We start from the raw sequence: 57,671 nt of genomic DNA on the forward strand, positions 1-57,671 counted from the left end.
ATGTTGGTTACTTGTTGTGTGGTGGTGGGGTTGAAGGTGATCATGGCCATGGGACTCCGCTGAGGTTGATGAGGTCGATGAGTTTGTCGTGTGAGTGTTGGCAGGTGCTAGCGGCATCGTTGAAGCGAGCGTCAGGTATAAGTTCGTCGCTGAACGCTCGGGTGGAAAAGTTTATAGTGCCGTTAGTCGTACTCGTTGCGGCAGTGCACCTGATGTAGAAGCCTGCTTTACCATTGGTTAAGTTTGAGTAGAAGTAGATGCGGGGGTGACGCCCTTCGAAATCGAAGTACAAAACTTTACCGGCTAGGCGGCGTGTTTCGTACGATAGGCGGTCAGTTAACACTTGGTATTCGACGCCTGGGTATTCAGGGATGGGATCGAAGTGACAGACCGATTCTTTGAATTGAGCGTCTCTTTCGGTTTCTGAGCTGTCGTGGGCGCGTAGCCCGATGCCAGCGAGTTCTTCGAGGGTGAAGCGGTCGCAGAAATCATGGACAACAAGGTCACGATCTGAGCGGTCGTATGCTTCTTGGTAGCCTTCGAATTTGGGGTCGTCGGGGTCCACATCGACCGGCTGCACGGTGGGGGCAGTAGTCTCGGGGGTTTGGGGTGCGGTGGTGCGAGACACTGTTACTGTTTCGGTCCTATCAGGACCTGGTGGATTTGGTGTGCACGCGCTAGAACTAAGGAGTGCTGTGGTGCTGAGGAGGATGGGTAGTTTGTTCATCAGTGCTCGGCGTTTCTGTGATCGAGAGTGCGATTGGGTATGACTGGGCGTGGTGGAGAGGCTATGGCCATGGGACTCCGCTGAGGTTGATGAGGTCGATGAGTTTGTCGTGTGAGTGTTGGCAGGTGCTAGCGGCATCGTTGAAGCGCGCGTCAGGTATAAGTTCGTCGCTAAACGCTCGGGTGGAAAAGTTTATAGTGCCGTTAGTGGTGCTCGTTGCGGCGGTGCAACCGAGGAAGAAGCCTGCTTTACCGTTGATTAAGTTTGAGTAGAAGTAGATGCGGGGGTGACGCCCCTCCAAATCGAAGTGCAGAACTCTGCCAGCTAGGCGGCGTATTTCGTATGGTACGCGGCCCGTTAACACTTGGTATTCGACGCTTCGGTCTTCAGGGATGGGATCGAAGTAACAGACCGAACTTTTAAGATCTACGTTTCTTTCGGTTTCTGAGCTGTCGTGGGCGCGCAGCCCGATGCCAGCGAGTTCTTCGGAGTTAAAGTGATCGCAGAAATCATGGACAATAAGCTCACGATCTGATGAGTCATATAACTCTCGGTAGCCTTCGAATTTGGGGTCGTCGGGGTCCACATCGACTGGCTGCAAGTCGGGTTTTGTAGTGGGAGCAGTGGTGATAGTGGGGAATAAAGTAGCCGTGGATAGCCCGGTCGAGACAGGCGAGGTTGAAGAGCCGACGTCGATCTGCTGGGTTTGGCCTGTGCACGCAGCTAGGTGGACACAACAGATGCTTAGTATTCCGATAGGGAACAATCTCATATTTTGCGTCCTTTGGTCGATGAATCTTTCGAGATTTACCGTATGTAGACCGTTAGACTGCGAATAGGCGCTAAAGGTTCCTTGAACTTTGAGGTGGTGCCAGCCGTGCAAGGGAGAGAAGTTTTTTTAAAAACTCTTGATGCACGGCTTCTCGCACCATTTCTTCCTATACTCATCCCAGTAGTGCCGACAGGTAAAGCTGAAGTAGTGGAAAATGTTTAAGAGTTTGAACCATGGGTGCAGTTGGGATAGGTACAGCGTAAAGGCTAAATACGAAACAGATTTCAATTAGACCCAGATAGACCGCCGGAACAAACGTTCAGTGAGCCACTTCAGAACAGCGCAGCAAGGTTAATTTATTTTATGTCGAATCTGTTAGCCACCAAGCCTAAAATTTAGGAATACTAGGTGAGGAAAGCTCGAGAGCCAGGATGCCGCCTCGAGCTAGTGGGAGCACCGCTTTATACGAATAGTCGAGAAAATGATCGGGCAGCTCCGCGAAGTTTAATACAGCTCACTAACTGAGGACCTTTTCAGCAACCTTGGCTTCGCGAATACTTGAGAATAACGGTGTATCAGGAGTTTTCCACAGAACTCTGATAGTCATCGCGTCGTCGGCTGATTTTCGCCTTAAGATAGGTCGGTAGGGAAGCGGAGCCAGTTGGTTACCGATCACTTCACCTGTGTTGTTTTAGTTATTATCTTGATGCAGTTGGATGCGTACCTTATCAGCGAGGTTTAGCTCGACTATGTCGTGAGAGCTTTAAGGTACAACTCCTCGATTCTAATTTTAGGCATAAACGAAAATTTGCCTTCCGAGGTGTTCCGGAGCCCCGTAGGCACGATTGAAATATGAGGCAGCATCCTCGTCTAAAGGCTCTAAGCAGGCTCTAAGCCGCATTGTCTTTTCGCAGTTCACGTTATTGGCTCTCATATCGAGTCCATACCCCAACCGCGGGTGAAGGAGGGGCCTATGGTGAGCGGCAAGACAAAGCTATCTAGGATCCGAAAGCTAAAGGGATAGCTTTACCTCGGCGTTATCGAGTATTACTGGGGCTCCATAATCTTGCCCATCACTGGTGTTATAAACCCGGAATAGGTGTGCATAGAGGTCTTTCAAGCTCCTGACTTTCAATAGCTGATAGGGACTTTCGAAGGCTACTTTCTCAACAAAGAGGTAGCCATTATCAACGGCTACAGCTACTCCCACATGGCCGATGAAAAGCGCCGCAGGTTCGGTGAGAACATCGTGTAGAAAAACGCTGACTATATGAACGTGGGGGTTGGTGAAACTGATCTGGTGCTGGTCAAAGTAGCTACCAATATCCGCGACGTGCTGGTGAGAGTCTTTTGCCGACGTAGTGGGAATTCGCCCAAAGAGAGTGTTATAGACTGCCATTTCATCAGACGTGAATAAGGGTGGCTGGAAAGCATCAATCGATTCCTGATCAAAAAAGAGAAGGCTGGAATCAACCTCAGATGAGCTACGGGCATTAATGAGATCTTTGCTTAAAAGGAAAGTATTAATGCGGCAGTTGGTGAGGGTTGTATTCGTACTAGAGATTGCCGGAAGGTGGTAGGCGTCAGTCAACGGAACAAATCCGTGGTCAACTAAGGAATTGTGCGGAACGTCCACATTGACGCGTTGAACTTCTGACATAAAATCCTGGACGCGCTCTTTTTCAATCCCTGCTGCTAACAGTGCGGTAGATAATTGATCCTGACTAGCTTGATCCACAAGATTAGATACCTCGATGGGGGCACTTATCTTTGCTTGGGAAGCACGAACAGGAGGTTGTGAGTGCTCAGGGGCACAGCTCATGAGCATTGCACCGCTCACTCCAAGGATGAGTGTGCACGTATAGGTACTAAGCGAAGCCTTTTTCATATATCGGATTGTAGTACTCACTTTGATTATGTCTATGACATGGGAATTTGCTGGCTGGGGTGCTTTGGTATAGTGTAATCCCTCGTACCAGCAAGGTCATTCTTGCCCCGTTCGTCTAGGGGCCTAGGACGCCGGCCTCTCACGCCGGTAACACGGGTTCAAATCCCGTACGGGGTACTTTTAAAGTGAGGTAGTCTAGCTACCTCGCTTTTGCTATTCTTCCCTCTTTTGAGCCACGATCCCAATGGCTGCGAGATTGTCTTCATAATCTTTGAAGGTGCTGCGCATGTGCAGGATGCGGGCTCTAAGATCTCTATCCTTAACTATATTCCCCACAATTTTTAAGGTACCGAGTAGCCCTTCGTCGGCAAGTAAGCGAGAGGGAGATAAAAGGGCCATGGGTGCGTGCCCGCACCATATCACTTTAAAGCCCTGCGCTTCGAGGATTTTGGTCCACTCTGGCTGCGTCAGAGGTCGTGCATTGACTCTAATAGCTTGAGCAAGATCACGCTGCAGACTTTGGGCGCGATCAGGGCCGATATCGTCTGGGGTGAGCGATAACTCGTGGATGAGGTAGTGCCCGCCAGGGCGCAGGAGGCGGTGGGCCTCATGGATGATTTCTTGTTTCGCATTGTTCCCTTGCATGGTCAACATGGCTTCACCGATGACAATATCGGCACTCAGATCGGCCAAGCCGGAGGTATCTGCGGAGGCATTGAGAACTTTTTGGGTGTCACTGCCTATGTGCTGGCGAAGTTGGGCGGCTGCGAAGGAATCTTGCTCGACCCCGGTATAAGAGGCTACGGCATAGGCTAAAATAAGCCGAGCAGTGTGCCCCAATCCAGGTGCAAACTCCACGACGTCGCGTCCGTCGAAATCTACTTGTTTCAAGATTCGAGTTGTGAGTTCACGACCCCCTGGGCGCAGAACTTTCTTACCAGCGCGAGCAAGAATCCAGTGACCTGCGGCGGTGGCAGTTGGGCGACGTGAGGGGGAGTTATCAGAGCTCATAGTATGTGAGCTTAGCATGTCCTAACTAACACCACGATGAAAGCCTGAAATTGGAGTCGAATGAAACTTCATCATACAGAGCGTGAGAAGCTTAACCGCGCCATTAGTTTGGCCTGCTACGCCCACGATGGGCAAGTGCGAAAAGGGTCTTCGTTACCGTATATATCGCACCCCGTAGCTGTTATGGCTAGTCTTGCGGGATCACACACCGATATTCTTTGTGCGGCCGTACTCCACGATGCGATCGAGGATGCGCCTGACCGCATAAGTCTTGAGGAAATTAGAGAGCAGCTGGGAGCAACCGTTGCTACCTGGGTTCATGCTCTCACCAAGTCTCGAGCGATTGATGATTGGTATGAGTGCGGTGAAAGCTATCTTTCTCAAATTTCACTAGCTGGTGAAGAAGTCATTGTGATTGCGGTTGCAGATAAATTGCACAATGTGCAATGTACTTTAGATGATTATGCGCTGGTCGGCGACGAGATATGGAAGCGTTTTCGAACTGGCAAAGAGGGGCAAATCTGGTGGCACCGGAAAGTACTGGAACTAGCCTCGTCTCGGTGTGCTGGTCATCCTCTGGTTGAGGAGTATCAAGTACTGGTCGGGCTTTTAGAAACTCTCTAGAGGGCTAGCCCTATCTGTGTGGCGACGATCTTAAGGTCTTGAGCCCATATGGCGGGTGAAGGTTGAAATCTATCTGTAGGTCCGGAGATTGACAGGGCTGCGACAAATATTCCTTCGCGGTTGAATATAGGAGCAGTAATGGAAGCGAGTCCAACTTCGCGCTCGGATATCGATTGCGCCCAACCACGCTCTCGCGCAGCATTGATATCCTCCAAGGTGAAGGTTGAGGGCTGTTCCATAATGCTGTCGCGAAGGGCGGGTGCAGAGTGGGCTAAGAAAATTTTAGCGGCGGAACCAGCGTTCAGCGGGAGCCTAGCCCCCACAGGAACTGAATTATGGAGGCCAACATGGGGTTCCTCGGAGGCAATGCACACTCTCGACGCCCCTGCTAGCTGATAGAGCTGGATCGATTCGCCGGTTTTCTCCATGAGCTTGTGCATGAGAGGGGCGGCAATATCGGTGAGATTTGTGGCATTATTAGTGCCGAAAGTGGAAAGGATGTCACCTATGGTCCAGCGGCCGTCGACGGTGCGGCTAAGAAGGTGGTGCACTTCTAGAGCCGTGGCGAGGCGATGAGTGGTCGCGCGGGGGAGTCCAGTCGCTTCGCAGAGCTGATGGAGGGTACAGGGATGCTCGGCCACGGTGAGCATGATGAGTACCGCTCGGTCGAGGACTTTGATGCCGCTTGTCGTGGCCGCAGCGACGGTGAAATTTCCCATAGGGTGATACTATCATCCCAAAAAATGGGATTATAAACTCCCTGACGATAAAAACGTGGGAGATATTGGGCTCGCACGGGCGCCTATCTTAGGAAGTCACTGGAGCGACAGGGGGTGACTAACGCACCTGGGCTATTGCTGCTGTTAAGCCAGCCTCGACTACTTATCATATGGCTGGCCCGCGGGCAATGGGTGTATGGGGACGATATATTCCTAAATATAAAAGTAGCCCGTGGGCTCAGATTGACCTAGGTGCGGGCTGAGTAAACTGCTTCACCAGCTGAATATCACTGGAGAGCCCCAGGGTATTCACGAAGGGATTATCGCAGCGAGAGCAGTGTCGGGAAGGCGCTCTCTCCCTACCTAATCACAGCTAGGTTCGCGGCCATTGCTCCGTCATATTTGCTTCTTTGCATTGGTGGGGATGTTGGGAATCTAAAGAGGTATCAAGACTCTAATTGAAAATATATAGGCCGCATATTGGTGCACAGAATTACTTCAAAACAGCAGGCACACTCTCGTGGGACCGTAATCGAAAGGTCGGTTTGGTGAGGGGGTGAGCCGTGGTCCTTGTTCATAATTGATAAAATCAAGTCTCCCATCTTGATTCTTGGTTCGAAGACACAAAGATTCGCAGCATCAGGATAAAAGTTTTGCCAAATGTCCCCCATTGCTTGGGTGGGGATGTTGCCGATTTCACAGGTTAATATATGAGACTTATTTGATCCCCTCACGAAGTGGAAGAAGACCCTCCGGGAATAGCGTGGTTTATATTTATTGGGATGTGTGCAGGGAGAAATCCATCTCCTGAGATGTATTCCTAGCCCTCACCATGGGTGATCAACGACCATTCAACACGGTGAATCTGTCCGAACGTGTCTCGGCGGATACTGTATATATAGGGGCACGCTCGGTGTCGGGAGTTCGAGCGGTGTGATTCTTGGCCGGGCTATTATATGCAGGCCAAAAATAAGCCGAGCACTTTATGCGCGGAGACTGTGGTTCGAGCATCGAAGGGAGGCAGTCTCCAAAGGTAGTCACTCGATAGCGAGCCATACTGAAACCGTCAAAGAATGGGGACAATAAGGGGGTATTCTTGGTGGTTAGCGTGTGCAATATGAGGTGACCGAAGACCCGCTCATGGATTTGAGTGAAAAGGGGCTGGCGTGGTGGGAGTCTACTGGTACTCTGCTGCAATCTGCGGAGTGGAAGACACCGGGTTTCAAACTGGCTGCGCTTAGGCGCGCACGAGGCCTCCGAATCGATGGATATCTAGCCTGTGGGCTTGATTGACGAGCTAGGTCGGGAGGGGACTCTAAGAAAATTTGAGAAATGTAGAATGTGACAGGTGTGTTTGGTGTGACTAATGACTACTTGTGTTATTGTGTGTCGCATGACTTCTTTGCAGCGGATTTTTCGCGCAGTAACCGCACTGGCCACCACAGCTGTGCTGGCTCTAAGCGCACAACCTGCCCTAGCCCAACCCTTCGATAGCGTCAGCTCCCTATCCGGGGTCGATGTTGCAAGCCACCAACACCCAGGGGGCGCGCCCATCGCGTGGGATCACGTAAAATCTGATGGTCACTCCTTTGCTTTCGTCAAAGCGAGTGAAGGTGCAGGTTGGACGAATGATTTCTTTGTTGATGATGCCAATGCCGCTCACGCAGCCGGCCTATCTGTGGGCTCGTACCACTACGCTCGCCCCAGCGGTGATCCTATAGCCCAGGCTCGCCACTACGCTGATCAGATCACCCGAATCGCAGCGCATCCGTTGCCCCCGGTCCTCGACCTCGAGGTCGCAGAGGGTAAAAACCCACAAGAGCTTGCCGCCTGGACTCGCGACTTCCTCAACGAGTTCAAGGCACAATCCGGGCGTCAGCCCATGATTTACACCTACCGCTATTTCTGGATGCATGAAATGGCTAATACCTCCGAATTCTCGGAGTATCCGCTGTGGCTGGCCGCCTACCAAAGTAAAGCCCCGGATCCTGTAGGCGGCTGGGACGTCCTCGACTTTTGGCAACGAACGGGCAAGGGTCGTGTCAGCGGAATCGGAACAGATGTTGATTTGAACCTCTATAATGGTCATCAAGGGCAGTTTGAAGCATTCATTAGCGGTAACTACCAAGCATCCGGTGGCGTATTTGGTGATCTCGGTGAGATCCCAGCTCTCGAATCTCTTCCTGATCTTGGAGCTGATGCATCGCAGTTGGCTAACTCGATCATCAATCTTTTGACTGGTGAGTCCGCTCCGGCTGAGGTCCGACACCAGGTAGCTGAGCTAGGCCTGAGCGCTGAAGCCATCGAAGGCGTTATAGGCTTAGTGCTCCAGCTCATCGCAGAGGGCGAGCTCCCAGTGGAACAAATTCGAGGTATCGCGGAAGGTGACTATAGCGTTGGTGATCTGGTGATCTTGCTGGACAACGCTCAGCACCTTGTCAGTGTCGACCCTGAGCGGGGCAACCTCTTAGGATCATCGGATCTCGAAGCTATCCTCGCTAACCTGTAGGTTCCTGTACCTAATTTCGTTGAAAAGTAGTCCAGAAGGCTCTCCCCGGGATGGGGAGAGCCTCTTTCTGTTAGGTGATAGCTAGCGGAGATACGAAATAATCTGCACTAGTTACCAGACCCTTGTGGAAGGAGAACACCCACATTCCAGCCTTTTTTACACGCGCTCGTGGGGGGTGGAAGTGTGGGGAATACTCTAGTTTCTTCATGGTGCCGATGAGCGCCTTTTTATCGAGACAGGATGCAATAGTCTTGTCGCGTTCGGGTAGCTCATGTGGGGATCCGGCGGTCAGTGGCAGGCTTAAAGCCTTGCTTGCAGGCTCGAGCGTCGCTTGACACCGTTTATTTTCAACACTGATCAGACGGTCAGGGTGATAAGCCGCAATCAGGGGGGCTAGCATGGTAGCTTGTTTGAAGCCTGCGGGGCTGAGGGGTCGCGAGATGCTTCCGCCGTACCACGAAGAGGATGAGACGGTGTCGGCGTGCCTGATCAGAATGAGGCGCGAATCCGTTGGTTGTGATAGGTAGGTCAAGGCGGCATCGAGCACCTGATGATCTGCGGAATAACTAAGCAGTTTGCGAGCCGCAGAGTCGGAGACCCAGCGCAGTTCATCGACCTCGTTATTGGCGACGAATGTGCCACCGATTACCTCGGCTAGCCAATAGTAGACAACCTTCGTGCGTTTTTTTAGAGGATAACTAATTCGCCCCAAAAGTTCTCCGAGCTTGATCTCGTAGCCTGTTTCTTCCGCGATTTCACGCACTGCGGTCATCGCGAGGGACTCGCCGGGATCCACTTTTCCTTTAGCGAGAGACCAGTCGTTAAGGTGAGGGCGGTGAATACACGCAAATTCCACACGGCCCTTGCGATCGTGGCGCCATAAAACGGCGCCAGCAGCGAGAACAGGGGAATCGAATTCAGCAGCAGGAGTAGCTGGAATCTTTTGGAACCGTCGCTCCAGGCGGTGCGGATTCGGGTTATGGGCAGGGTTATGTCGCTGTTGCGACGGAAGTTTTGACATAGTTCGTAGACAATCGGTAGATCGGGATTTTTTCACGAAGGCTCGCCTTTAAGCCAAACGCCCAATTCAGCTTAGCTACTTCTACAACAAAGACAGGCATTGACTCAGGCTTTTATCTACTAGACTGACAATGTTGGGGCGCATGGCGCACCGAAGTGGTAGCAGCTGTGGAAAGGACGACATGCTCAAGATAGCCGTAATGGGTGCCGGAAGTTGGGGTACAACCATGGCCAAAATCGCAGCCGACGCTGGAAATGAGGTGGTGCTGTGGGCACGTCGAGAAGAGGTGGCAGAGTATATCAATACTCATCACCACAACCCTGACTATCTCAGCGATATCTACCTGCGCACTATTGTGGCTACTTCAGATGCTCGTGCAGCGATATCCGAGGCTGATATCGTAGTCTTCGCGGTTCCTAGTCAAACGCTGAGAGGCCATGTATTGACGTGGGCCGAGTTTATACCTTCGCATGCGCTGGTGGTTTCTCTGGCCAAGGGCGTGGAAAAGCAGACATTTATGCGCATGTCTGAAGTCATAGCTCAGGTTAGCGGTATTGATTCGCGCCGCATAGCGGTTCTCACCGGCCCTAATCTAGCTCGAGAAATAGCCCTTGAACAGCCCGCTGCTACCGTTATTGCGTGCCCAGATGAGCACCACGCCCAAGTGATCCAAGAGGCTCTAGCTGCGCCTTATTTTCGCCCCTATACCAATACTGACGTCGTTGGATGCGAAATTTCAGGGGCATGTAAGAATGTCATTGCTCTAGCTTGCGGTATGGCGGCGGGGCGGGACCTAGGAGAAAATACACTCGCTACCTTGATTACTCGGGGCCTGGCGGAAATCTCCAGGCTGGGCATCGCCCTCGGAGCTAATCCGCTCACCTTCGCTGGGCTTGCCGGCATGGGGGACCTAGTGGCCACCTGTTCCTCGCCCTTGTCGCGCAATCGCACCTTCGGTGATCGCTTAGGGCGCGGCGCCAGTTTGGAGCAAGCTCGTGCAGCCACGCACGGTCAAGTAGCTGAAGGGGTCACGTCCTCAGCCTCGGTCTATGAATTAGCTCAATCAATGGGGGTTGAGATGCCGATTAGTCAAGCGGTATACGCCGTGTGCCACAAGGGGATGACAGTGGAAGAGATGGTGGGGCAACTCATGGGTCGCTCAAAGAAAAGTGAGCACGAGAATTCGGGGTATAGTAATCAGCTGTGATTGCAACCGATTCCCGAATTAAGATCGCCGTGATTTACGGTGGGCGTAGCTCCGAGCATTCCATCTCCTGTGTTTCCGCTGGAGCGATTATGCAGCATCTCGATCCCAGTCGCTTCGAGATTATTCCCCTGGGGATTACTCAAGACGGCACATGGACCGTGGGGGAGAGTGATCCTCGTAACTTGCTCATTCAAGGTAGAACGCTTCCTAAAGTGCAGCTCAAGGAGGAGATCAGGCTTGCTCATACTCCCGCTAACAAAGGCGAGATTCGCTACCTAGATGGCCGCCTGTATGCGCGTGTAGATGTCATTTTTCCAGTTCTGCACGGTCCCTACGGAGAGGACGGCACAATTCAGGGTTTCTTTGACTTATCGGGAATTCCCTATGTCGGCTGCGGGGTCTTGGCTTCGGCGTGCAGCATGGATAAGGAATACACCAAGCGCATCCTCGGCGCGGCAGGGCTGCCGGTAGGCCGTGAGAAGGTTCTCGGCCCGGGAGAGATCTTGAGCGCCACAGACAGGGACAGTCTTGGCCTGCCTGCTTTCGTTAAACCCGCACGCGGAGGTTCATCGATCGGTATCTCTCGGATTGAGTCATGGGAAGAACTCGATCAAGCCCTCATCGAGGCTCGCCAATACGATGCGAAGGTCGTCATTGAATCGGAGATCATCGGCAGTGAAATCGAATGCGGAGTCCTCGAAAACGCGGAGGGCACCCTGCGCGCCTCTGTGCCTGCTCAGCTTGTGGACACCGATGCCAGCGAGGGCGGATTTTATGATTTTGACACCAAATATCTCGACAGTGTTGTCAGCGCAGTCATTCCCGCCGCGATCCCACACAACCACACCGCGGAGATCCAACGCCTGGCAATCGAGGCATTTAAAGCGCTTGACTGCACTGGACTTGCTCGAGTCGACTTCTTCCTAACCGATCATGGTCCAGTTATTAATGAAATCAACACCATGCCAGGTTTCACCCCTATTTCCATGTATCCCCAAGTGCTTGCGGCATCGGGTGTCGACTATCCAGAACTCCTCGAAATTCTCATTGACCACGCTCTGAACTGTAATAGACGCTGAACCCCTCACGCCCTCTAAAACCCCACGAATCCACCTCCAAAAACTAGACCAAGAGGTGGCTTCTCCTAGAGGTGATGCGATATAGCTTGCGATATCGCAACTAGCGCCGCATTCCCGCGCGCTTGAGGGATATGGGCGGCAACTACCTGGCTCTTATTGATCGCATACCAGGTGCTCGCAGTGGTACCGTTGCCCACAATGACGTCTTCAAACCACACGATATCGTTAACCTGCTGCAAGACAGCGCCCGCCGTATAATTCTGGGGATATTCCACCCCACATCGCACCACGATTGCCTCTTCACCGGGTGCGGACCACGCCACCATTTCTGTCCCCAGATCGGTGGTACTGCGCCTATAACCGCTATCTAAATCATTCGGCAAAGCGGCAAGCACCTCCTGGCATGCCGCTTTTTGTTGCGGCCCTACAGCACTAGAGAGTCCACTCAGGGGGATAGGATTGGGTGGAAATTCTTGGTGGGGAATTATCGCAACAGCGGCTGCAATATCCTCCAGGGGATGAGGGTGATCACCGAGGGATAGATCGTCGGCAGTGATAGCGATTATTTTTGCACGATTGACGCTGTACCACGTTTTAAGGGTTGACGCTGGCGTGGCATCTGATACTTCAAGCCATCGAGTACCGCCGACCTCAACTATATTGCTCAGTGACGTGTATTGACGTGGTAAATTCACCCCACACCGGGCTGTGATCCGCTCGAGGGAAGACGAGCTCCAGGCTGCTGCCCCAGGTGGGATCGGGGCCACTATATCAGCGCGAGGATGTCCTAATACCGAGGTTGGTAGCGCTGCAAGAAATTCTTCACACTCGATCGAGCTAGATTCTGGAGTGTCCAAGGTGGACATGGCCACCGGCTGATGAGCACTGTGGTTATAGACCATCTTGGCTCCCACTAGAACAGCTACCATAAACGACATAGCCAAGATCAAGGCGATGACAATGGGTAGGGGTCGCACTGGCATGGGGGATGATTGCATAGTGAAAAATCATAGTCGGCTCGTACCGGAAAACCTCAAGGTACTTCTCGACATAGCGGGATATAGGCCACACTTCTGCATCAGATGGTGGCGCTTGTCATTGTTATCATCAATAATATTAAAAGATTATTTTAGGTAGATGAACAACAGTACCTTCGGGGTTAACCTCTATAGAGCACCCGATAACAGACCACTAGCCTTTTCAACCAAGAGAGAACAATGGAAGACGGAAAAGACCCTAAAAACCCCACCCTCTCGGAAGTCGGCGAGAAAGCCGTCATCGACACCATTCTGCGCACTGCTCCCAGCACCCGTAATGGGGACGACGCCGCAGTACTTGATTACGGCGCCCCCAACTCGAGGATGGTGGTCACCACCGATATGTTGGTTGAGGAACGGCACTTCACCAAAGAATGGTCCAATCCAGCTGAAATCGGACGCAAGGCTATAACCCAGAATTTTGCCGACGTCGAGGCCATGGGTGCTCGCCCCGTAGCAGCTCTTCTGTCGCTGTCAGCACCCGGGTTTACCCGACTGCAATTCGTTTCCGAATTAGCCCGCGGCATCAACGAACGTATCAGTGATTACGGCGCTGAACTCATCGGCGGAGATATGACCGACGGTGAGTATATCGTGATCTCAGTAACCGCTATCGGTCAACTCGGAGGACCACTCGAACCGCTCCATCTCCGCAACGCCCGCCCTGGACAAATCGTGGTCGCTTCTGGAGGAATCGGTGAATCCGCCACCGGTCATGCCCTGCTTGCTCGTCTCGGACGCGAAGCAGCTCTGCCAGAATTCGAATCCCTGCTCCGTGCCCATTGCTCCACCATCATGCCCCCAGGACGCGGCTACGTTGCTCGCTCGGCGGGGGTGAGCGCCATGACAGATAACTCCGACGGACTCGTGCGCGATATCCACGCCATCGCGGCGAAATCGAAGGTTGCAATCAATCTGGACTCCCAGGCTATTGGCCCCACTGAAGATATTATGCGCGCCTGCGAGATTCTCGAGGAAGACCCGTGGAAATTTGTCCTCAGCGGCGGCGAAGACCACACCCTCATTGGCACCACCTTCGGTCCCGCTCCTACTGGCTTCCGCGCCATTGGTACCGTGCTGAGCCATCACCCCCAGGGCCTCGTCACGGTTGATTCAGCACCTCCGCGCTACCAGGAAGGATGGGGAAGCTTTTAACACAAGGGGGAAACGTGACCTATTTTGAAGAAATAAACATCCACCCCAGCTGGCGTGAGCCGCTACGCGAAATAGCTCCGCTCATCAATGCCATGGGGGAGTTCCTGCAGCGCGAAGAGGAAGCAGGAATTCCCATCGCGCCGCCAGCGCATCTACGCTGGCGGGCACTACAAACTCCACTCGCTAGCACCAATGTCCTCATTATTGGACAAGACCCCTATCCCACTCCAGGGCACGCACAAGGGCTGGCTTTCAGCATAGCCCCAGAGATCTGGCCACCAGCTCGAAGTCTCAGCAATATCTTTCGCGAACTCAGCGACGATCTCTCCATCCCCCAACCAACAACCGGAGACCTCAGTGCCTGGCAGCAGCAGGGCGTTATGCTGCTGAACACGGTGTTGACAGTGCGGGCCGAGGCCAACGGAGCCGGATCCCATCGCAATAAAGGCTGGGAACACATCACTGCGCATATCGTGGATACTCTCATCAACCGCCAGCAGCCACTTGTGGCCATCCTCTGGGGCCGCGAAGCCCAGAAACTTAGCCCCCACTTTGCTGGGCATCCGGATAGTATGGTTATCTCTTCACCACATCCCTCACCGCTATCGGCGCGCCGGGGATTTTTTGGCTCTCGGCCGTTTTCTCGGGCAAATGAATATTTGCGCGACCACAAACTGCCCCCCGTTGAGTGGCAGTTGTAGAATGAAAACTCTATGTCACAATTATTGAGCCTTGATGCCATGGCCCTCACGGGCTGGGTGCGGCGCGCCGCGAGTGAATTGGAAATCCGTCGCGAGGAGATCAACGCACTCAATGTCTTCCCCGTCCCCGATGCAGACACCGGCTCTAATATGGCTCACACCATGCTAGCCGCACTCACCGAGGTGGACCGCCTCGACGGCGAGGACCAACACGATATCGCACTTGTTAGCGCAGCCCTAGCTCGAGGCGCAACACTTGGAGCACGGGGCAACTCGGGCTTGGTCCTCAGTCAAGTTCTCCGTGGAATCGCCCAATACGCTCGAGACGAAGGCGTGTCGGGCCCCCACATAAAAAAGGCACTTGAAGCTGGATATACCTTTGCGATGGGAGCAATCGCTCAACCGGTAGAGGGCACAGTGATTACGGTGTTGCGCGCTGCGTCGGTAGCTGCAAATCAAACCGATGACCACGATCTTATGGCTATTGTCACAGCAGCCACACAAGCTGCGCGCCGCGCTCTTGAACGGACGCCATCGCAACTGCAAGCGCTTCGCGACGCAGGTGTCGTTGATGCAGGGGGGCAGGGATTAATCGTGATCCTCGAGTCGCTATGTTGGATAGTTGCCAGCTCTCGTAAGCCGCGACACAAAGAGACTGAGATTTCCGAATATCAGGTGGGAGTGGACACCCTCGCTCAACTTGCTGGCGCACAGCGCGTGGAGGAAGCGCCCGCGAGAAAACCGGTGCCTCGAGGGAATTTTGGACAGCCCGAGGGGCTGGCGGAAATTCTTAACCCGCAGCGCATGCCTTCGCACGACCTACCAGCTTCCAGCCCGCACGAAGACATGACTAGTAGTTATTTGGAAGTTATGTTTATGCTTCGGGGCTGTCACCCTCAGGTTATCCGTGACAACCTGGAACCGCTTGGTGATAGCGTGGTCATTGCCAGTCTCGATAACGCAGGGGATGCTCACCGTGTGCACATACATTCGCATCATGCAGGTAAGGTCATCGAGCTCGCTTTTGCGCTGGGCGGGGTCTCGCAGCTGCGTCTGGAGGCCCTGCCGGATATCTCTACCCCTGCGCTAAGCTCGCGCGTCATTCTCGCGATTACTCCGCCAGGTGAATTAGCGAAGCTATACGAGCGTTCGGGGGTACAGGTCGTCGCGGTCGACTCAAGTGCCGATATCGTCTACACCGTAGTGTCAGCTGCACGAGCTACGCAGGCTGATGAGATTATTCTACTGCCCAACGGATTCTTGGAAAAAGCCCAGTTGAGCGCCGTTGAGCGCGCAGGCTACGCTTTCGAGCAAACCCTGCTGATTGTGCCTACCGGCGCCGTGGTGCGAGGGCTTGCGGCAGTTGCCGTCCATGATCCCGCTCAGCCACTCGCGGTCGATGGATACGCCATGGCAGAAGCGATCAACGCCATGGAGTATATGCGGGTCAGACAGGCCGATAAGGCGCGTCTGACATCTGTGGGTGCGTGCGCAAAAGGTGACTATTTAGGCGTAGCTTCCCGCGATATCCGGAGCATCTCCGATACATTCCTTGACGCGATCATATCCTGCTGCCGCATACTCATCCGCGATAACACTGAACAATTGACGGTGCTGATCGATGCCTCCATGGCCGCGCATATAGATCACGAGAGTATTCTCGCCGCCTTACCGAAACGCCCGAAGGCCACCTTGCCCCTGGAATTGACTCTTTATATTGGGAGCGACTTCGGGTCACTCGCCGAAATTGGCGCTGAATAGGACAGTTGCGATGCCCATTAGTTGGACTGACACCCGCCCCTTGAATTCGCTCTTACCCGCGAAAGAGGCTCGCGCCATCAAAAAGCATTTGGGTTATTCCACTGCCAACGAACTCCTCGGACACTTGCCACGCAGCTTTGCAACTCGCCATTCGCCGATGAGTATGGATAGTCTTACCGAGGGCGATATCGTGACCTGTATCGGGGTGATCCAGTCGGTTTCCGTTAATGATACAGGGCGCACCTTTGTCCTTACTGCCACTATTTACGATGGGCAACGACAGATCACGGCCGTGTTTTTCAGGGTGCGATGGTTACAAAAAGTCCTGCACGAAGGCGTGGTAGCACTTTTTACAGGGAAACTGAAATATTTTCGCGGCGAAGCCCAGTTGCAGCACCCCGACTATGTCATCTTGGATAAAGCCGCATTAACCAGCGATCCAGACTCCGATACGGTTTATGATGACGAGGGTGACTGTAGTCGCTATATAGCGCATCTTGAGACCATTCCGATCTATCCAGCAACGAAAAATCTTCCCACGTGGCGCATTGCTGCCGCAATTGCTGAAGTCCTCAGGCGCACTCCCCACATATCAGATCCCCTAGCTGCCTATATCCCTCCCGGATTCCCCAGCCTCGACGCAGCTATTAGGGGATTGCACCAGGATCCACAAACGAAACCTAGCTATTATCGTGATCGTTTTGCCTTCGATGAGGCTCTAGCCCTGGCTACCGTCATGGCCACCCGACGCCAAGAATCTCGCGCTCGGCTAGCTCCTCGCCTCGAGCACATTCCCAATGCCTCCGCTGCGCAACTCATCGTTAGCCTTCCGTATGCTCTTACTGACGGACAACGATCAGTCATAGCCGACATAGCCGCTGATCTCACCCTCGAGCACCCGATGCAACGTCTGCTCCAAGGTGAAGTGGGCTCAGGTAAAACCGTGGTGAGCCTGGTTGCCATGCTGCAGGCAATCGACAACGGCAAGCAGTGTGCGCTTTTGGCGCCAACGGAAGTTTTAGCTCACCAACACGCACGCAGCCTTAAGGATCTTCTAGATCTTGCGGGGCTGGATGATATTGCGGTCACCGTATTGAGCTCGGGTATGCCAATCGCACAGCGTCGGCAAGCGTTGCTTGACTGCGTCTCGGGGCAAGCAGATATCGTTGTGGGAACCCACGCCCTCATTCAAGAATCCGTCGAATTCTTTGACCTTGGGTTTTGCGTCGTTGACGAGCAGCACCGGTTCGGTGTGGAACAGCGTGACGCCCTGCGTAGCAAGGGAAAAAACGGCCTAACGCCCCATCTGCTTGTTATGACAGCGACACCCATCCCACGGACCGTGGCGATGACGCACTTCGGCGATCTCAGTAGTTCGGTACTAAGAGAACTACCCCAGGGGAGAAAACCAATCAAGAGCTTTTGCGTACCAACGTGGCTAGAGGCCTGGACCAAGAGGATGTGGGAGGTGGTTCGCGAACAAATAGCATCGGGGCATCAGGTTTATGTGGTGTGCCCCCGAGTGCACAAGGAGGGTGGGGTGCTAGAAACCCACGCCCAACTCAGCTCTCATCAACTGAGCGATTTCACAGTGGAATGTCTCTACGGCTCTCTCGCACCACGCGATAAAGATGACATTATGAAGCGCTTCGCGCAAGGCGATATAGATGCTCTGGTGTCCACAACGGTCATTGAGGTAGGTATCGATGTTGCTAATGCTACCGTTATGATCGTGTTGGAGGCAGACCACTTCGGCGCCTCTCAGTTGCATCAACTGCGAGGGCGGGTTGGGCGTGGTGGCAATGCCTCACACTGTTTTTTCGTCACCGAAGCTGAGCAGGAGAGTGCTAGTTTTATGCGCATTAAACAACTCAGTGAAACGACCGATGGTTTTGAGGTAGCCGACCTAGACCTGAGCATGCGTCGTGAAGGCGATGTTCTGGGCAGCGCCCAGTCGGGGACGAGACGCGCAGTTCGCTACCTCGATCTGTTACACCATGCACATCTCATCGAGCATGCTAACGCTCGCGCGCGTGATCTTGTGGAGGAGAACCCCCGCCTCGCCCAGCTTCTGACATCCCGCTACACAGAGCACGATCGGGACTATCTCGAAAAGAGTTAAAATGCAGCGCAATGATAAACTAAAGCCCATGAAAATCTGCGCCCCATTCCTAGGAATCGTCCGCTACACAGTAGCAGTAGGCGACCGCGTTGAAACCGGCGCGGAATTAGCCATCGTCGAGGCCGTGAAACTCGAGACATCGATCGTGGCACCAGGTCCTGGGATTGTTAGCGAATTGTGCTTCAATGATTTCGAGGACGTCCTAGGCGGAGACCCGCTGCTCGTGATTGCTGAGGAGGGCTAGTAGATGGGCAAAACGCGAATTATTGCTGGACAAGCTCGCGGCCGCAAGATCAAAGTTCCCGAGCAGGGGACCCGGCCTACCTCAGACAGGGCCCGTGAAGGCTTATTCTCTTCTCTTCAAGTACGCTTCGGCTTTCAAGATTCGCGCGTTCTCGACCTCTTTGCAGGTTCAGGAGCGCTCGGCCTAGAAGCGGCCTCTCGGGGGGCTAGCGAGGTGGTATTGGTCGAGTCCCAGGCCAGTGCCTGTGCGATCATCAAAGAGAACGCTGCAGTGGTAGGCCATCCTGGTGTGAGCATTGAACAAAGGGCCGTGTCTAGCTATTTAGCGATGGCGCCTCATCACTATTTTGACATGGTGCTGGCAGATCCCCCCTATGAGCTCGAGGATGTTGCCGTCATCGAGATGCTCACGGCGCTTAAACCCCTGCTTGTAGATGGTGCCGCTGTGGTGGTCGAACGCCACCGTGACTCTCCTCAAACTGCATGGCCCGCAGGTTTTACCCCAACCACCCAAAAATTAAAGAAGCGTACCTTCGGTATAGCGCGTATGGATATGGCTGTTTTTGATTCCGAATTAGCGGACGGGTAATGGCGATGAATAAGCATATGCGCAGAGCGGTTGCCCCTGGGTCCTTTGACCCGGTGACGATGGGACATATTGATATCTTCCGTCGCGCTGCGGCCCAATTTGACGAATTAACGGTCCTGGTGACTGCGAATCCGAATAAGCAAAATGGACTGTTTAGCGTGAGGGAACGTATCGATCTCATCGAGCGTAGTCTTAGCGATGTACCCAATATCGTGGTGGATTGGTGGGCAGATCTTTTGGTCGATTACACCAGCGCACACGATATTTCAGTCATCGTCAAGGGCCTACGATCCTCCCTCGACTACGAGTACGAGGTGCCGATGGCGCAGATGAACCGCAATCTCTCCGGGGTGGACACCGTGTTTTTTATGACAGATCCCAAATACGGTCACGTGTCCTCGACTCTGTGCAAAGAAGTGATTCGGTTTGGCGGAGATATCAAAGAAGTGTTACCTCCGCACGTTGAGAAAGCCATCAAGGAAAAGTACAACAAGCCCCTCGACTAGGTCAAGATACTGGAAAGGAATTCCTGGGTACGTGCGTGCTGAGGATTATCCAGGACCTCCTCCGGACGGCCAGATTCAACAACTACGCCACCATCCATGAAAACCACCTGATCGGATACCTCCCGAGCGAAACCCATCTCATGAGTGACAACAAGCATAGTCATTCCCTGTTCAGCCAAATCACGCATTACGCGGAGAACCTCCCCAACCAGTTCAGGGTCGAGAGCAGAGGTAGGCTCATCAAATAGCATCAACTTGGGATCCATCGCCACCGCGCGGGCAATAGCGACCCGCTGCTGTTGGCCACCAGATAGCTGAGCCGGAAAAGCATCCGCTTTGTGCGCTAGTCCCACCTGGGCAAGGAGTTCCCTGGCGCGCTCATTTGCTTTGTCAGAATCCATTTTCTTTACATAAATCGGAGCTTCAGTGATATTCTCCAGCGCGGTGCGATGCGGAAATAGGTTGAAGTTTTGGAAAACCATACCGATATCGGAGCGCTGACGAGCCGCCTCTTTCTCGGAAATTTCGTAGAGTACGCCATTCTTCTCGCGGTAGCCGATTAAAGTTCCGTCGACGTAGAGGCGACCCGCGGTGACTTTCTCCAAGTGGTTGACGCAGCGCAAGAAGGTGGACTTACCGGAACCGCTCGGTCCGATCAAACACGTTACTGAGCCCTTCGGAACTATAAGGTCGATACCTTTGAGGACTTTGAGGCCGGAGAAAGACTTACAGACCTGTTGAGCCTCAATCATGGGTGTATTCATCTTTGAGTACCTTCTCTTATTTCCGCTTAGGGGTCTCGGGAACAATATTGATATTTTTCGGAAGCGTTCCCTCTGCATCGGCTAGGGCGCTGAGTTGGCGAGCTGTCAACTCCTTGGTTGCCCCACGATCGTAGTAAATCTCTAGGTAGTGTTGGCCCACCATCAGCAACGAGGTGATAACGAGGTACCACGTTGCCGCAACAAGAAGCAAAGGAATCGGGTCAAAAAGAGCGTTCGCAATATCCATGGCCCGCCCGTATAACTCCATTGAATAAGGAATCGCGACGACGAGCGACGTGGTCTTGAGCAGGGAAATGAACTCATTGCCTGTGGGAGGCAAGATGATACGGCGTGCCTGCGGCAAGATTGTGCGGCGAATAGTGGTCCACCAACTCATACCGAGGGCCTTTGATGCTTCGATTTGTCCAGGGGGCACAGCCTGAATCCCGGAGCGCACGATTTCTGCCATATAGGCCGCCTCGTTCAGACCGAGTCCTAGGACGGCGAGGAAGAACGTATTTCTCAGTGCGCTTTCGAGGTCGATCTCAGCTATCCCCAGGTTGAGTACTTTGAAAATATTGCCAGCTAGACCCCAGAACACCAGTTGTACATAGACTGGGGTGCCTCTAAAGATCCATAAATAAGACCATGCGATGGCGCTCAACACGGGATTGGGCGACATCCTTAGGATGGCGAGGATCTGACCGAGGACAACGCCAATAAGCATGGCTAGCACTGTGAGCGCAATAGTGTGCAGAGCCGCTTCGGCAATACGAGTATCGAAAAGGTACTGAAAATAAGTGTCCCACCCGAAGGCTTCATTTTGGCTACATGAATAAATAAAAAGAGCGACAATGCTCAGCAAGATGGTGGCCGTAACCCACCGTCCTGGGTGGTGGAGTGATTTAGCCTCAATGGGTTTGGGGCCTCGTGGGGTGCTCATAACAAGAATCTTTCGAATGTTTAGACTCCCTCGGTTGCTCATGCGGTGCCAAGGGAGTGGGTGGGATATCAGAGGATGGTTGGCTAGTTGATGGGCTGACCATTGATAGCAGCGGCTTCAACGAGGCCATTCTTCATGCCCCACTGAGCTAAAATCTCTTCGTAGTCGCCGTTGTCGATGAGGTGCTGGAGGGCGGCTGCGAGAGCGGGGGCTAATTCTGAGCCCTTTTTAACGGGCCAACCATAGTTGGCAACGGCGAAGATATCTCCAACTAGTTCGAGTCTATCCTCAGAGCGTTCAACAGCCCACGCGACCGTGGGGGAGTCGCCCGAGAATGCATCGGCACGCCCAAGGATGGCAGCATTAGCGGCGGCATCGGAGCTGTCGAAAGATAAGGTTTTGATTGCTGGTTTGCCAGCTGCTTCACATGCTGCCGAGCGTTCGGCTACATCTACCGTCTCGGAGACTGAGGCCCGTTGAACGGCCACAGTCAGGCCACACGCCTCATCGGGATCGACGCCTGAGCCGGGAGCTGCGGCCCACTGGATACCGGCATTGAAATAATCGACGAAGTCGAAGTTAGCCCTCCGCTCCTCGTTATCGGTAAAGCCGGAAGCCCCGAATTCTACGGAGCCACCGTCGATTTGGGGCAGGATCAATGAGAAGTCGAGGTCCTTAACTTCCAGTTCCAAGCCCAGCACGGAAGCGGCCGCACGAGCAAGATCGATATCAAAGCCGATGATCTTACCATCGGAATCTTTAAATTCAGCGGGGGCGAAGGGTGGGTTGGTGCCAATGCTGATCTTGCCATCCTCAGCGATGTCTGATGGAACGAGAGCGGCTATAGCGTCAACGGTGTCAGGAGTAATTTCCTTCCAACCAGAGGGAAGACCGTTACTGGCAGCGGAGGACGGGGATTCACCATCAATGGCGGCGGTATTACCTTCCGTGTTTGTAACGCAACCGCTGAGGAGTAAACCGACGGTGACTATGCTCGCTGCCGAGCGGTAGATCGATTGGTGTTTCATCGTTGAAGTCATGGAAATAAATTTATCACACTGAATAAATTTTTCATACCCTTTACGGTGGACGTCTTACCCCCGTAATCGACAGGAGACAATAAAATGTCTCCAAGCAGTGGTTATACCGGAGGTTTGGGGGTGCCTGACCAACCTTTGCGGAGTCAGCCCTGCGAGGCAGTTATCGAATATATGCATACAATTCACAAAATATGCGGAAAGTATGCATTTGATTACGGGAATGATGCTCGCCACCAATACTTCACAAAGGGGGCTGAGAACAGCCTGGTTCAGGTCTCTCCACCCGCACCCAGTTACTTGTGACCTCAAACCGCGCGAAGGTGCAAGCGATAATCGTACCCGCGCTACTAGTCCAACCAGACACACTCGGCACACACGCGGGTAACTACTTCGCTATTCGGAAACCTTGTTAGTTCTTCGATCCCTGGGTATTAAAGCGTTCGAGGATCATCACGGCACCAGCAATGGCGCCACCGAGCGCCATCATGGACAGCAACCAGCCAGTATTGCCACTCGGTGCGAGAAGCTCTCCCGAATCGCCAGTCCACGGCCATAGTGCACGTAACGAACCCAACATCAGCCCCGCCATCGCCATCATGGTGAGAGAGTGATGGTTATTGAGCAGATAATTTAACACTTTGATAAACAACGACAGCCCCGTGAGCGCCCCCGCGACAAAGACCAAGAGGACCGTGAGGTTGCGTTCGCTCACTGCGCCAATAACTGGCTCATATAGACCGATCGCTAGGAGAATGAAGGATCCGGATACTCCAGGTAATACAAGCGCGCAGATAGCAATAGCAGCAGCCCCAAATATGATCAGTAGTGATGGATCAGATTTCTCGGCCGAGGTGAATCCGGTGAGGAAAAACATACCTATAGCGGTTGCAACGAGGAGCGAAAGCGCAGGGATCAACTTGGCTTTTAAGTCCTGCTTGTTGGTCTGCTTGATCGGGACGACCAGTGAGACAGCAACCATACCGAGAAAAAGGGCGTGGGCAGTCTGGGGAGAATTCTCCACAAAGGAATGAACCACTCCAGAAAGCGCAAAGACAGTACCTAGCATTCCCACAGCCACCGCAGCGAGGAAGAGCCACTCGACTTTCCTCACCGCAGCCGCAAGGTTCGAACGATCGCGAACGAGCGATTTCGCCACGTTCAGCAGCGCGTCGGCGTTGTTAATCGCGCGCTCGTAAATACCACTGATGAGCGCAATTGTGCCACCGGAGACGCCCGGAACCATCTCGGCAAGTCCAATGAGAGCACCAATGACAACATGAACAAGATGTGAAACAGGGTTTGAGGAGCGGATCCCCTGAGTTGAGTGGTCCATTGAGCGCCTTACTGTTTATATGAGTATCAGATTTTTTATAATGTGATAGCAAAACCGCCACGTGTAAAAATACTCCGTGGCGGTGACTATCGTGCCCCTGGTGAGACTCGAACTCACACTGGACGGGTTTTGAATCCGTTGCCTCTGCCAATTGGGCTACAGGGGCGCACGGGGAAATATTAACCTATTTTCTAGATTTCTGGAAATCCCAACGTCATCCTACCCATCCCCGACTATTCCCGCGATCGACTAGACTGGTCTTTCGTGACTGAGATGGAGAACAACAAAATCGACGCCCCACGCCGCCTTATGCTCATTGACGGTCATTCTATGGCTTTCCGTGCTTTCTACGCGCTTCCGAGCGATAAATTCTCCACGTCTGGAGGTCAGCACACCAATGCTGTCTACGGTTTCCTTTCTATGCTTGCAGGATTAGTACGCGAAGAAGAACCCTCTCATATCGCGGTGGCCTTTGACCTCGAGGCTCCTACTTTTCGCAGTGAACTGTTCCCAGATTACAAGGCACAGCGTGCGCCCACCCCTGAGGAGTTCAAAGGGCAAATTTCGCTAATCAAGGACGTGCTTGAAGTCCTTGGCCTGAAAACCATCGAAAAAGACCATTATGAGGCCGATGATGTGATTGCCACATTGGCTACCGCCGCTCAACCCCTTGGTTTTACTACTCTTATAGTTACTGGAGATCGCGATTCTTTCCAGTTGGTGAACGATTCCACCACGGTGCTGTATCCCATGAAGGGGGTTTCGGTTATGCACCGCTTTACCCCTGAAGCTGTGCAGGAAAAGTATGGTCTGAGTCCTGAGCAATACCCGGACTTCGCAGCTCTTCGGGGCGACCCATCGGATAATCTCCCCTCGATTCCAAAAGTGGGAGAGAAAACCGCAACCAAGTGGATTACCCACTACGGTAATCTAGACAACTTGCTTGCGCATGCTGAAGAAATTGGGGGAGTAGTAGGCAACAATCTCCGCGAGCGCATTGATCAAGTGCGTATGAATCGCACGCTCACCGAGATGGTCAAAGATCTTCCCTTAGAATTGTCCCCGGAGCAGCTCCAGCGGGGAACGGTCGATATTACGGCGGTTCTGGATAAATTTTCAGATCTCGAATTTGGTAAAAATCTTCGCGAACGCATTTTTGAAGCCCTAGGTTTAGGGGAGCAACCTCAGACTCAGGAATCGGCCCGCGACGAAAGAGAACTCATCGAAGACAGTCAACCTGTCCATCATTGGTTAGAAGATCCTAGCCGTGACCTAGCTGCGGGAACGGCGGTCTATATTCAAGGGAGAGGAACACCGGCGAGCGGCGACGCCTATGCCTATGCACTCCTCGATAGCAAGAACCATGTTATCGTGGGTGACTTTGCAGATCTGAGCCCCGAGGAGGAGAAGGCGCTGGCTAAATTCTTCTCCAGCGACGCCCCCAAGATTATGCATGAGGCCAAAGCGTGCTACCACATGTTAAAGGGACGCGGGTTCACTTTATCGGGGATCCGCCATGATACTGCTGTGGCTGCCTATATATTGCGCCCCGGCCAGCGAACCTACTCTCTCGAGGATGTTTATCAGCGGCATCTTCAGGGACAACTCGGTGCCGATAACGGGGGTCAATTGAGCTTGATCGACGAGGATAACCATCGCATCCTTAAGGACTCTGTTCGGGCAATTATCTCGCTAGCTGAATCCTTGACCAAGGAATTGCAAGAAATGGACTCCTTCGAGCTTTATAGCGACTTAGAGATTCCTCTTATCCAGTCACTCGCTGTGATGGAGGATGCCGGAATTGCGGTGGATCGAGCTGTGTTAGAGGAACAGCTGGCAGACTTCAAAGACCAAGTGGCCAGGGAGGAAGAGGCAGCACGTGAGCTCGCGGGTGACCCGACGCTCCTCCTGACCTCACCGAAACAGCTGCAGGTTGTCCTTTTTGAAACTCTGGGACTTCCCAAAACTAAAAAAACCAAGACAGGCTACTCCACAGCAGCTAAAGAGATTGAAGCGCTTGCTGTCAAATATCCGCATCCCTTCCTTGATCATCTTTTAGCACACCGCGAATATCAGAAAATGAAGACCACTCTAGAGGGTCTGATTAAAGCTATCGGCGAGGATGGGCGTATTCACACCACCTTTAACCAAACTGTGACGTCCACGGGCAGACTATCCTCCACGGAACCTAACCTGCAGAATATCCCAGTGCGAACTGCAGCCGGGCGCAAAATCCGCTCCGCCTTCACTCCTGGGCCAGGGTACGACACGCTCTTGACTGCCGATTATTCCCAGATTGAAATGCGAGTGATGGCGCATCTTTCGCAAGATGTTGGCCTTATTGAGGCGTATCAACGTGGTGAGGATCTTCATAATTACGTGGGATCAAAAGTATTTGATGTCCCCGTTTCTGAAGTGACGGCGGAGTTGCGCCGCCGCGTCAAGGCCATGTCCTACGGGCTGGTCTACGGGCTCTCGGCCTTCGGCCTATCACAACAGCTGGGAATCACCCCAGGTGAGGCCAAGGGAATCATGGAAAACTACTTCGAGCGCTTTGGTGGAGTTAAACGTTATCTTGATGATATCGTCGAACAAGCTCGACGCAGTGGATACACAGCTACCCTCTTCGGGCGCCGGCGTTATTTACCAGAGTTGAGTTCCACAAATCGGGTTGCTCGGGAAAACGCCGAACGTGCGGCTTTGAATGCGCCCATCCAAGGAAGCGCTGCCGATATCATTAAAGTTGCTATGTTGCGCGTCGACCGGCATTTGGAGAAAACGCAATCTCGGGTGCTCCTCCAAGTCCACGACGAGTTGGTGGTAGAGGTAGCTCCCGGGGAACTCGACATGGTTACCAAGATTGTGGAAGCCGAGATGGACCGAGCCATATCGCTCTCGGTTCCCCTGGAAGTATCAGCCGGACATGGAGCTAACTGGGAAGAGGCTGCCCACTAAAGTTTCTAGTGGTGGCCTTATAGAGGGCGGTGAGCCTGAATGATCATAGTACCTGGGAAAATTTTGCCGCGGAGAGGAGACCATTGGCCCCACGTTGTTTCCAAAGAATCCGGCCATTCGGGTTCGACGAAGGCGTCGATGTGAAAACCACTGGTGGCTAAGGCGTTGATGTGGTCGGCCAAGGTGTGCTGAAATTCCACATAGTCAGGGCAAGTATCGTCAGCGGAATATTCCACGTAGTCCTTCTCAAAGTACGATGTGACTGCCATGAGTCCTGCTTCGCCTGGATCGTCGAGAAAAACCCATCGCATGGGATGGTTCGTGGAATAAACAAAACGTCCACCGGGGGTGAGCAAATTATAGATTGAACCAAATAACTCGGTGAGATCTTCCACGAAAGGAATGGCGCCAAAAACCGAGAAGACACAATCGAATGTTTCTTGGGCAAAGGGGAGAGCTGTGGCATCAGCCTGTACTAGAGGCAACGAGGTCGCTGCATACTTGAGCATGGACGATGAAATGTCGAAGCCCACCACGAATGCGTGGGGGAAGCGCACCTTCAACCACTGGGAACAGGGAGCCGAGCCGCAGCCTAGTTCGAGGACAGTATGCTGGGAGAGATCACCCAGCAACTGGGCCTCTTGCTCGTGAAGCATCTCAGGGCACCAGTAAAAGGATGACAGATATTCAGCGTGACTTCTGTGGTACTGCGTGGCATCGAGGTCCCAATATTTTTGATTGGCCAATGAGGCTATTGGGGTTGGAGTTTTATCGGCAAACACAGCGACCCATTCTATTTGCTTTAGCTGGGAAAATGGCGTATCCTTGGCCACGCGTGTCTATGTTCGTATCGCCATCTTGCTTATGTAGGGAAGTAAGACGGGATGCGGCGAGATTGAATCGCTCTCTTTAGATGCAATTCAAGAGACATGAACTGTCCATCATCGATTCCTACATATTTCGGAGCACTTTTAACTTATGACCTCCAAGAACGTACCTCAGGTCGCTGTCAACGACATCGGCTCTCCTGAGGATTTCCTCGCAGCCATCGACGCCACCATCAAATATTTTAACGATGGAGACATCGTCGAAGGTACCGTGGTTAAGGTTGACCACGATGAGGTTTTGCTCGATATCGGATACAAGACCGAAGGTGTCATTCCGGTACGCGAGCTGTCCATCAAGCACGATGTCGACCCCGGCGAAGTAGTCGAGGTTGGCGACGAGATCGACGCCCTAGTTCTCACTAAAGAGGATAAAGAAGGTCGTCTGATCCTGTCCAAGAAGCGCGCTCAGTACGAGCGAGCATGGGGCGCCATCGAAGAACTCAAGGAAAAAGACGAGGCCGTTACCGGTACCGTTATCGAGGTTGTCAAGGGCGGCCTCATCCTTGATATTGGACTGCGCGGCTTCCTGCCAGCTTCTCTCGTTGAAATGCGCCGCGTGCGTGAACTCGACCCTTATATCGGTCAGCAGATCGAAGCAAAGATCATCGAGCTCGATAAGCAGCGTAATAACGTTGTTCTTTCCCGCCGTGCATGGCTTGAGCAGACCCAGTCTGAGGTTCGCTCGGAGTTCCTGCACCAGCTGCAAAAGGGCCAGGTACGCAAGGGTCACGTGTCTTCCATCGTCAACTTCGGCGCTTTCGTCGATCTCGGCGGTGTTGACGGCCTCGTTCACGTATCCGAGCTCTCCTGGAAGCATATCGATCACCCATCCGAGGTCGTCACCGTTGGTGACGAAGTAACCGTAGAGGTGCTCGACGTTGATCTTGACCGCGAGCGCGTATCGCTCTCGCTCAAGGCAACCCAGGAAGATCCATGGCGCGTCTTCGCACGCACCCACGCTGTCGGCCAGATTGTTCCCGGCAAGGTTACCAAGCTCGTTCCATTCGGTGCTTTCGTCCGCGTCGAAGAGGGTATCGAGGGTCTCGTACATATCTCCGAGCTGGCTCAGCGTCACGTCGAGGTACCAGACCAGGTTGTCAACGTCAACGAAGAGGCAATGGTTAAGGTCATCGACATCGATCTCGAGCGTCGTCGCATCTCCCTCTCCCTCAAGCAGGCTGATGAGGACTACACCGAGGAATTCGATCCCTCGAAGTACGGTATGGCCGACTCCTATGACGAGCAGGGCAATTATATCTTCCCTGAAGGCTTCGATCCTGAGACTAATGAATGGCTCGAGGGCTTCGATGCTCAGCGTCAGGAGTGGGAGGCTCGTTACGCCGAGTCTGAGCGTCGCTTCCAGCTTCACACCCAGCAAATCGAGCGGAACCGTGCCGCAGCCGCTGAGGCTGCCGCAGCGGGTGAGTCCGAAGGTGGAAACTACTCTTCCCAGTCTGACCAGGCAGCTCCGGCCGAAGCAGCGGAAGTAGCAGCGGAAACCGGTGGCTCACTTGCTTCTGATGAGCAACTTGCCGCTTTGCGCGAGAAGCTCGCTGGCAGCTAAAGCTCGCTGTGCGTAATCCCCATTCACCTGAATGATCAGGTGAATGGGGTTTTCTTTATTTTCCGCTATGAACTTAAGTCGGCTGCTCAGGTATTCGCCCTCCTAGACAATTCAACGGATAGTCACTTGCGCGTTAATTAGGCTGCTGTCGAGCTGCTAAAGCGACGTTCATATCTGGTTTAGGTAAAGCACCCCATCAGTCACTTAATGGGCCAATTTATTCTGTTGGTGGTTGCTTTCGCCGTTTCGTCGACCATGCCGATGGGGAAGGTAACTTAATTTTCCTTTTTCCCATTGCTAAGAATTGTAGAGTCACCTGTGAGAGGATTACTCGAGTTTGTTGATACGTTGATGAGGTCAAAGTTGAGTATCTTACAAAATTTCAACCCCTCGGCGCGCTGCAGGTTCCGGCCCGAGGAGCTGATCTCATCGCGGGCACCGTGAATACCGTGGCGCTTTGAGACCTAGGGTTTTAGTAGTGGACTCTAGTCGTTCATACGTTACCCTTTCACCAAAGCCAAGATACCGGTAAAGAGCTACAGTATAGATCTATAGTTATGGCAGCAAGGGGCCATCTAGAGGATGGTCGGGCTCTCTGCGATTGGGGGTTCAAACTCAAAAAAAGCTCGCCTCCTGTTAAGGTGAAGCGAGCTTTTCCGTCTTGGATCAGGCGTTAAGTGAGGACAAGAGCAAACGCGAGTAGCTGGGCACAGAGGATCTTCGTGACCATAGCCATCGGGTATACCGTCGTGTAGCCAATAGAGGGCAACTCGTTGCGGGTATGGTCCGAAACATAGGATAAAATTGCAGGGTGGGTCTGCATACCTGCGAGGATGCCAGCTACTTGACCGAATGGAATTTTGAGTAATTTATAGCCCACAATCAGGGTGCACAAACTCATGGCAATCGTGCCTATAGCGCCAACAAAAATAATCTTTAGAGATTCTGGATCTTTCAGGGCTTCTCCGAAACCAGCACCGGCGGTGGTACCAATTCCAGCAAGGAAGAGTGTGATACCGAATTGACGCAAGGCCAAATTAGCGCCATAAGGTACTTGCCACACTACAGGACCGGTGCGCTCGATATAGCCGAGAAGTAATGCCACGATGAGGGGGCCGCCCGCGGAGCCGAGCTTAAGTTCAGCGCCACCAACAAGAGGAAGTGCCACCATGCCTAGCAGTACACCGAATCCGAGGCCCGTAACCAGGGGAAGAAGGTTAATATCGGACAGGGATTTGTAGGAATCGCCGAAGATCCTTGTGGCTTGATCGATTCGACCTCGAGGAGCCACAACGCGAACTCGATCGCCTAACTGCAGGACGGTATCTGGGGTGGCCACCGTGTCCATATCCCCTCGGCGCACCTGTGTCACCAACATATCGTGGAGACGAGAACGTAGCTTGCGGAGAGGGATACCAACAATATCTGGGGACGACACAAAGATTCTGCGGTAGTCAATAGTCTCGCCGTGAGTGGGAGAGCCAGGGACGTGCTCACCGACGAAGGCGCCCACCTTGTCGAGCTCCATGGCTGTGCCAACTATCGAGACCGTGTCGCCGAGTTCGGCTTCATCGCCTGGTTCTGGCAGGTAGAACTTACCGTTATGCTCGATTCGGGATACTATAATCTCCAATTCGAAGGCATGGGGCCATTGATTGATGGGGGGTAGGTTCTCTTCGGTGACCTTGAATCGACGAGTCTCTAGAGGGGTGACAGCTACGCCTGCGTCTTTTGCTTCCTGCTCGTGATTGATTTTAAAAACTTTGGACATGAGTGCGATCGAGAGAATGACACCGAGCACACCAATGGGATAGGCAAGCGAGTACGCAACGACAGGAAGCTCTGCTACGTCACTATTTTCGTTACCTAGAAGCTGTGGCATGGTATCCACAATGGCAGCCATAGCAGGAGTATTCGTGCCAGCACCGGTAAATAGTCCCGCTCCGGAAGCGGCATCGATTCCAGCAAGCTTGATAGCTATATATGAAATCCCGGTCAGCACAATGATCATGCTAAAGCCCAGCATATTGTTTTTGAGCCCGATGGTTTTCATCGATGCGAAAAATGTTGGGCCGGCTTCGAGCCCGATGGTATAGACGAATAGGCTCAAACCCACAATGAACAAAATGGGGGGTAGGGTGATGCGCGGTTCAATGGTAGCGAAGGCCAGACCAACGAAAAGCACAGCAGCTACGCCGAGTCGAAAATTTCCGATCCGAATCTTCCCTACGAGTAATCCGACGGCCATGATGGTGATCAAAGCGAGGAGCTGATTTTCAACAAGTAATTGCACGTTACCTATGGTGGCACGCAAAAAAACATAATTCAACCTGCGGTTTAGTGATCTTGATGGGGGTAGGCGCACAACTCTTTCGCCTAAACTCTCATCTTCTCGTCAACGCTATTGGGAATTTGTGTCCAAATAGGGCTAAGTCTGTTTATCGCTCGTGCACTAAGCTCTGCGAATCGAGGGGAAGGGTGTTTTTTCTCCAATCCAATGGGGGTAACCTCCCATGCTTTTACAGTGACATTATACGAGGATGTGTGATCAAAACTTCATCCTTATTGAAAGTAGACGAGCGTGACATAGTTTAGCTATTGCAGACGATTGAGGCGACCAGTCGATCAATATCGGCTTCGGTGTGCAAAGCAGAAAGGCACAACCGGAGTAATGCTTTCCCGCGGGCAACAGTGGGATATCGAATGGCGGGGGCATATATCCCGGCATCTTCGAGATTGCGAGCGATGGTTATAGCTAGGCGTTCATCGCCAATGGGAACCGGGATAATGGGATGGGGGACCGAGGGCGATTGCATTCTCATCGATGCATAAAAATATCCGATGACCTCGTGCAGACGAGCGATGAGTTGATGATCGGTATCGAGAATTCGGAGAGCCTCGCTACAGCTTCCAACTGTGGCTGGAGTTGGAGCGGTGGAATAAACAAAGCTACGAGAGTGGTTGTAAAGGAATTCCCGCACCGGAGTGCTGCAGAGAGCAAAGCCCCCCTCCACACCCAAAGCTTTAGATGCAGTTCCGATTAATATATCGGGCTTTATACCGGCCCACTCGCTGACGCCCCGTCCAGTCCGTCCCACGGTGCCTACCCCATGTGCATCGTCGATGAGCAACCACGCATCGTAGTCGGCGGCTAGCTGCGCCAGTCTGGGCAGATCCACCACCGAACCCGACATAGAGAAGACACCATCGGAGATGATAAGAGCGTGTGGAGTCGTGCGGTGGCTCAACGCGCGGGCGAGGTATTCGAAATCCTGGTGGGGGTAGATTGTGAGCTGAGAGCTTTTAGCGAGCTTAATACCATCAATGAGCGAGGCGTGGTTGAAGGCGTCGGAAAACACTGTCACCTCGGGACCAGCTAGTGCTGAAATGACGCCCAAGTTGCACAGATAGCCGGTAGCGAAAAAAATACAGTCGGAGTAACCGAAGAACTCCGCTAGTTGGTTCTCTAGCATTCGATGAATCGTTTCGCCGGATGTTAGCCGAGACCCACCAGAACCTGCACCGTATAAATTGGAGGCTTTTTGTCCAGCCGCAATGACGCGGGGATCGCACGCGAGCCCCAAGTAATCGCTGCTTGCAAAACTAAGTGTGGGATGCCCATTGAGGACTGTGCGCGGTTGTGGGGCGGTGTCGAACCGACGGGGACTTCGCTGTAACTCAGCTGCCTCCCATTGGTGGTTCCAGGATGTGGTGACGCTGTTCAGACTAGTCATCGTGACCACCGTGGAAGTGTCCCGTGACAAGGACGGGTTGGTCTTCGAGATAAGCGATCGTACGCCCGAGGTCGAAATTATATTGGGTACTATCCACGATGATCACTCGACCACCACTACCGTTTTTCTTCATATTAGGAATTCGGTAATAGGTTCCTGCTAATGCTATATAACCTGTTGTGTAGTCGGGATCGTCACTCATGCAAAGTTCAGCCACAACCCCAGGTGCACTAAGGGTTTTCGTTGCCAAAATGCGAGCCTCGACGTGGTGATTCTTTGATCCTCGGTGGATAGTGTGCTCATAGTCAAAGGTGCTAACTCGAATACCGCGATGCCGATCGGGCTCTATGCGGCGGAGTCGGCGAGCATCTAACAAGGCGGCCCCACGCATGTCTTTAATTGAGAAAATCAAGTCTTGCGCCAGTTCTGCCGCGGAGGTGCTAAGCCCATTTTTGGTTAATAGTTCTGCGATACTGGTGCCGGCGGGAAGCTCTACGCAGGGAAGTAGAGGGACACGCAGTGGGTCTTGGTCTAGTCTCTCGACGCGCAAGGAGATGCTATCCGGCTCTGCCTTAGGATGAGTGAGGGCGCGCTCTATTAAATCTGCTGCAATCTGGGTAATATCGCTAGGTTTGTCTCTAGCGGAAGCGTTCGTGAGACGTTCGGCGCCGGAGATGTGGGTTCCTTGGTTGGAGGCATGCATGCGGATTGAGTAGTAGGCCATGGGCTAACAGAGTAACAGGATAGCTGGGCATGAGGGGGAAAGGGATGTGGGAAACGGGGTGAATCTCGCGGTCAAAATTGTGGGTTTGCTGTGGTTTTGCTGTGGGTTTATTTTTGAGTCATGTGAGAAAATCCGCTTGCTTTCTTGAATGTGAGCTGGGCTATGCAATATACTGGGAGGGATTGTTCTGTGAACCAAATTTTTGGTCGGAACAAACCAAGAAAGGTTCAGCCAGATCATTGAGTGGCAGCATCGTTGCTGACTCAGGCGGTTGGATCGAAGAGAGTGAGTCCTAGGTGCTTACTCTTTTACGTTTTTAATGTAAATCTCTAGCGAAAGGCCTGAAAATGGCTGAAAAAACTACCCTGGGGACCGCCTCAGAGTTTATCCTCGATAAGATCGGGGGTGCGGAAAACGTCGCCTCGATGACGCACTGTGCCACCCGACTCCGCTTCCAGCTCAATGATCAGTCCAAAGCTGATCAGAAGGCTCTCGATTCTCACCCTAAGGTCCTCGGTGTTGTACCGCAGGGCTCCAATGGCCTCCAGGTCGTCATGGGTGGCGATGTTGCCAATTATTACCAGGAGCTTACGAAACTTCCAGGTATGGGAGCCAAAGACAGTGCCGCCGAGTCTTCGAAGAAGCAATACGACGGTGTCAGAGGCAAATATAGCTGGGTGGACTACTGCTTCGAGTTCCTCTCTGATACATTCCGCCCGATTCTCTGGGCTCTTCTTGGCGCCTCGCTGATTATCACCATGCTCGTGCTGGCTGACACCTTCGGCTGGCAAGATTTCCGCCAAGATGTCGCAGAGCAGCCTCCGGTCTATCAGCTACTCCACGCCATGTGGACTTCCGTCTTCTACTTCCTCCCCGTCATGATCGGTGCTACCGCAGCGCGTAAGCTGGGAGCAAACGAGTGGGTGGGCGCCGCCATTCCCGCCGCTTTGCTCACTCCCGCTTTCATGGCGATGGGTAGCAAGGGTGACGTCGTAGATCTTGCTGGTCTACCACTAGTTATTAACGAGTACTCCGGTCAGGTTTTCCCTCCGATTATGGCTGCAATTGGCCTGTTCTGGGTGGAGAAGGGTCTTAAGAAAATCATCCCGAGTGCGGTGCAAATGGTCTTTGTACCATTTATCTCCCTGCTCATCATGATCCCAGCTACCGCCTTCTTGCTCGGCCCCTTCGGTATTTTCATCGGTAACGGAATTACCAGCGTTTTGACAGCGGTAAACGGTTTCAGCCCATTCATCTTGGCTATTTTGGTTCCTTGCCTCTACCCATTCCTCGTTCCATTGGGTCTGCACTGGCCGCTCAACGCCATTATGATCCAAAATATTGCAACCCTCGGTTACGACTTCATCCAGGGCCCCATGGGTGCATGGAACTTCGCCTGCTTCGGAGTTGTTACCGGCGTTATGGTCATCTCCATCCGTGAAAAGAACAACGGCATGCGCCAGGTTTCCCTTGGCGCAATGATGGCCGGTCTTCTTGGCGGTATCTCTGAGCCTTCGCTCTACGGCGTGCTGTTGCGCTTCCGTAAGACCTATTTCCGCCTCATTCCGGGTTGTATCGCCGGTGGTGTCGTTATGGGTATCTTCAATGTCAAGGCTCAGGCTTTCGTCTTCACCTCGCTGCTCACAATCGGCGCTATGGACCCCGCTGGTGGATACGCAATCGGTATTGCCGTCGCTTTCTTCACCTCCATGTTCTTAGTCATTTTCCTCGATTACCGCACCAAAGAAGAGCGTGACGAAGTGCTTGCTAGCCTGGCTAGTCAGCGTGAGACCGAGATTGAAGCAGCTCCGACTGTCGCGACTCCTGCTCCTGCTGCTACTCCAGCCGCTGCACCTGCTGCAGCCGCTACTTCCGGTGGCGCAGTCGCTGTTGCCACTCCGGTTAAGACCGCACTCGAAGAGGGCGCTTTGACTGAGCTGGTTTCGCCCCTCGCCGGCGCAGCTATCACCCTCAGTGAAGTTCCAGATCCCATCTTTGCTGCTGAAAAGCTTGGCAAAGGCGTAGCGATTGTTCCCACGGGTACAACCGTTTACGCTCCAGCTGACGCAACTGTCATTTCCGTTCCTAAGTCAGGCCATGCCGTAGGCCTGCGTCTGGACAACGGTATTGAGCTGCTTGTTCACGTTGGTATCGACACCGTTCAACTCGGTGGCGAGGGATTCGAGATTCATGTGGAGCGTAAACAGCATGTAACTGCTGGAACCCCGCTGATTTCCTTCGATCCTGAATTCATCAGCTCAAAGGGCTATAACTTGGTGACGCCAGTACTGGTTACCAACCACGCGAAATTCTCAGACGTGAGCGGTTTGGCCCCACAAAACGTGGATACCAATACCGTAGTAATTCGCACTCAGAAGTAGTATCTTCTTTTCCTCAAATCCCCAGCACTCTCCACGGGCGCTGGGGATTTAACATGCACTAGTATAAATTTCATGAAGATCATTGGGCTCACTGGTGGCATCGGTTCCGGTAAATCGACTGTTGCAAAAGAATTCGCATCTCTTGGAGTTACGGTGATAGACGCCGATCACATTGCCCGCGACATCGTCGAGCCAGGAATGCCAGCCCTCAACGAACTAGCTGACGCATTCGGCGGGGATATCATCAAAGATGACGGTCATCTCAATAGAGGATTACTCGCGGAGCGCGCTTTTAGCAGCCCGGAGAAGACCGCCCAACTGAGCTCGATTACCCACCCTCGCATCCGAGAGCGCACCGAGGCCCTCTTTGAGTCCTACCGTAAGGCAGGGCATCCTATAGTCATTTGGGATGTACCGCTCCTCGTCGATAAGGGGTACCACCGTCACTGCGATGCCGTTATCGTGGTTGATACCTGTGCTACCGAGCGGCTCAGGCGGTTAGTACACTTGCGCGGGCTGAGCGAGAAGGATGCTAACGCTCGCATTGCTGCTCAGATCAGCGACACCGAGAGACTACAGGTCGCCGACTTTGTCATCGATAATAACGGCTCACTCGACGCCATTCCCGCGCACGTCTCTCGGATTCTCCAAAGACTTCGGGATCAGTGAAAGCTCTGTAAGCCCTGTAACCCTAGTAGTCTCAAGGGCAGGGGATAGATCCACAACCTTTTCTACGGTGAGATTATCCTCGGTGTCGTGGTTGCTTTTAACGCTGGCGTTTAGAGATATTTCATCAAGTTTCGTGCGCATGACCAGTACGTTATATGCTCCCCACGTAGACGCCACCCATTCGAGTGTCCCTGAATTCTGATGGGGCAGGATAAAACCACCATAGATATCGGGGATTGTTGCGCGACTAATAAGCATGCGCTTCGAACTCCACGGGCCGGTTATCTTTTCTGCGGTACGAAGCACCATTCCGTTCTCGTCCAGGTAGAGTACTACCCATCGGCCTAAACCTTCGTGGAAGGTCACCGAAAGTTCAGAAACCCTTCCATCCAGTAGTGGAAGCTCCACCGCCGGATCGTCAGTCCACGTCGAGCCGTCGAAGTATTCGAAAGCGTTTTCGGCGGGGAACTCCGACTTAGCCGCACGAGATAGATAAGCTGACCCATCGCGACCGGATTTAGTGCTTATCCGGTAGATATAGTTGTCATCGTGAGTGAAGGCGCTCATCTGAAGGTGCGAATTCCCGTGTCTGTAGGCGCTAAACCCTGGGATACTCGGTAGGTTCTCTGCATCTGCATTGACACGAATGGATTCGGGAACGAGTGACCAATTTACTCCATCGACACTCATCACTGTAGCCGCATAATTGGTATCCCAATACCCTGGAGCACCCCAGCGACGCACCGACATATAGTCAATATAGTGCGCACCATTGACATATATCCCCGCGGTGGGGATGGTGGTGTGCTCTATTCCCGGAACCTTCAGCGAGCCGATAATTTCCCGGGCGAATCCCGACGACGACCATCCACCCGCAGTCAAAGCCTCATCGAGGGTTAACCCATCCGAGTAGTCCTTATCTACAGTGCGTAGCAGGACATTCGAGCGCCAGCCATTATCAGCTCCATCGCAGCTCATGGTGTCGCCAAATGCCATATAGGTGTAATTTTCAGGTCCGGACCACGCGATACCTAAGTCGGTGCCCGAAATACCAAAACGAGAATGAGTACGCTGCGGGGAACCTGGACCAGTCAGTAGATGAAGGGATTGAGTTGCACCCTGGAGGATGGGCATTTGGCCAGGATGCCGCCCCTGATCAAGCGAACTACTTCCATGACTGGAACTAAATAAGGACGAGCCCGACAAGAAGGGTAAGGAAGAACTCCCCTGGGGTTGAAAGTGTTCACCTTCTTGCGGCACGCGAGTGTAGTCACATGGCGCTGCGGTGACCGCGGGGGCGGTGAATAATTGGCCGAGTACGGTGGCAGCACACACACTGAACGCCAGTCTTCTCATTTGCATAACTACCACTATATTATTGGTGGTTATGAATTCCCTCCCTGCCGATCAACAGCCGGACCATCGCCCCGTTACAGAAATAGCTCGCTCCCAGGGCACCTTCGAGGTGGTATCGGAATTCCAGCCCAGCGGGGACCAACCCACCGCGATCAAAGAATTGGACGAACGTCTGCGCCGCGGTGAGGATGATATTGTTTTACTCGGTGCTACGGGTACCGGTAAATCTGCCACCGCCGCGTGGCTCATCGAAAAGCAGCAGCGACCCACATTGGTCATGGCTCCCAACAAAACTCTTGCTGCCCAACTCGCGAATGAATTGCGCTCCTTACTTCCGAATAATGCGGTTGAGTATTTTGTTTCCTACTACGATTACTACCAACCCGAGGCCTATATCGCCCAGACCGATACCTATATCGAAAAGGATTCCTCCATCAACGATGATGTGGAACGACTGCGTCACCGGGCTACCTCGTCCTTGCTAACGCGACGCGACGTGGTGGTGGTCTCCTCAGTGTCATGTATTTATGGTTTGGGAACGCCGCAGGGCTATATCGATCGCTCCGTGTGGTTGGAGGTAGGAGAAGAAATAGAGCGAGATCGTTTCCTCCGATTGCTGGTTGACATACAATACGGCCGCAACGATATCGGTTTCACACGCGGCACATTCCGAGTTAAGGGCGATACCGTCGATATCATTCCAGCCTATGAAGAGACCGCAGTGCGTGTGGAGTTTTTTGGCGATGAAATTGATGCACTCTACTATATCCATCCCCTGACCGGCGAGATTATCCGCCAGGTGCAAGACGTTCGCATCTTTCCGGGCACCCACTACGTAGCGGGACCGGATCGTATGGCGCGAGCTATCGAAGATATCAAAGAAGAATTAGCTGACCGGCTCGCTGATTTGGAAAATCGTGGAAAACTGCTGGAAGCACAGCGCCTGCGAATGCGCACGGAGTACGATCTCGAGATGATTGAACAAGTCGGTTTTTGCTCTGGTATTGAGAACTACTCCAGACACCTTGATGGGCGCGCTGCGGGTACCGCGCCAGCGACCTTACTCGACTACTTCCCCGATGATTTCCTCACCATTATTGACGAGTCGCATGTGACGGTGCCCCAGATTGGAGGCATGTTTGAAGGCGATATGTCGCGAAAACGCAATCTAGTGGAATTTGGTTTCCGTCTGCCTTCGGCTCTTGATAACCGCCCTCTCACGTGGGAGGAGTTCTCGCAGCGGGTGGGGCAGACGGTTTATCTGTCGGCCACCCCTGGCAATTACGAGTTGGCCGCCTCTGGTGGAGAATATGTCGAGCAGGTTATCCGCCCAACTGGTCTGGTCGATCCAGAGATCACTGTCAAACCTACGCGGGGTCAGATCGATGATCTCATTCACGAGATCAGGGAGCGGACTGCGAAGGATGAGCGCGTGCTCGTTACTACTTTGACTAAGAAGATGGCCGAAGATCTCACTGACTATTTATTAGAAAACGGAGTGAAGGTTCGCTATCTACACTCCGATATCGATACTCTCCAGCGGGTTGAATTGCTGCGACAGCTGCGCCTCGGGGAGTTCGATGTGCTGGTGGGCATCAACCTGCTTCGCGAGGGCTTGGATCTTCCTGAGGTATCCTTGGTGGCCATTCTCGACGCAGATAAGGAAGGTTTCCTCAGATCCACAACGTCCCTCATTCAAACTATCGGACGCGCCGCAAGGAATGTCTCTGGCGAGGTAATCATGTATGCAGACAAGATGACGGACTCCATGACATTCGCCATCGAAGAAACCGATAGGCGCAGAGAGAAGCAATTGGCCTACAACAAAGAACATGGGATCGATCCGCAGCCGTTGCGCAAGAAGATAGCCGATATTCTTGACCAAGTTCAAGACGCTCATTCCGATAGTGGCGACGAGGGACGAGCCGATGCCGCGCTCGTCGCGCGCAAAGATACCTCCACTATGGCCTCCAGCGAGGTGGAATCTCTGATCAAAGAGTTGACCACTCAAATGGGGCAGGCGGCTCGCGAACTCAAATTCGAGTTGGCAGGCCGCCTCCGGGACGAGATTGCGGACCTCAAGAAAGAATTGCGTGGTTTAAAGGAAGCCGGGATCTAGGTGAGATCGGTGCTGTCTCCAATGATGGTCAACGATTGTGTAGCCCGGGTGAGAGCCACGTAGAGATCTTGGTACCCTTGCGGGGAGGACTCGACAATCTCATTCGGTTCCACTACCACGATGTGATCGAATTCAAGTCCTTTGATTGAACTGACCCCTCGAATGGCCGAATTCTCGCGATGATCAGCTGCGATAATCGCCACGGAGCGGTGAGGGTCTTTCTCTTTCAGTTCCCGAGCAATGCACATTGGATCGGTATCTGAAGGGTAGAACCGTACTGGATACCCCGAGGATCTGAGAGACGTCGCGGGTCGTCGGTCATGACCAATGCGGGCGAGTATTTTGTGCGCGTACTCCATGATCTCTAACGGAGTGCGGTAGTTAACGGTGAGCTCGTGCTTCGTGAAGCGCTGCGAGACAAAGGGAGCGAGGGTTTCCGCCCACGAGTCGACCCCGGCGGGTGACCCGGTTTGAGCCGTATCGCCCACAACAGTCATCCATCGAGCGGGTATTCGTCGCATGACCATCCGCCACTCCATCGGACTCAGCTCCTGGGCTTCGTCGATAATGACGTGGCCATAGGTCCATTCTCTATCATTGCGGGCGCGGTCGGCTGTGGTGCGAATATCTTTTTCTACCTGCCAGTCCGCCAACTCCTCGGCGTCGATAATATCGAAAGCGGAGAGAATCTCAGCGTCTGATTCATCGTCGAGATCTGAGTTTGCCGAGGAGCTGAGGCCTTCAAGCGTTGACTCAGCAGCTTCCCGTTCCAAGTCCCATTTTTGCTCGCGAGTCGCGGCAGGATGGGGGCCTATGAGTTGAGCTAATTCGTCGAGAAGCGCTGCGTCGCTGGCGGAGAAGCCCTCGACATCATCGCGCAAGAGAGCATCGAAAGTGTCCTCATCGTAGTCGAAGAGAATCTCGCTTAAAATTTTGGCATCGCAGAGCATTTCGGCGAGCACATCTTGAGGCCGCAGAATCGGCCAGAATTCTGCGACGAGTTCATGGAGTTCAGGGCTAGCCAAAATATCGTCATGTATCTGCGCTTGGTCTCCCTGGGATAGCAAATTCTGCCGCCCCAAAGGATCAGCGCCGACGATGGACACCAGAGCTTTGGTTAACTGCGCGGAGAGAGCATCGGCGAAAAGAGGTTGGGCGAGATTATGCGGCCGCCGTCCCCGTCGTGCCCTGGTGCGGGCGGATTTGACCATAGCAGGGGTTAATGTGATATCGATGCCCTCGATGCGGATAATTCTATTCTCCTGGAGCTCCGATTGGTGGCGTGCAACAGCTCGCTTGAGAATGGTGATCATCTCTAGTGAGCCTTTTACTTCTTTCCCCGCGAGGCTTTCTGGCTTCGAGGGGACCATTTGCGGGTACAGCTCACCAATAGTGCTTAGAACGACGCCAGTCTCTCCGAGCTCGGGTAAAACTCGCGAAATATACTCAAGGAACGTTGGATTGGGCCCGATGATTAATACGCCTTGGCGGTCCAATTGCTCTCGCCACGTATAGAGCAGATAGGCGATCCGATGGAGGGCTACAGCTGTTTTTCCGGTGCCGGGACCACCCTCAACAACCATCACTCCGCGGGTTTTGTCACGAATGATCGTATCTTGTTCGCTCTGTATGGTCTCTACGATGGAGTGCATATGCGACCCACGGGCTTGTTGTAAAGCTAGGTGGAGAGCAGATTCATGGGCCACAGAGTGGGGCGCGTATTCGATTCCGCTCAGATCTCCACCGAGAATTTCGTCATCAACTCTGACCACCGTGCGACCCTTAGTGCGAATATGCCGACGAATTTCGACTCCCCCCGGTTGCGCAGTTGTGGCTAAATAAAAAGGTCTAGCCATGGGGGCTCGCCAGTCGAGAAGCAGGGTACGGTAATCGTCGTTTCGATCATCGAGGCCCATCCGCCCGATATAGCGGCGCTCAAGGTTATCCCTGCCCGGTACTGGGTTCTCGACGAGGCCGCTCGAAGCTATATCTATTCTTCCGAATACTAAACCGAGAGAGGCTAGGTTGAGGCGGTCTATGCGCTGATTAAGTGCGTGGAATTCAGTATCGCGTTCGAGCAGATCTCCTGCATCGGGATCGCTATGGTCAACGCGCATCTGAACAGCGCTTAGTTTCCGGCGTGCTTGCTCCACCTCGGCATCGAGCTTGGTAAAGAGCATATCCACATAGCTCTGCTCATCGCTTAAATCGGTGGACTTTTTCAACGGCAATCTCCTTGCTTGCTTAGAAACCAAAACTCCACTCTACTAGCACCATCTATTTTGGTGCCGACGCGAAAGGGCCACCCCACGATCTGGGGCGGCCCTCACAATGCTGTTTAAGTGATGATTAGTTCAGCTTCTTGCCCACCTTCTTTTGAGCCCGAGCAATGGCCTTCTCGGCGTTTTTCTGCAGCTTAGTAGCCTTCTTTGAGGCCTTCTTGGCACGTCGGCCAGTTGCCTCTTGAGCGTGATCATAAGCCTCCTGGGCGCGCTCTTGAGCCTGGGCCGCAGCCTTCACTACCTTTTTGCGCGCTACCTTCGAGTTAGCTTGCGCTTCATTGAGGAATGAACGGGCGGCCTGGCTCCAATCGTCGCGGTTATCCTCGACGTATTCCGTAGCCTTATGAGCGGTATCGCCAATCCACGAGGAAGCCTGGCTGAGGAACTTCTCAGACTCGTGGCGGGCTTCGTCAAACCAATCACTTGCGGAATCTGCGAACTTTTGAGTTTCACTTTGGGTAGGCAGCGCCTGCTGAACGCGCTTATTCGCTACCCGTGCAGCTTTCTTGGCGCGCCAGCTAAGACCTGGTTTTCCGGCGGTATCAGCGCTCGTGATGAAGAGCCCCCCAAGCAGAGCCATGGAGGTGAGGAAGCCCTGGCGGCGCTGTGTCTTCTCAGCTGGATCTTGGGTTTCCCAGAAAGCGTGGCGAGCTAAAACCGTCGGCACGCTCACGAGTGCGAGAATACCAGCCGACAACCGTGGGAACTTACCCAAAAATAGTGTAGTACCAGCGGCAATCTTCGTTCCACCAACAATCTTGGTTAGCTGAGCTGGGTCTTGAGGCAGCTGTTTATAATACTGGCGAGGGAGGACCATACGAAGGTTACGCATAATCATCGCGGTCCCTTGGGCATGTTCGTCAACGTGTTGGACCATGTCGACGCCGTCGGAAATATAGAATGAAGCCACCATAGGGCGGGCGAGTTTGCGGAGCATGTAAAACCTTTCACTGAAATCTGTCTATTTTTGGAGCTTTAGCAAGCACCTTTAAATGATGGTAGTCGAATTTGGCGCGCGAGGTAGCTACCAACCTCTTTTTTCCCATTCCCCTAGTGCTGGTCGTTCCGCACCTATAGTCGTAGGTTTCCCATGTCCTGGCCACACGATGGCATCATCGGAAAACCTATCAAAGAGTCGGGCGCTCACGTCGGAAAAGAGTTGCTTGAATTCGGCTGGTGAATCAGTTTTACCCAAGCCGCCAGGGAAAAGAGAATCTCCAACGAATAGGTGTGTGGTGCCGTCGTTGTGGAGGGCTAAGCACGCTCCGCCCCGAGTATGTCCGCGCAAAATAATCACCTGAAGATATTGGCCATAAAATTCGAGGGTATCTCCGTGCGACAGTTTCGTATCGACTGGGGCGGGGAGATCAGGGGCATCGAGCGCTGAAGCATAGTGGTGTGCCCCAGTAGCACTAAGCACTTGAACCAAGGCGCCCACATGATCTGCGTGACTGTGGGTGGTGAGCACAGCGTCGATCGATCGCTCGTTCCTACTGGCCCATTGCAGAATAGTTTCGGCTTGTGCAGGAGCATCGATCAGGAGAGTGCGGTCGCCCCAACTGAGAGCATAACTTTTATTATCCATGGTGCCCAAGGTCAAAATATCTAAGTCCATGGATCCCACAGTAGCGAAAGGGTTTATTCGTTGCTATGTTCGATAGGGCGCATAATGCCTAAGAATGAATCGAAGGGAAAATCATCCAGTGGCTGATCAGCTAGTTGTTAAAGGCGCTCGCGAGCACAATCTCAAAGGCGTAGATATTAGTATCCCTCGCGATTCAATGGTGGTCTTCACCGGCTTATCTGGTTCAGGAAAATCCTCTCTGGCCTTTGATACGATCTTCGCCGAGGGGCAGCGTCGCTATGTTGAAAGCTTGAGTGCTTATGCGCGCCAATTCCTTGGTCAGATGGACAAGCCAGATGTCGATTTCATTGAGGGCCTATCGCCTGCAGTATCGATTGATCAAAAATCAACCAACCGTAATCCTCGCTCGACTGTGGGAACGATTACGGAAGTGTACGATTACCTGAGACTTTTGTATTCGCGTGCGGGTATCGCACACTGCCCGGTGTGCGATGCAACGATTGAGCGGCAGACTCCGCAACAAATTGTCGATCAAGTTCTGGATATGGAGGAGGGCCTGAAATTTCAGGTGCTCGCACCAGTCGTTCGTGCTCGCAAGGGCGAGTTTGTTGATCTCTTCTTAGAACTCGCGCAGCAGGGTTTTGCTCGCGTACGTGTCGACGGGGAGGTCCATCCGCTCTCCAATCCGCCAGAGCTAAAGAAGCAAGTAAAACACACCATAGAGGTAGTGGTCGATCGCTTGCAGGTGAAGCCCGCTCAAAAGCAACGGCTCACCGATTCAATAGAGCAGGCCCTCAAACTAGCTGATGGGATTGTGGAACTCGATTTCCTCACCCTCCCTGACGATCATCCGCAGCGCAGTCGCCGTTTTAGCGAAAAATTGGCGTGCCCTAATAACCACGATATCGGGGTGGACGAATTAGAACCCCGCGCCTTTTCCTTCAACTCTCCCTTCGGCGCTTGTCCGACATGCGACGGTTTGGGAACTCGCCTGGAAGTTGATATCGACCTCGTTATACCGGATAAATCTGCGCCCCTCATTCGGGCTATCCACCCCTTCAGCACCTCAGGTTCCGCTGACGGCTATTACCAAAAGCTGATCAAGGGGTTATGCAATACTGTGGGCATTGACCCTGCCACGCCATACGAGGAATTGACGAAGAAACAGCAGGATATTGTCCTCAATGGAGCCCCCGATAAAGTCACAGTGCGGTATAAAAATCGCTTCGGTCGTACCCGCACATGGACCTCTTCTTTCGAGGGGGTTCTCCCGAATCTACAGCGACGCTTAGAGGGGACCGATTCCGATGCCCAAAAAGATCGCCTGCTGGCCTATATGCGGGAGATACCATGTCCTGCCTGCGAGGGAACCAGATTGAAGCCCGAAATCCTGGCGGTTAGGTTGGGATCTGCCGAGTTCGGGGAGTTATCAATTGCCGGTGTCACGGCGCTGAGTATTCAGGAGGCCAGTGAATTTCTGAACTCCTTAGAGCTAAATAAACGCCAGGCGATGATCGCCGGGGCCGTACTAAAGGAAATTCAAGCTCGTCTTAAATTCCTTGTTGATGTGGGGTTAACGTACTTAACCCTCAACCGTGCTGCAGGCACGTTGTCAGGTGGAGAAGCTCAGCGCATCCGACTTGCTACTCAAATCGGATCAGGTTTAGCAGGTGTGCTCCATGTGCTCGACGAGCCTTCAATCGGTCTGCACCAGCGGGACAATCAGCGGCTCATTGGTACTCTCGAAAGACTGCGCGATATTGGTAATACCCTCATCGTTGTGGAGCACGATGAAGACACCATTAAGGCAGCGGACTGGCTGGTAGATATTGGGCCGCTAGCGGGAGAGTATGGGGGAGAGATTGTTTATCAAGGCCCACCCCAAGGTATTAAAGATTGTTCCGAATCCTTGACTGGAGCTTATCTGTCGGGTGCGAAAACATTGGGGGTGCCTGCCCAGCGGCGTGAGGTCGATAAAGAGCGCGCGCTTACAATTGTGGGTGCGCGCGAGAATAATCTCCGCGATATCACCATCACGCTTCCGCTAGGAGTGCTGGCCTGTGTCACGGGTGTTTCCGGATCGGGTAAATCAACCGTGATTAACCAAATCCTAGCCAAAACACTCGCCAACGAGCTCAACCGAGCACGACAGGTACCAGGTCGAGTAACCCGTGTCGAAGGCATGGAGCATCTCGATAAACTAGTCCAAGTGGACCAAAGCCCCATTGGTCGCACCCCGCGATCAAATCCAGCAACGTATACAGGTGTTTTCGATAAAGTTCGTACGCTCTTCGCCGAGACAACAGAGGCAAAGGTGCGAGGATATAAGCCAGGACGCTTCTCCTTCAACGTTAAAGGTGGGCGATGCGAGGCTTGCCGAGGCGATGGCACTCTCAAGATCGAAATGAATTTCCTGCCAGACGTCTATGTACCATGCGAAGTCTGCCACGGTGCTCGATATAATCGCGAAACTCTTGAAGTGCGATACAAGGGTAAAAATATCGCAGAGGTTCTCGATATGCCCATATCCGAGGCAGCTGAGTTCTTCCGACCTATTACCTCGATCCATCGCTACCTTCACACTCTTACTGAGGTAGGTCTTGGCTATGTTCGACTAGGGCAGTCTGCTACCACTCTTTCTGGAGGCGAAGCTCAACGCGTGAAGCTCGCCGCGGAATTGCAAAAACGCTCGAACGGACGCACCATTTATATTCTGGATGAACCGACCACCGGCTTGCACTTTGAGGATATACGTAAGCTTATGCTGGTGATTCAAGGTTTGGTTGACAAAGGCAATTCGGTAGTCATCATCGAACATAACCTCGATGTGATCAAAGCCGCTGACTGGATTGTGGACATGGGGCCTGAAGGAGGTTCTGGGGGAGGGCTGGTGGTGGCCGAGGGGACTCCCGAGGATGTTGCTCGAGTAAGTGGCTCGTACACTGGCCAGTTCCTAGCGAATATCTTGACCTAACTGGGTTCGAACTTGCTTGCTTGATTCGTGCTGTGCTACCTTTGGGAAGCTACCACCTGGACTGAATGTTTTTTACTGAAGAATATGCAGTTGGGGTCGCAAGAGGAGATCTTCCCACCTGAGGCTGCTTGCTTAAAAAGTAAGTTGGCACAAGGTATAAGAGTACGTCAGTAATATCACTGAAAGAGTTACTGCTGTATGAGTGCAAGGGTCTCCCGTTTGTGTGGATAACGCAAACGGGTTTTCGTTGTGTGTTGGGATAGAAGCCAATGCGATAACCGGTAGATCACATATTGTTTATTTTGCTACTTTGAGGAGACCCCCATCAGCGCTGAAGCTCGCATTAATGATCGAATTCGAGTCCCTGAGGTTCGTTTAGTCGGACCAAACGGGGAGCAGGTTGGAATCGTACGAATCGATGATGCCCGCAAGCTCGCATACGACGCTGACCTGGATTTAGTCGAGGTCGCGCCAAACGCGAAGCCGCCCGTGTGCAAAATCATGGATTACGGCAAGTTCAAATACGAACAAGCTCAAAAGGCCCGCGAATCGCGGAAAAATCAGCAGCAGACAGTTGTCAAAGAGCAAAAATTCCGGCCGAAAATCGACGACCACGATTATGAGACCAAGAAAAGCAACGTGATCCGCTTCCTCCAGAAGGGTTCCAAAGTTAAGGTCACCATCATGTTCCGCGGTCGCGAACAATCGCGACCTGAACTGGGTTATCGACTTCTGGAGCGCCTAGCCGAGGATATCGCAGAATACGGCGCAGTCGAGGCAAGACCCAAACAAGACGGTCGCAATATGACCATGGTTCTTGGCCCATTGCGCAAGGGTAAAAAGTAAACACTACAAGTTATAAGGACGTTGAATCCCATGAAGCAGAAGACCCACAAGGGTACCGCTAAGCGAATCAAAACGACCGGTTCCGGTAAGTTGCGCCGCGAGCAGGCTAACCGCCGCCACCTGTTGGAGGGCAAGCCTTCCAAGCGTACGCGCCGTCTGAAGGGTACGAAGGATGTTGCCCCTGCCGACGTCAAGCGCGTGAAGCGTCTGTTGGGCAAGGCTTAAAACCCCCGCTTTCTTCATCCTCGTCAACCTATACAGTAAGAACTTAATTAAGTAAGGAAGTTTTAAAAGTGGCACGTGTCAAGCGCTCACTCAACGCCAAGAAGAAGCGTCGCGAGATTTTAAAGTCCGCTAAGGGCTACCGTGGCCAGCGTTCTCGCCTGTACCGCAAGGCAAAGGAACAATGGCTGCACTCAATGACTTACGCCTACCGCGATCGTCGCGCCCGTAAGTCCGAGTTCCGTAAACTGTGGATTACTCGCATCAATGCCGCCGCACGGATGAATGACATCACCTATAACCGTCTCATCCAAGGTCTTAAGATCGCAGGCATCGAGGTAGACCGTAAGATTCTCGCTGAGCTCGCGGTTAACGACTTTGCCGCCTTCTCTGCAATCTGCGAGGCTGCCAAGGCCGCGCTGCCAGCGGACGTTAACGCCCCAAAGGCTGCCTAAAATTCTAAAGCAAAGAACCCTGCGCAAGCAGGGTTCTTTGCTTATATACAACTAACTGAGCGAAAGACCTAGAAAAAAACTTATGACTAATCCACATTCGGACCCTCAATGGCACGGCCCTTTTGATCCTGAAGCCCCCCGATCCTTCCAGCAGGAGGACTTTCCGTATCCCGCACCGGCATCTTCGAGTGGGCAGCAATTTCCCGACTATCGGCAAGCACCAGTAGGGCCGACCTATGCCAGCCCTTCTCCTATGAGCCTGCCTGCAAAATCATGGGCGATAGCTGCGATACTTGCCTTCTTCCTCGGCGGCTTCGGCGCCCATAATTTTTACTTGGGCTATAATACGCGGGCTGCCTGGCAATTAGGTCTTTATATAGCTGGAATAGTCACCTCGTTCATACTAATCGGCATTCCAATCGTTTTTGGCGTGGCCGTATGGGCCTTTGTGGAGTTCATACTCATCCTCGTGGGTGCGTCCACCTTCTCCCATGATGCCGACGGAATTTCTTTGGCTAAATAGCCCCTCCTACGCAGAACTTAGAGTTCCAAACCCCCTGAAAAATTCAGGGGGTTTGGAACTAATAAAACCTTGGAGACGGTTTTATGAATCTGCTATGACCCATTGCCTCATATGCACTGTGAGTTAATGTAAAAGGCTGCAGCGCATGCTGGTTCGATGATGGTGGTTGAGTTCGTTCATCACATCAATTTAATGAGAGGCTGTCAGATATACATGGCTAAGAATCCTCCGCTCAACTATCACACTATATTTGACGCGTACGTGACCTCAATAATGTGCTTAGGTTGCTGAGCCAGATGCACCGTTTAATCCGTACTTGAATAAGGAATCTCCGGGTGGTTGAGCGTAGTAGGATTTATTCGGAAAAGAGGCGGAGCCTCCCAGATCAAGATTTCCCTGCGCATTTGAGGATAGTAGGGCGCCGCTTTCCACGGCGACCTGCAACCACGAATTCGAATCCCTGAGAGGTCCGAAAAGATGCGTTTACCTCATTGCATGGCGTCCCGCCTTCGTTTTGTTTCGATCCTGCGTGGGAACCACGCCAGCGGAGCGATTGTACTGTCTGGTCAACAGTTACTCGCGTGATAATATTCGAACAATGAGTCTGAACTTCGAGGATCCCTATACTGAGCGCACGCCGCGGGTTGTCAACGCTGCAAAATTGCATCGAAGCGCCGCCCGCAAAAAAACTGGCTTGTTTCTGGTTGAAGGGGAAAATTCCGTTGAGGCGGCCGTAGCAACAGGAGCCGCTCGGGACCTATTTATTACCGAGGAAGCGGCAGCACGCTATGCAGATATCGTTCAAACTGCGCAGCATCTCGGACTTTATCTACATCCGATCACGGCGCGTGCGGCAAAATCGCTGTCGGATACGGTCACGAGCCCAGGAATTTACGCCGTGTGTGAACCCGTCTTATGGTCTACAGCCCAGGCCCTTCGCGGGAAACCCCGTCTAGTTAGCGTACCGGTTGAAACAAGTGACCCGGGCAATGCAGGAACCTTGATCCGAATTGCTGATGCAGTTGGCGCAGATGCCGTTATTTTTCTCGGTCATAGTGTGGACCCGCAGTCTTCAAAAGCAGTGCGGTCTTCAGCGGGCTCACTCTTTCACCTTCCCGTCGCTCGCGAAGTAAATATAGCGAGCGGTATAGCTCGACTAAAAGCGAGTGGTCTTAATATTGTGGCGACTGCAGCCGATGGTGAGATCGACCTCGATAATGCCGGTGAGATCCTTTCGCAGCCAACAGCCTGGCTGTTTGGAAATGAAGCACATGGTTTGAGTGAGGAAATTCTAGCTCTAGCAGATTCGAGGGTGCGTATTCCTATTAGGGGGCGGGCTGAGTCTCTAAATCTCGCTACCGCGGCGGCCATCTGCTTATATGAATCTTCGAAGGCTCTTTATAGTCAGAATTAGTCGACGAGGTCTTCTTGGGCTCTGCTGATACCGTCGGCTACGCTAATTGAGTAACAAGCGCGCTATCTGGCGCGAAAAATCCAAAGGAGACTAAAAGACGTGTCTGAGCTCAGTCAAGCAAGCTTACAAGCGGCCGCCGAACAAGCGGAAAAGGCCTTCAAAGCGGCCCGAAACCTCGATGAATTGGCTACTGCGCGGCGAGATCATCTCGGTGATGATGCGCCTATACCGCAGGCTCGGCGGGCTCTGGGAACATTGCCTAAGGAGAACCGTAAAGAGGCAGGTCGTTTGGTTAATATGGCTCGTGGACGTATCGAAAAGTACTTCGCTGAGCGAAAGTTGGTGCTCGAAGAGGAGCGAAATGCCGCAGTCCTGCGCGCAGAGCGGGTCGATGTCACAGTTCCCACGACTCGAACCAAGCCTGGTGCCCTGCACCCCATCACAGCGCTCAGCGAGCGCATCGCAGATATCTTTGTGGCGATGGGCTACGAAGTCGCAGAGGGCCCCGAGATTGAGGCAGAGTATTTCAACTTCGACTCGCTCAACTTTATCCCCGACCATCCAGCCCGTACGTTACAAGACACCTTCCATGTCTCAGTAGCTGATTCCTCACAAGTCTTGCGTACCCACACATCCCCTGTTCAAATGCGTACCATGCTCTCGCGTGACCTCCCAATTCACGTGGTATGTCCGGGCCGGGTATTTAGGACCGACGAGCTCGATGCTACCCACACACCGGTATTTCATCAGGTTGAAGGCCTAGCAGTAGATAAAGGGCTGACCATGGCTCACCTGCGTGGTACTTTAGATCACCTAGCACGGACCCTTTTCGGGCCCGAGACCCGAACTCGAATGCGCGTGAACTATTTCCCGTTTACGGAGCCATCTGCAGAGGTTGATGTATGGTTCCCTCACAAAAAGGGTGGCGCCGGATGGATTGAATGGGGTGGCTGCGGCATGGTTAACCCTAATGTGCTGCGCGCTGCTGGTATCGATCCGGATATCTATAGCGGCTTTGCCTTTGGAATGGGACTCGAGCGTACGCTGCAGTTCAGCAACGGGCTCAATGATATGCGCGATATGGTCGAAGGCGATGTCCGATTCACGCGACCATTCGGCATTCAAGCCTAAATTTAGCTGTGGACTCCTAATATTTTACTTTTGAGAGAAGAATGACATTATGCTGATTTCGCAAAACTGGTTGAGCGCGCTGTTGAAACGGTCCAATCCGCAATGGCCAGGGGTAAGCGCCGAAGAACTCGATGCCGCTTTCGTCCGGGTTGGATTCGAGACCGAAGGGTATCGAGAGTTACCGAAGATCTCAGGCCCCCTCGTTATTGGCCGTGTGGCGGATATTGAGGAACTGGAAGGATTCAAAAAGCCCATTCGACACTGCCATGTCGACGTAGGACAATCGAACGGGACAGGCGACTTGCAATCGATCGTCTGCGGAGCTCGCAACTTTTCCGTTGGCTCTACAGTAGTTGTATCGCTGCCCGGTGCAGTGTTACCCGGAAACTTCGCAATCGCGACTCGAGAAACCTATGGTCGCATATCCGCCGGGATGATTTGTTCAGCTGCCGAATTGGGTTTGACCGAAAAATCTGAAGGCATCATTGTGCTCAGCGATTATGAGGGTGAACTCGGTGCAGACGCTCGCTCCGTTTTAGGGCTCGATGACACAGTCTTCGACGTTAATATCACCCCAGATCGCGGCTATGCTCTCTCGGTACGCGGCCTCGTTCGTGAACTGGCGGCAGCTTTTGGATTGCACTACGACGACCCCGCCTTGGAAGAAATCTCTGGAGTCCCTACCGCCTCAGAATCATTAATACAGATCCATATTGCAGAGGACACGCGGGCGCAGCGATTCGGTATACGCCACGTCAGTGGTTGTGATCCCGAGGCAATCACCCCACTGTGGATGCAGCGTGAGCTCCTGCTCTCCGGCCAGCGTCTTATCAATTTGCCAACCGATATCACCAACTATGTGATGCTGTATCTAGGACAACCCATGCACGCTTTCGACGCGCATAAAATCGAGGGGGATCTTCGCATCAGGCGTGCTGCAGCGGGGGAGAAGCTGGAGCTCATTGACCACCAGGTTAAAGCACTCGACCTCGAAGATGTCGTCATTGCCGACGATTCTCACGTGCTCTCTCTTGCTGGAGTAATGGGAGGATCGCATTCGGAAATCAGCGAATCGACCACTGATATATACCTCGAGGCCGCCCACTGGGACCCCATTTCGATCGCTAGAACCTCCCGTCGCCATAAAATATCGAGCGAATCCTCGAGGCGTTTCGAGCGTGGAGTAGATCCAGCATTAGTTGAGGTTGCCTTAGATCTGGCCGCTGATCTCCTGGCTCGCTATGGCGGTGGCTCCATCGAGCCTAATTCGACAATCGTGGGGGAAATTCCGGACATGCCAGAGATCCTCATGCGTGCCTCCCGCCCTAGTGAGCTGGTGGGCGTCGACTACGGTCTCGACACCGTAGTCGCCCGGTTAAAAGAGGTCGGATGCCAGGTCACAGTGGATCCCGCAGCTGAGAACCTCACGGTGAAGCCAGCGACGTGGCGTCCGGATCTAGAGGAGCCGTGTGACTTGGTGGAAGAAATTCTACGCCTCGAGGGCTTAGAGGCAATCCCATCAATCGTTCCACAGGCTCCCGTGGGTCATGGTCTCAGTCCAGCACAGAAACGACGCCGTGCGGTTGGTCATGCGCTAGCATATAACGGCTACGTGGAGATTTTACCCACCCCCTTTATCAAAAACGATACATTCGACACGTGGGGTCTGAGTGCTGATGATCCCCGTCGCGCGGTAGTGAGCGTGCAAAATCCACTCGATGCCGACTACGCCATCATCGGAACAACTCTCCTTCCCTCTATGCTGGAGGCTTTGAGTCGTAATATAGCTCGCGGTACGAACGATATAGCGCTATTTGGGCAGCAGCAGGTGGCTTTCGCTCACGGTGGAGGACGTTCACCAATGCTTGATGTGCGCACGCGTCCGAGTGCTCGTGATATCGAGGCTGTGATGAACTCCCTGCCGTATCAGCCCGTTCATATTGCTGCAGTTGGCTCGGGCTTGATTGCTGTAGATGGGCCGCTTTCCCAAGCACGGACCTATAGCTATGCTGATGCGATCGAAGCTGCTCGGATCGTAGCTCGGGCTGCTGGAGTGACTCTGACAGTGCGCAATGCCGACGAGCTTCCTTGGCATCCCGGTCGATGCGCTGCGTTGCTGGTAGACGATACCGTGGTGGGGTATGCCGGAGAACTCCACCCGCAAATAGTGGAGAAATTAGGATTGCCACATCGAACGTGCGCCATGGAAATGGATATGACAGCCCTACCTATTCGGGAAACTCTACCTGCACCAGTCCTTTCCGCTTATCCCACGCTCAAACAGGACCTGGCGCTGGTAGTCGACGAAGATGTGCCGAGTGAGCACGTGCGAGCAGCCATCGTTGAGGCCGCCGGCCCGCTTCTAGAAAGTGCAGAACTATTCGATATCTACCGTGCTGAGACCCTAGGGGATCATAAGAAGTCACTCACCTTTGCCCTGACTTTCCGGGCTCAAGATCGTACTCTGACCGATGACGAATGCTCTGAAGGACGTTTAGCTGCTGTTAAGCGTGCTGGTGACCTCTTCGGTGCGACGATGCGCTCATAAAGTTCGGCCGAATAACGTGGGGCGAGCGATATCGCTCGCCCCACAAAAGCCGCCATAAAATTAATATGACTGCATTTATGTTATCGTGAGGTAACTGGAAAGAGAGGCAGTCCGTTATGTCCATATTCGAGCAATCGCCGATAATCAATGGAGTGCGCCATTTTCTTGCCGATGACCACGTCACACACCAAGAACAGGCCGATATTCTCAAGCTAGCGCTCGAGATGAAAAAACACCCGTGGGATCTCAAGCCGCTCAGTGGACCGCAAAGCGTGGCAGTTCTCCTCGATAAGACATCCACACGAACCCGGTTTTCTTTCGACGTCGGAATTAGCCAGCTTGGCGGCCGCGCGATCGTGGTAGATACCTCGGTCACTCAAATAGGTAAGGGAGAAAGCTACGCTGATACAGCCGCGACGCTCTCACGCATGGTGTCCGCAATCGTGTGGCGGACTTCAGCGCACAAAAACCTGTGGGATATGGCGAGCCGCTCTACGGTTCCTGTCATAAATGGTCTCTGCGATGATTTCCACCCGTGTCAGATTATTGCTGATTTGCTGACTATCATGGAAAAGCTTTGTCCCGATCCAAGGTCATTGGGGCAGCTGCGAGCTTGTTATATCGGGGATGGCGCCAATAATATGGCTCACTCGTATATGCTTGGCTTCGCCACAGCAGGATTGAACCTAACGGTTATATCTCCTGAAAACCATCAACCTTCGAAAATTTATGTTGACAGAGCTCGCACACGGGCCGAGATGACTGGTGCTGATATTAGCATTACCAGTGACCTCGAATCTGCTGTGGGCGCCGATATTGTCATCACTGATACATGGGTATCTATGGGCATGGAAGAGCAGGCGGAGCAGCGACGTGTGGACTTCATGCCTTATCAGGTAACCCCACAAATTATGCAGAAGGCTAATAAAAATGCTATCTTTATGCATTGTTTGCCTGCCTACCGAGGGTACGAGGTAGCCGCTGACGTAATCGACGGACCGCAGTCCGTCGTCTTCGATCAGGCCGAGAACCGTCTCCACGCGCAAAAAGCTTTATTGACGTGGTTACTGGCAGCAAATTCCGACACTTAATACTTCTGGAATTGGAAAACCAATGGCACATTCGCAGATCACCCGTACGGTCCGCCAAGCGCTGATCGTGGAATTGCTCGAGCAAAACCTCGTGTCCAGCCAGAATCAACTGTCCTCCTTGCTCAAACAGCGCAATGTTCATATCACTCAAGGAACGCTGTCACGGGATCTAGACGAGCTGGGGGCGAAGAAGGTTCGACCCGATAATGGCCGCGCATTTTATGCAATCGGAGCTCTCGAGGAAGAATCCACTGTCGCTGCCGGCGCTGGAACCCGAGAGAAGCTTCGCAAGATGCTGGATAACTTGCTGGTATCAGCAGATCATTCGGGTCAGATCGCGGTATTGAGAACACCACCAGGAGCGGCCGCTTTTCTCGCAAGTTTCATCGATAGAGTCAGTATGGACGAGGTCGTGGGTACCATCGCCGGTGATGACACCGTGTTTGTGCTAGCTCGCGATCCTATGAGTGGCAAGGAGCTCGCCGAGATTTTAATACGTCAAGAGAAGACACGTCTTCCTGGAACATCACCTAAAAACTAAGGAGAAAACATGAACAATCGCGTTGTACTTGCATATTCTGGCGGACTCGATACCTCGGTCGCTATCCCATATCTGGCCAAAATGACCGGTGGCGAGGTCGTGGCAGTTTCGATCGATCTGGGCCAAGGTGGTGAAGATATGGAATCAGTACGGCAGCGCGCTCTCGACTGCGGTGCGGTTGAGTCGGTCATAATCGACGCTCGAGACGAATTTGCTGAACACTATTGCCTTCCCACCATCAAAGCTAACGGTGCTTATATGAAGCAGTACCCATTGGTGTCGGCTATTTCGCGCCCCCTCATTGTTCAGCACTTGGTGAAAGCCGCGCACCAGCATGGTGGTACGCACGTTGCGCACGGTTGTACTGGAAAAGGCAACGACCAGGTGCGTTTCGAGGTTGGGTTTAGGGCTTTAGCTCCAGAACTCGATATTATTGCGCCAGCCCGCGATTATGCATGGACGAGGGATAAAGCAATCCAGTTCGCGGAGGAGATCGGTCTACCAATCGAGCAGTCCAAGAAATCTCCATTTTCCATTGACCAAAACGTGTGGGGCCGCGCGGTGGAGACCGGCTTCCTTGAGGATCTCTGGAATCCACCGACCAAGGACCTTTACGCCTATACCGAGGACCCAGCTCTCGGAAATGCTCCTGATGAGGTGACCATTTCCTTTGAGCATGGAACGCCGGTGGCCGTGGACGGACGTCAACTCAGCGTATTGCAGATCATCGAGGAACTTAATCGCCGGGCAGGAGCTCAAGGAATTGGTCGGCTCGATATGGTCGAGGACCGTCTGGTGGGTATCAAATCTCGTGAAGTCTATGAGGCTCCAGGGGCCGTTGCGTTGATCACTGCGCATGAGGCTCTCGAAGACGTGACCATTGAGCGTGAATTAGCCCGTTATAAGAGGCTGATCGACGCCCGCTGGTCAGAGGAAGTCTATGATGGTCTGTGGTTCGGCCCTCTCAAGCGCTCGCTCGAGGCCTTCATAGACTCCACTCAGGAGCATGTCACTGGCGATATTCGCATGGTGCTGCATGCCGGTAAATGTACGGTCAATGGTCGTAAATCGGATCATTCGCTTTATGATTTCAACCTTGCCACGTACGATACCGGCGACACTTTCGACCAAACCTTTGCCAAGGGTTTTGTGGAGTTGCACGGGCTGTCGTCGAAAATCTCCAATAAGCGAGATCGCGAAGCCTAAATAAGAAGACGTGGGCCTGAAGGTACATGAACCTTTGGGCCCCTTTGTCTAGTGAGCACACTTTACTCTAAGGAAATAATCATGGAAGACACATCGGCTCCACATAGAACTAACCAAGGCGCACTGTGGGGTGGACGCTTCGCTGGCGGTCCATCCGAAGCAATGTTTAATCTCTCAGTATCTACCCATTTCGATTGGGTTTTAGCACCTTATGATATCTTGGCTTCTCAAGCGCACGCTAGAGTTCTGCACAAAGCTCAGCTACTCACCGACTCTGATCTGGAGACCATGTTGAGTGGACTTGAGCTATTAGGCGAGCGTGTTCAAGATGGGAGCTTCCAGCCGCTGCCAACAGATGAGGATGTGCACGGTGCCCTCGAGCGCGGCCTCATAGAGCTTGTAGGCCCAGAAGTCGGTGGGCGGCTGCGTGCGGGACGATCCCGTAACGACCAGGTAGCTACCCTCTTCAGGATGTGGGTGCGTGATGCCATTCGTGACATAGCCCTAGATATAACAAAACTGATTGCTGCACTTACTGGCCAAGCTAAGGCCCACCCCGAGGTTATTATGCCGGGTAAGACCCATTTCCAGGCAGCACAACCTATCTTATTAGCGCATGCGCTGTTAGCTCACGCCCACCCGTTACTGCGCGATATCGAACGTTTACGAGACTTAGATAAGCGTCTCGCTGTCTCACCCTACGGTTCGGGTGC

General features: G+C 53.1%; 47 protein-coding genes and 2 tRNA genes (1 of these 49 running past the window's edge). 29 read left to right on the forward strand and 20 right to left on the reverse strand.

Going from position 1 to position 57,671, the window contains the following annotated elements; translation table 11 throughout:
* Positions 1 to 40: 40 nt before the first annotated feature.
* The 3 genes from NXS13_RS08945 to NXS13_RS08955 all read right to left on the reverse strand — a co-directional run bounded on the left by NXS13_RS08945 (position 41) and on the right by NXS13_RS08955 (position 3,387).
* Positions 41 to 628, reverse strand: coding sequence for a hypothetical protein (locus NXS13_RS08945; protein WP_259289655.1), 588 nt, complete (start codon positions 626 to 628; stop codon positions 41 to 43).
* 160 nt (positions 629 to 788) lie between these two features.
* Positions 789 to 1,499, reverse strand: coding sequence for a hypothetical protein (locus NXS13_RS08950; protein ID WP_259289656.1), 711 nt, complete (start codon positions 1,497 to 1,499; stop codon positions 789 to 791).
* Between the two features lie 1,012 nt (positions 1,500 to 2,511).
* Entirely contained in the window at positions 2,512 to 3,387 is an 876-nt protein-coding gene (locus tag NXS13_RS08955; protein ID WP_259080266.1) for a DUF4300 family protein, read from the reverse strand.
* A gap of 104 nt (positions 3,388 to 3,491) precedes the next feature.
* Here NXS13_RS08955 and NXS13_RS08960 point away from each other — a divergent pair.
* A tRNA-Glu gene (locus NXS13_RS08960) sits at positions 3,492 to 3,564 on the forward strand.
* A 36-nt stretch (positions 3,565 to 3,600) separates the two neighbouring features.
* Here NXS13_RS08960 and NXS13_RS08965 read toward each other — a convergent pair.
* A complete protein-coding gene (locus NXS13_RS08965) occupies positions 3,601 to 4,398 on the reverse strand; it encodes a class I SAM-dependent methyltransferase (RefSeq protein WP_259080267.1) in 798 nt (265 codons plus the stop codon).
* 60 nt (positions 4,399 to 4,458) lie between these two features.
* Here NXS13_RS08965 and NXS13_RS08970 point away from each other — a divergent pair, with 60 nt between their 5' ends.
* On the forward strand, positions 4,459 to 5,022 hold the full coding sequence (locus tag NXS13_RS08970) for an HD domain-containing protein (protein ID WP_259080270.1): 564 nt from the start codon (positions 4,459 to 4,461) through the stop codon (positions 5,020 to 5,022).
* Here NXS13_RS08970 and NXS13_RS08975 read toward each other — a convergent pair.
* Positions 5,019 to 5,741: an IclR family transcriptional regulator gene (locus tag NXS13_RS08975; protein ID WP_259080271.1), complete on the reverse strand. Its 723-nt coding sequence runs from the start codon at positions 5,739 to 5,741 to the stop codon at positions 5,019 to 5,021. The genes NXS13_RS08970 and NXS13_RS08975 overlap by 4 nt on opposite strands.
* Positions 5,742 to 7,134: 1,393 nt before the next feature.
* Here NXS13_RS08975 and NXS13_RS08980 point away from each other — a divergent pair.
* On the forward strand, positions 7,135 to 8,250 hold the full coding sequence (locus NXS13_RS08980; protein WP_259080272.1) for a glycoside hydrolase family 25 protein: 1,116 nt from the start codon (positions 7,135 to 7,137) through the stop codon (positions 8,248 to 8,250).
* Between the two features lie 70 nt (positions 8,251 to 8,320).
* Here the strand turns inward: NXS13_RS08980 and NXS13_RS08985 are convergent, their stop codons facing one another.
* On the reverse strand, positions 8,321 to 9,271 hold the full coding sequence (locus tag NXS13_RS08985) for an NUDIX hydrolase (protein ID WP_259080273.1): 951 nt from the start codon (positions 9,269 to 9,271) through the stop codon (positions 8,321 to 8,323).
* Positions 9,272 to 9,452: 181 nt separating this feature from the next.
* On the opposite strand from NXS13_RS08985, the gene NXS13_RS08990 reads away from it, so the two are divergent.
* On the forward strand, positions 9,453 to 10,478 hold the full coding sequence (locus NXS13_RS08990; protein WP_259080275.1) for an NAD(P)H-dependent glycerol-3-phosphate dehydrogenase: 1,026 nt from the start codon (positions 9,453 to 9,455) through the stop codon (positions 10,476 to 10,478).
* Complete coding sequence (locus NXS13_RS08995; protein WP_259289657.1) at positions 10,475 to 11,557, forward strand: D-alanine--D-alanine ligase family protein; 1,083 nt, start codon at positions 10,475 to 10,477, stop codon at positions 11,555 to 11,557. Before NXS13_RS08990 ends, NXS13_RS08995 begins: the two co-directional genes overlap by 4 nt.
* A gap of 65 nt (positions 11,558 to 11,622) precedes the next feature.
* On the opposite strand, the gene NXS13_RS09000 is transcribed toward NXS13_RS08995, so the two are convergent.
* On the reverse strand, positions 11,623 to 12,555 hold the full coding sequence (locus NXS13_RS09000) for a DUF3515 domain-containing protein (protein WP_259080278.1): 933 nt from the start codon (positions 12,553 to 12,555) through the stop codon (positions 11,623 to 11,625).
* Between the two features lie 219 nt (positions 12,556 to 12,774).
* Here NXS13_RS09000 and NXS13_RS09005 point away from each other — a divergent pair, with 219 nt between their 5' ends.
* From NXS13_RS09005 to coaD, 7 genes are read left to right on the forward strand one after another with little or no spacing between them, the layout of a single operon-like run.
* On the forward strand, positions 12,775 to 13,749 hold the full coding sequence (locus NXS13_RS09005; protein ID WP_259080279.1) for a thiamine-phosphate kinase: 975 nt from the start codon (positions 12,775 to 12,777) through the stop codon (positions 13,747 to 13,749).
* Positions 13,734 to 14,450, forward strand: coding sequence for a uracil-DNA glycosylase (locus tag NXS13_RS09010; RefSeq protein WP_259080280.1), 717 nt, complete (start codon positions 13,734 to 13,736; stop codon positions 14,448 to 14,450). Before NXS13_RS09005 ends, NXS13_RS09010 begins: the two co-directional genes overlap by 16 nt.
* Before the next feature lie 12 nt (positions 14,451 to 14,462).
* Positions 14,463 to 16,211 (forward strand): DAK2 domain-containing protein, encoded by a 1,749-nt coding sequence (locus tag NXS13_RS09015; protein ID WP_259080284.1) that lies wholly within the window; start codon positions 14,463 to 14,465, stop codon positions 16,209 to 16,211.
* 10 nt (positions 16,212 to 16,221) lie between these two features.
* A complete protein-coding gene (locus NXS13_RS09020) occupies positions 16,222 to 18,333 on the forward strand; it encodes an ATP-dependent DNA helicase RecG (protein WP_263088563.1) in 2,112 nt (703 codons plus the stop codon).
* A 28-nt stretch (positions 18,334 to 18,361) separates the two neighbouring features.
* The gene (locus tag NXS13_RS09025) at positions 18,362 to 18,577 is read left to right on the forward strand and encodes an acetyl-CoA carboxylase biotin carboxyl carrier protein subunit (RefSeq protein ID WP_259080291.1); all 216 of its coding nucleotides are present in this window, start codon (positions 18,362 to 18,364) and stop codon (positions 18,575 to 18,577) included.
* 3 nt (positions 18,578 to 18,580) lie between these two features.
* The gene (rsmD, locus tag NXS13_RS09030) at positions 18,581 to 19,165 is read left to right on the forward strand and encodes a 16S rRNA (guanine(966)-N(2))-methyltransferase RsmD (protein WP_259080292.1); all 585 of its coding nucleotides are present in this window, start codon (positions 18,581 to 18,583) and stop codon (positions 19,163 to 19,165) included.
* A gap of 17 nt (positions 19,166 to 19,182) precedes the next feature.
* Entirely contained in the window at positions 19,183 to 19,671 is a 489-nt protein-coding gene (gene coaD / locus NXS13_RS09035) for a pantetheine-phosphate adenylyltransferase (RefSeq protein WP_259080326.1), read from the forward strand.
* On the opposite strand, the gene NXS13_RS09040 is transcribed toward coaD, so the two are convergent.
* From NXS13_RS09040 to NXS13_RS09060, 5 genes are all read right to left on the reverse strand, one after another.
* Positions 19,668 to 20,435 (reverse strand): amino acid ABC transporter ATP-binding protein, encoded by a 768-nt coding sequence (locus NXS13_RS09040; RefSeq protein ID WP_310470506.1) that lies wholly within the window; start codon positions 20,433 to 20,435, stop codon positions 19,668 to 19,670. The genes coaD and NXS13_RS09040 overlap by 4 nt on opposite strands.
* A 16-nt stretch (positions 20,436 to 20,451) precedes the next feature.
* Entirely contained in the window at positions 20,452 to 21,378 is a 927-nt protein-coding gene (locus tag NXS13_RS09045) for an amino acid ABC transporter permease (protein ID WP_259080293.1), read from the reverse strand.
* Between the two features lie 83 nt (positions 21,379 to 21,461).
* Complete coding sequence (locus NXS13_RS09050; protein WP_259080294.1) at positions 21,462 to 22,418, reverse strand: ABC transporter substrate-binding protein; 957 nt, start codon at positions 22,416 to 22,418, stop codon at positions 21,462 to 21,464.
* A 409-nt stretch (positions 22,419 to 22,827) separates the two neighbouring features.
* The gene (locus NXS13_RS09055; protein ID WP_259080296.1) at positions 22,828 to 23,751 is read right to left on the reverse strand and encodes a DUF368 domain-containing protein; all 924 of its coding nucleotides are present in this window, start codon (positions 23,749 to 23,751) and stop codon (positions 22,828 to 22,830) included.
* 92 nt (positions 23,752 to 23,843) lie between these two features.
* Positions 23,844 to 23,917: transfer RNA gene (locus NXS13_RS09060), tRNA-Leu, on the reverse strand.
* A 107-nt stretch (positions 23,918 to 24,024) separates the two neighbouring features.
* Here NXS13_RS09060 and polA point away from each other — a divergent pair.
* Positions 24,025 to 26,706: a DNA polymerase I gene (polA, locus tag NXS13_RS09065; protein ID WP_396124775.1), complete on the forward strand. Its 2,682-nt coding sequence runs from the start codon at positions 24,025 to 24,027 to the stop codon at positions 26,704 to 26,706.
* A gap of 17 nt (positions 26,707 to 26,723) precedes the next feature.
* Here the strand turns inward: polA and NXS13_RS09070 are convergent, their stop codons facing one another.
* Positions 26,724 to 27,488, reverse strand: a complete 765-nt coding sequence (locus tag NXS13_RS09070; RefSeq protein WP_259080298.1) for a class I SAM-dependent methyltransferase — start codon at positions 27,486 to 27,488, stop codon at positions 26,724 to 26,726.
* Between the two features lie 196 nt (positions 27,489 to 27,684).
* Between NXS13_RS09070 and rpsA the strand changes: the two genes are divergently transcribed.
* Positions 27,685 to 29,157 carry a 30S ribosomal protein S1 gene (gene rpsA / locus NXS13_RS09075; RefSeq protein ID WP_259080299.1) on the forward strand — a complete coding sequence of 491 codons (1,473 nt, stop codon included), beginning with the start codon at positions 27,685 to 27,687 and terminating at the stop codon, positions 29,155 to 29,157.
* A 673-nt stretch (positions 29,158 to 29,830) separates the two neighbouring features.
* Here rpsA and NXS13_RS09080 read toward each other — a convergent pair.
* The 3 genes from NXS13_RS09080 to NXS13_RS09090 all read right to left on the reverse strand — a co-directional run bounded on the left by NXS13_RS09080 (position 29,831) and on the right by NXS13_RS09090 (position 33,615).
* On the reverse strand, positions 29,831 to 31,450 hold the full coding sequence (locus tag NXS13_RS09080) for an aspartate:alanine exchanger family transporter (RefSeq protein ID WP_259080300.1): 1,620 nt from the start codon (positions 31,448 to 31,450) through the stop codon (positions 29,831 to 29,833).
* Between the two features lie 298 nt (positions 31,451 to 31,748).
* Positions 31,749 to 32,891: an 8-amino-7-oxononanoate synthase gene (locus tag NXS13_RS09085; protein ID WP_259080301.1), complete on the reverse strand. Its 1,143-nt coding sequence runs from the start codon at positions 32,889 to 32,891 to the stop codon at positions 31,749 to 31,751.
* Complete coding sequence (locus tag NXS13_RS09090; protein WP_259080302.1) at positions 32,884 to 33,615, reverse strand: 6-carboxyhexanoate--CoA ligase; 732 nt, start codon at positions 33,613 to 33,615, stop codon at positions 32,884 to 32,886. Before NXS13_RS09090 ends, NXS13_RS09085 begins: the two co-directional genes overlap by 8 nt.
* 347 nt (positions 33,616 to 33,962) lie before the next feature.
* On the opposite strand from NXS13_RS09090, the gene NXS13_RS09095 reads away from it, so the two are divergent.
* Together NXS13_RS09095 and coaE are read left to right on the forward strand one after the other, a co-directional pair.
* Entirely contained in the window at positions 33,963 to 35,996 is a 2,034-nt protein-coding gene (locus NXS13_RS09095) for a glucose PTS transporter subunit IIA (RefSeq protein ID WP_259158782.1), read from the forward strand.
* 72 nt (positions 35,997 to 36,068) lie between these two features.
* A complete protein-coding gene (gene coaE / locus NXS13_RS09100) occupies positions 36,069 to 36,665 on the forward strand; it encodes a dephospho-CoA kinase (protein ID WP_259080305.1) in 597 nt (198 codons plus the stop codon).
* Here the strand turns inward: coaE and NXS13_RS09105 are convergent.
* Entirely contained in the window at positions 36,606 to 38,027 is a 1,422-nt protein-coding gene (locus tag NXS13_RS09105) for a DUF4185 domain-containing protein (RefSeq protein WP_259080306.1), read from the reverse strand. The genes coaE and NXS13_RS09105 overlap by 60 nt on opposite strands.
* 25 nt (positions 38,028 to 38,052) lie before the next feature.
* Here NXS13_RS09105 and uvrB point away from each other — a divergent pair, with 25 nt between their 5' ends.
* Entirely contained in the window at positions 38,053 to 40,140 is a 2,088-nt protein-coding gene (gene uvrB / locus NXS13_RS09110; protein ID WP_259080307.1) for an excinuclease ABC subunit UvrB, read from the forward strand.
* Here uvrB and NXS13_RS09115 read toward each other — a convergent pair.
* From NXS13_RS09115 to NXS13_RS09125, 3 genes are all read right to left on the reverse strand, one after another.
* Positions 40,137 to 42,320 carry a UvrD-helicase domain-containing protein gene (locus NXS13_RS09115; RefSeq protein WP_259080334.1) on the reverse strand — a complete coding sequence of 728 codons (2,184 nt, stop codon included), beginning with the start codon at positions 42,318 to 42,320 and terminating at the stop codon, positions 40,137 to 40,139. The two genes, uvrB and NXS13_RS09115, sit on opposite strands and share 4 nt — an antisense overlap.
* 169 nt (positions 42,321 to 42,489) lie before the next feature.
* The gene (locus NXS13_RS09120; protein ID WP_259080309.1) at positions 42,490 to 43,359 is read right to left on the reverse strand and encodes a DoxX family membrane protein; all 870 of its coding nucleotides are present in this window, start codon (positions 43,357 to 43,359) and stop codon (positions 42,490 to 42,492) included.
* An 87-nt stretch (positions 43,360 to 43,446) separates the two neighbouring features.
* On the reverse strand, positions 43,447 to 44,037 hold the full coding sequence (locus NXS13_RS09125) for an MBL fold metallo-hydrolase (protein ID WP_259080310.1): 591 nt from the start codon (positions 44,035 to 44,037) through the stop codon (positions 43,447 to 43,449).
* Between the two features lie 88 nt (positions 44,038 to 44,125).
* Here NXS13_RS09125 and uvrA point away from each other — a divergent pair, with 88 nt between their 5' ends.
* The 12 genes from uvrA to argH all read left to right on the forward strand — a co-directional run.
* Positions 44,126 to 46,981: an excinuclease ABC subunit UvrA gene (gene uvrA / locus NXS13_RS09130; RefSeq protein WP_259289658.1), complete on the forward strand. Its 2,856-nt coding sequence runs from the start codon at positions 44,126 to 44,128 to the stop codon at positions 46,979 to 46,981.
* 285 nt (positions 46,982 to 47,266) lie between these two features.
* Positions 47,267 to 47,827, forward strand: a complete 561-nt coding sequence (gene infC, locus NXS13_RS09135; protein ID WP_259080337.1) for a translation initiation factor IF-3 — start codon at positions 47,267 to 47,269, stop codon at positions 47,825 to 47,827.
* Positions 47,828 to 47,857: 30 nt separating this feature from the next.
* Entirely contained in the window at positions 47,858 to 48,052 is a 195-nt protein-coding gene (gene rpmI / locus NXS13_RS09140) for a 50S ribosomal protein L35 (protein ID WP_259080312.1), read from the forward strand.
* A gap of 68 nt (positions 48,053 to 48,120) precedes the next feature.
* The gene (gene rplT, locus NXS13_RS09145) at positions 48,121 to 48,504 is read left to right on the forward strand and encodes a 50S ribosomal protein L20 (RefSeq protein ID WP_259080313.1); all 384 of its coding nucleotides are present in this window, start codon (positions 48,121 to 48,123) and stop codon (positions 48,502 to 48,504) included.
* A gap of 82 nt (positions 48,505 to 48,586) precedes the next feature.
* Positions 48,587 to 49,027, forward strand: a complete 441-nt coding sequence (locus NXS13_RS09150; protein ID WP_259080314.1) for a TM2 domain-containing protein — start codon at positions 48,587 to 48,589, stop codon at positions 49,025 to 49,027.
* Between the two features lie 598 nt (positions 49,028 to 49,625).
* Positions 49,626 to 50,441 (forward strand): RNA methyltransferase, encoded by an 816-nt coding sequence (locus NXS13_RS09155; protein WP_259080316.1) that lies wholly within the window; start codon positions 49,626 to 49,628, stop codon positions 50,439 to 50,441.
* Positions 50,442 to 50,540: 99 nt separating this feature from the next.
* Complete coding sequence (gene pheS, locus NXS13_RS09160) at positions 50,541 to 51,572, forward strand: phenylalanine--tRNA ligase subunit alpha (protein WP_259080317.1); 1,032 nt, start codon at positions 50,541 to 50,543, stop codon at positions 51,570 to 51,572.
* Between the two features lie 49 nt (positions 51,573 to 51,621).
* Positions 51,622 to 54,120, forward strand: coding sequence for a phenylalanine--tRNA ligase subunit beta (pheT, locus tag NXS13_RS09165; RefSeq protein WP_259289659.1), 2,499 nt, complete (start codon positions 51,622 to 51,624; stop codon positions 54,118 to 54,120).
* Between the two features lie 116 nt (positions 54,121 to 54,236).
* Complete coding sequence (gene argF / locus NXS13_RS09170) at positions 54,237 to 55,211, forward strand: ornithine carbamoyltransferase (protein ID WP_259080319.1); 975 nt, start codon at positions 54,237 to 54,239, stop codon at positions 55,209 to 55,211.
* 22 nt (positions 55,212 to 55,233) lie between these two features.
* The gene (locus NXS13_RS09175; protein WP_259080320.1) at positions 55,234 to 55,752 is read left to right on the forward strand and encodes an arginine repressor; all 519 of its coding nucleotides are present in this window, start codon (positions 55,234 to 55,236) and stop codon (positions 55,750 to 55,752) included.
* Between the two features lie 9 nt (positions 55,753 to 55,761).
* Positions 55,762 to 56,958, forward strand: a complete 1,197-nt coding sequence (locus tag NXS13_RS09180; protein ID WP_259080321.1) for an argininosuccinate synthase — start codon at positions 55,762 to 55,764, stop codon at positions 56,956 to 56,958.
* Between the two features lie 81 nt (positions 56,959 to 57,039).
* On the forward strand, positions 57,040 to 57,671 hold the 5' end (the start) of the coding sequence (gene argH, locus NXS13_RS09185; protein WP_259080322.1) for an argininosuccinate lyase. 820 nt of this gene lie beyond the right edge of the window; 632 of the gene's 1,452 nt are visible here — the first part of the coding sequence; it begins with the start codon at positions 57,040 to 57,042; its stop codon lies off the right edge, out of view.

The sequence above is a fragment of the Corynebacterium sp. ES2730-CONJ genome (assembly GCF_024834055.1).
GTDB lineage: Bacteria > Actinomycetota > Actinomycetes > Mycobacteriales > Mycobacteriaceae > Corynebacterium.

Coding starts and splice junctions, on each gene's coding strand:
- NXS13_RS08980 (WP_259080272.1), top strand. CDS start 7,135: ATGACTTCTTTGCAGCGGATTTTTCGCGCAGTAACCGCACTGGCCACC.
- NXS13_RS08970 (WP_259080270.1), top strand. CDS start 4,459: ATGAAACTTCATCATACAGAGCGTGAGAAGCTTAACCGCGCCATTAGT.
- rpmI (WP_259080312.1), top strand. CDS start 47,858: ATGAAGCAGAAGACCCACAAGGGTACCGCTAAGCGAATCAAAACGACC.
- argF (WP_259080319.1), top strand. CDS start 54,237: ATGTCCATATTCGAGCAATCGCCGATAATCAATGGAGTGCGCCATTTT.
- NXS13_RS09015 (WP_259080284.1), top strand. CDS start 14,463: ATGTCACAATTATTGAGCCTTGATGCCATGGCCCTCACGGGCTGGGTG.
- NXS13_RS08990 (WP_259080275.1), top strand. CDS start 9,453: ATGCTCAAGATAGCCGTAATGGGTGCCGGAAGTTGGGGTACAACCATG.
- NXS13_RS09115 (WP_259080334.1), bottom strand. CDS start 42,320: ATGCTCTTTACCAAGCTCGATGCCGAGGTGGAGCAAGCACGCCGGAAA.
- NXS13_RS09050 (WP_259080294.1), bottom strand. CDS start 22,418: ATGACTTCAACGATGAAACACCAATCGATCTACCGCTCGGCAGCGAGC.
- pheT (WP_259289659.1), top strand. CDS start 51,622: ATGCTGATTTCGCAAAACTGGTTGAGCGCGCTGTTGAAACGGTCCAAT.
- NXS13_RS09120 (WP_259080309.1), bottom strand. CDS start 43,359: ATGCTCCGCAAACTCGCCCGCCCTATGGTGGCTTCATTCTATATTTCC.
- NXS13_RS09025 (WP_259080291.1), top strand. CDS start 18,362: ATGAAAATCTGCGCCCCATTCCTAGGAATCGTCCGCTACACAGTAGCA.
- NXS13_RS08950 (WP_259289656.1), bottom strand. CDS start 1,499: ATGAGATTGTTCCCTATCGGAATACTAAGCATCTGTTGTGTCCACCTA.
- NXS13_RS08975 (WP_259080271.1), bottom strand. CDS start 5,741: ATGGGAAATTTCACCGTCGCTGCGGCCACGACAAGCGGCATCAAAGTC.
- NXS13_RS09175 (WP_259080320.1), top strand. CDS start 55,234: ATGGCACATTCGCAGATCACCCGTACGGTCCGCCAAGCGCTGATCGTG.
- NXS13_RS09045 (WP_259080293.1), bottom strand. CDS start 21,378: ATGAGCACCCCACGAGGCCCCAAACCCATTGAGGCTAAATCACTCCAC.
- coaD (WP_259080326.1), top strand. CDS start 19,183: ATGCGCAGAGCGGTTGCCCCTGGGTCCTTTGACCCGGTGACGATGGGA.
- NXS13_RS08985 (WP_259080273.1), bottom strand. CDS start 9,271: ATGTCAAAACTTCCGTCGCAACAGCGACATAACCCTGCCCATAACCCG.
- NXS13_RS09055 (WP_259080296.1), bottom strand. CDS start 23,751: ATGGACCACTCAACTCAGGGGATCCGCTCCTCAAACCCTGTTTCACAT.
- NXS13_RS08955 (WP_259080266.1), bottom strand. CDS start 3,387: ATGAAAAAGGCTTCGCTTAGTACCTATACGTGCACACTCATCCTTGGA.
- NXS13_RS09090 (WP_259080302.1), bottom strand. CDS start 33,615: ATGGCCTACTACTCAATCCGCATGCATGCCTCCAACCAAGGAACCCAC.
- NXS13_RS09010 (WP_259080280.1), top strand. CDS start 13,734: ATGGGGAAGCTTTTAACACAAGGGGGAAACGTGACCTATTTTGAAGAA.
- NXS13_RS09000 (WP_259080278.1), bottom strand. CDS start 12,555: ATGCAATCATCCCCCATGCCAGTGCGACCCCTACCCATTGTCATCGCC.
- NXS13_RS09005 (WP_259080279.1), top strand. CDS start 12,775: ATGGAAGACGGAAAAGACCCTAAAAACCCCACCCTCTCGGAAGTCGGC.
- NXS13_RS09155 (WP_259080316.1), top strand. CDS start 49,626: ATGAGTCTGAACTTCGAGGATCCCTATACTGAGCGCACGCCGCGGGTT.
- NXS13_RS09125 (WP_259080310.1), bottom strand. CDS start 44,037: ATGGACTTAGATATTTTGACCTTGGGCACCATGGATAATAAAAGTTAT.
- polA (WP_396124775.1), top strand. CDS start 24,025: ATGGAGAACAACAAAATCGACGCCCCACGCCGCCTTATGCTCATTGAC.
- uvrB (WP_259080307.1), top strand. CDS start 38,053: ATGAATTCCCTCCCTGCCGATCAACAGCCGGACCATCGCCCCGTTACA.
- NXS13_RS08965 (WP_259080267.1), bottom strand. CDS start 4,398: ATGAGCTCTGATAACTCCCCCTCACGTCGCCCAACTGCCACCGCCGCA.
- NXS13_RS09105 (WP_259080306.1), bottom strand. CDS start 38,027: ATGCAAATGAGAAGACTGGCGTTCAGTGTGTGTGCTGCCACCGTACTC.
- NXS13_RS09150 (WP_259080314.1), top strand. CDS start 48,587: ATGACTAATCCACATTCGGACCCTCAATGGCACGGCCCTTTTGATCCT.
- NXS13_RS09095 (WP_259158782.1), top strand. CDS start 33,963: ATGGCTGAAAAAACTACCCTGGGGACCGCCTCAGAGTTTATCCTCGAT.
- rpsA (WP_259080299.1), top strand. CDS start 27,685: ATGACCTCCAAGAACGTACCTCAGGTCGCTGTCAACGACATCGGCTCT.
- NXS13_RS09040 (WP_310470506.1), bottom strand. CDS start 20,435: ATGAATACACCCATGATTGAGGCTCAACAGGTCTGTAAGTCTTTCTCC.
- NXS13_RS09020 (WP_263088563.1), top strand. CDS start 16,222: ATGCCCATTAGTTGGACTGACACCCGCCCCTTGAATTCGCTCTTACCC.
- NXS13_RS09180 (WP_259080321.1), top strand. CDS start 55,762: ATGAACAATCGCGTTGTACTTGCATATTCTGGCGGACTCGATACCTCG.
- rsmD (WP_259080292.1), top strand. CDS start 18,581: ATGGGCAAAACGCGAATTATTGCTGGACAAGCTCGCGGCCGCAAGATC.
- NXS13_RS09085 (WP_259080301.1), bottom strand. CDS start 32,891: ATGACTAGTCTGAACAGCGTCACCACATCCTGGAACCACCAATGGGAG.
- coaE (WP_259080305.1), top strand. CDS start 36,069: ATGAAGATCATTGGGCTCACTGGTGGCATCGGTTCCGGTAAATCGACT.